This is a genomic window from Microvirga sp. HBU67558, assembly GCF_018069605.1.
Taxonomy (GTDB): domain Bacteria; phylum Pseudomonadota; class Alphaproteobacteria; order Rhizobiales; family Beijerinckiaceae; genus Microvirga; species Microvirga terrae.
This window is the reverse complement of record NZ_JAGPUP010000529.1, coordinates 1-51,481: the sequence shown is the minus strand read 5'-3', so window position 1 is coordinate 51,481 and position 51,481 is coordinate 1. Positions and strand designations below refer to the sequence as shown.

Genomic DNA, 51,481 nt, shown 5'->3' with positions numbered 1-51,481 from the left:
CATGACACGGGGGCTTCGGCATTCATAAGGCCAGCGCAAAAAGTGCATCTGGCTGCGACAACAGAATATCCTACAGACAGAAAACACCCTCGAGCTCATCCCCTGTAGCGGGTGCCGGCGCGTTCTGGCGTGGGCCAACTCGGAGCTTCGACCTGAAAAGCTGCAGCGGGTTCTATCGTCGGCCGAGGCCGACTTTCCGCTCGTCGAACCACCTCTCCTCGTGAATATTCTGCCCACAGACGCAGCTTCGCCCGTCCGCTTCATAGTGCAAAATATCCAGCAGCCGCCTCAGCATTTTCACGCATGCCGGCGGGAGAAGGCATATAATGACTGTCTGAAAATCGATCTCCGACAAACGGCCCGGATCGTTCGAAGAATCCCGAGGGGGCGCATTCGGAGGAAGTCATGGCGACCATCTATGGGGATGACTGGCCCAATCTTCTCGACGGAACGTCCCGTCAGGATGTGATTTACGGCTTCGGCTGCGACGACGATCTCTACGGCTTCGGCGGAAACGACGACATCTACGGCGGCTGGGGTTATGACATCCTCGTGGGCGGCAACGGCAACGACTACCTGAACGGGGGAGATGGACCTGACGACCTCCATGGCGGATCGGGCAACGATAATCTCATCGGCGGCTACGGATTCGACTTCCTGTTCGGGGACAGCGGAAACGACCGCATTTCCGGCGGGGCGAATTACGACAACCTTTACGGAGGTTCGGGACGGGACTCCCTCTCCGGCGGATCAAGCGACGATCTCCTCAACGGCGGTTCCGGGCAGGACAGGCTGACTGGCGGAACCGGTGACGATGCCTTCCAGTTCACGCGCGGTTCGTCGGGCATCACCAGCGCAAGCGCGGACACGATCACGGACTGGAGGCCGGCAACCGACTGGATCGCCACGAGGATTGCCGGAACGTCTGCCAATTACCGCGAGGCCGCCACGAGCGCGGTGTCCATCGAAGAGGCGGCATCCCAGGCGGAGACGACCTTCACGAGCGCCAGCATCTCCCATGTGTTCCTGTACAATGCCCAGACGGATACGGGCTATCTGCTTTCCGATCTCAACAACGACAACCAGTTCGAGACGGGGGTCATTCTGACGGGGGCCGGCAGTGCCGCGGACATGAACTACCGCTACATCATCAATCTCTAGCCCATCGTGTGAAAAGCGCGTCGATCTTCGGCCCGACGCGCTTTTCAGGAATGGGGTGCCGAAGCGCACCCCCGATTCGGGTGACCCGCCGTGACGGGGTGACCCTTGCCGGCAGTCGCCGGCGGGACATCAGCGCGCCCGCAACGGGCAGGGTCAATAATTGCAGACCTGCTGACGCCGGATGACGATCCGCCCATAAGGCCCGACGATGCGGCGGCGTACCCAATAGCAATCTTCGCCTTCGGCAACGGCCGCCGGGTAATAGCCATAATACGGATAATCGTAGCCATAGCCGTAATACGGATAGCTCAGCGCGCCGAGTGCCAGCCCGGCGGCCACGACGCCTCCGTAATACGGGTAGCCGCGGTAATAGTTGCGGTAGTACGGATAACCGCCGTAATAACCCCGGTAATAGGGACGGTACCCGCCAGCCACCCGGCCATAATAGGGAGCACGGAAGCCATAGCCCGGCCGTCCGATGGCACCTACCCGGAAGTCTCCACGGCCAAGGCGCGGCCCAGCAATCGCCCCGCCCCCGAAGCCGCCCATTCCCCCCCGAGGGATGAACATTCTCGAACCACCGAAGCCCCCGCCTCCGAACCCGCCGCCTCGGAAGGCCCCGCTTCCGCCAAGCCCTCCTCCCCCAAACCCGCCGCCGCGGAACCCGCCTCCATGGCTACCGAAGCGCTGGGCAAAGGCATCGGCTGGAAAAAGGAGAGCGCTCGCTGCGAGCGCCCCGATCGCGAAGAGAATCCTGTTCATTGCCGTCCTCCCGTCGGTCGGCTCGCATGCGCGAGGTGTGGGGCAGGAACCATCAAAAACAGGATTGTACATCTCTCCCGCGAGGCCGCTTGATCGTTCGGGACAAATTTCGCAATTCCCGACGATGGAACGTGCCACCCTGGCGAATTCTTGCATCCCGGTCCGCGAAGCCCTGACTGCCGTCGAGTCCGAGAGAGTGCCCATCCCCTCCCCGTCGCCTCAGCCGCCCTTCACGGCTCCGGCCGTAAGCCCGGCAACGATCTGACGCTGAGCCACGATGGTCAGGACCAGGACCGGCAAGGTCACGATCAGGGCGGCGGCCGCCAGAGGTCCCCAGCTCAGCTGCTCGAAGGACAGCATGTTGTAGACGGCGACCGGCAGGGTCCTTGTCTCCCGGCCCGCCAGGACGACGCCGAACACGAAGTTGTTCCAGGAGAAGATCACCGCCAGGATGAACGCCACCGTGATGCCCGGCTTGGCGATCGGCAGGGCGATGTGACGGAAGACGTGCCACCGGCTGGCGCCATCGATGACGGCCGCCTCTTCGAGCTCGAGCGGCGTCGTTTCGAAATAGCCGATCATGATCCAGATGACGATCGGCACCGTGATCACGAGGTGGGCGATGATCTGCGGCAGAAGCGTGCCCATGAGCCCCAGCCACTGGAAGAGCAGGAACAGCGGGATGAGATACGACAGTCCAGGGGTCATGCGGGCGATGAGCACGACCACGGCAGCCTTGGTCGCCTTCATTCGGGCGATGCCATAGCCGGCCGGCACGCCGATCAGCAGGGCGAGTCCGGTCGCAGCGCCGGTCACGATCACGCTGTTGAGGAAGAAGAGGCCGAAGCGATTCGATTCGAACACGCCCGTATAATTCTTCCAGGCGAAGCGCTCGGGAATCAGGATCGGCGGATAAGCGGCGTTGTCGACCTCGAACTTGAGCGACAGCGAGATCATCCACAGGAAGAACAGGATCGCGGGCGAGACCAGCACGAGGCCGACGAACAGCAGGCCGAGCGAATGGGTGACTTTTCGAAGGTTCATGCTCATCCCTGAACGTCCGTCCATTTCGTGCGCTGCCGCAGATGGAGCATGAGGAGAGACAATGCGATCACGATGGCGAAGAACACGACCGCGATCGCCGATCCGTAGCCGACGTCGTAATAGGCGAATGCCACGCTGTAGAGATAGAGGTTGATGGTTTCGGAGGCCGTGCCGGGTCCACCCTGGGTGATCGCATAGATGATGTCGAAGCTTTTCAGGGCGTCGATCGTCCTGATGATCACCGCCACCATGAGGAATGGGGCGATCATCGGTAGCGTGATGTAGCGGAACTGCTGAAGGATCGTTGCTCCGTCGATGGAGGCGCTCTCGTAAGGTTCCGTCGGAATGGCCGCGAGACCGCCCAGGACGATCAGCATGACGAGCGGCGTCCATTGCCAGGTCTCGACGAGAACCAGCGATGGGATCACCGTCGAGGGATTGAACACCCAGGCTTGGGGCCCGATGCCGACCAAGGACAGGAGATAGTTCAGCACCCCCAGCTGCGGATGGAACATCATCGTCCAAACCAGGGCTACGGCCACGGGCGTGGCCATCATGGGCATGACGAACACGCCGCGCAGAACGCCGCGGAAGGGCAGACGGGAGTTGAAGATGAGAGCGGCCAGGGTTCCAAAGATCAGCGGCAGGATCACGGCCAGCACCGTATAGACCAGCGTATGGCCGACGGAGGTCAGGAAGCGCTCGTCCGACGCGAGGCGCAGGTAGTTGGACAGGCCGGCGAAGCGCCTGGCTCCGCCGACTGTCCATTCATGCAGGCTCATCCAGACGGTGAAGACCCACGGGAACACGATCACCGACCCGACCACCGCGACGGCGGGCACGACGAAGGGCCAGTAGATGCTCTTCGGTCGAGCGTCCGGGGCGGGTGCCGCCCCTGCCATCGAATTGGCTGAGCGCTCAGCGATGGAGGACATGGACATGCTCCACGATCCCGATCGTGTCCCGTCCGGCGCGCATCAGGCCTTCTCGCTGCGCTCGAGGATGGGCTTGAACTGCTCCGTGGCCTTCTTCATCTCGGCGGCCGGATCGCCCCCGCCCAGAACATTGGTCAGGCCGATGCCGATAATGTCGCGGAACTCGGTCACGGGCTGGATGACCGGGAGGCCCAGCTTGCTGATCTTGCCCGATTCCACCACCGCATCGATCCACGCCGGGGGCATCTTCACGCCCTTGCGGGTCTCGGGATCGTTCAGGATCGACTGGCGGAACGGCACGCCGCCACCCGCCTGCAGCAGGCGAGCACCCATCAGCTTCGAGACCGCCCATTGGCAATAGAGATAGGCTGCCTCCTTGTTCTTACTGGCGGCCGTGATGCCGATGCCGTCGCCGAAGGTCGCCGAGGCCTGCGCCTTCGGTCCGCGCGGCATGACGCCGTAGCCGACCTTGCCGACGACCCGCGACTTCTCCGGATCCTCCAGCGGAGGCGCGAAGCCGACGCCGTCGAGCCACATTCCGATCTTACCCTGCAAGAAGGCCGACTGGCATTCCGACCAGTTGAAACCGGCCACGCCCTGCGGGGCGGATTTGGTGAGAAGGCGCTGATACAGCTTTGCGGCTTCGATGCCTTCAGGCGAATCCGTCATCAGGTTGCCGTTGGCATCGACGGGATCGACACCGTGGCCGAGCAGGAAGCTCGTCCAGACGGGAACGTTGGCGTTCTTCAGGCCGCGGGCGACGAAGCCGTAGGTGCCCTCCTTCGGATCCGTCAGGGCTTCGGCGGCCTTCACCATTTCCTCGAAGGTCTGCGGATAGGCGAGCCCCTTTTTGGCGAAGAGGTCCTTATTCCAGTACACCAACCAGTAATCGACAGAGAACGGCAGCGACAGCATTTGCCCCTGCGGGTTCTTGGCATAGAGCAGGCCAGCCTGGGAGAAGTCGCTCTCGGTGAGGCTCGGATCCGTCAGTTCCGGATTCTTCATGAAGCCGCTGATGTCGGCCAGCCAATTGGCCTTTTCGAACTGGCGCTTCTGGACGTGATAGCTGATATGCACCACGTCGAAGCTCGGGCTGCCCGAGTTCAGCTCGATCACAGCCTTTTGCCGCTGCTGCTGCTCCGGCGTCTGCTCCGACGAGACTTCGATTCCGGTCAGGTCGGTGAATTCCTTTTCGTATTTCTGCAAAACCTCGCCGCGCGGGCTCTTGATCAGGTTCACGCCGATCTTCGTGCCGGCGTATTTCTTCCAATTCACGTCCGCAAAGGCTGGCGCCACGCCGCCGAGGCCGTATGCGGCGGTCGCGGCCGCCGTGCTTGCGAGAAATGTACGACGCGTAAACGATCCGCCTGTGGCAGCCATGATCACTTCCTCCGTGGTTGAGCTTAACGGTCCCTTCGGACTCATTTCAGTGCTTGCAACCGATTAAGCACCATGTAACATGTTAGTGTCAACACAGCACTTGCTCGGCCACAGGTCGAAGCTGTTCCTGGAGGCTCCCGTGTCGCTCAGCTTCGGCATCAGTCCTGCCCTCGTTACCCCCTTTCTTAACGGAAAGGTGGACGTTCATCGCCTTGCTTCGCACGCCAAGGATTGCCTCGCCCGGGGCTGTCGGACGGCGACGCTGTTCGGGACAACCGGTGAAGGCCCCTCCGTTGGCGCGACGGAGCGCGAGCGTGTTGCCAACGAGATGATTCGACATGGATTCCCGGCCGATAAACTGGTGGAAGGCGTGATCGCCTGCTCGCCGGAGGAGGCCGCGTCCAGCACGAGCCAGGCGCTGCGTCGCGGGACTCATGCGGTACTGCTGGCCCCGCCCTTCTACTTCCGCCCTGCCCCAGACGACGCCGTGTTCGATTGGTATTCGGCCGTGTTCGACGCCATCGGCGCCGATCTCCGCGACATCATACTCTACCATATACCCGGCATGACCGGCGTTCCCCTGTCACACGCGGTCATCGCACGCCTGAGGGACCGGTATCCCGGCGCCATCAGGGGGGTGAAGGACAGCGCGGGCAACGCCGACGCCACATTCGCCCTGATCCAGGCCTTTCCCGACCTGGACATCTTGGTCGGCGACGAGACCTATCTGGGCCGGGCTTGCGCGGCGGGTGCCGCGGGATCGATCTGCGGCGTGGCCAATGTTCTGCCGGAGGCTGTGATCGACCTGGCGGAGAACGGTCGGGACGATCCGCGCATCGTCGCGTTGGTTCAGGAGATCTGCCGCCACCCTATCGTTCCGATGGTAAAGGCGCTCGTGGCCCATGTACGAAACGACCCGGCGTGGGCCATTGCTAGGCCCCCGCTTCCGACGTTGGACGAACGGACGACCACACGGGCGGTCTCGTTGCTCGAGCCGTTCGGGCAAGTGACCAAGGCCGTTGCATGAGCATGGCTCGGCCAGCCCCTCGCACGGAGATCAAACTGCGCGAGCGGGCCTATGACGTGTTTACCGAACAACTCCTGCAGAGCCAGATCAAGCCCGGGCAGTTCGTGACCCAGCGGGAGTTGGTCGCCCTCACAGGACAACCTCTCGGCGCTATTCGTGAACTGATCCCCCGGCTGGAAGCGGAGGGTTTGATCGTCACCGTCCCGCAACGCGGGTTGCAGATCCTGCCGCTCGACATCACGCTGATCCGCAACGCCTTCCAGTTCCGGCTTATTCTGGAGCGGGAGGCGATCGCCGTTTTCAGCCAGACGGCGAGCGACGCTGCAATCACACGGATCGAAGCCGCCCATCAGTCGATCGTCGATGACGCACGGTACGGCCTGACCGAACAACTCGTCGCCATGGCTCAGCACGTCGACCGGGAATTTCACGAAACGATTATCGACGATCTCAACAACGAGATCATCTCGAAGGCCTATCGGGTGAACTGGATCAAGGTCCGGCTCATTCGCCAAAGCGAGACGAGCCTCGACGAGGATCTCGTGATTCCGGTGATGCGGGAGCACCTCGCCATCATCGCGGCCATGAAGCGGCGCGACACGGCGGCGGCCGTGGAGGCCGCCATCGCTCACGTCATGAACGCTCGGGCGCGGGCGCTCAGGCTCGAATAGGCCATGAACCAGAAGCCGGTGATCTGCCTTGGATGCGCGTTCTGGGACACCATCTTCAAGATCGAGCGAATCCCCAGCCACGGAGCCAAGGTTCTGCCGGAGAAGGCCGTTCAAGCAGCCTCCGGGATGGCGACGGCCGCCGCAGTCACCATCGCCCGCCTTGGCGGCAATGTCGAACTCTGGGCGCGTGTCGGACGCGACCCCACCGGCGAAAGCTTCCTGCACGACTTGTCCCGCGAAGCTGTGCGCATTGATCGAATCCGCAGGGTTGAAGGCGCCCGAACGGCCTTTTCGACCATTCTCGTCGACAATGAGGGCGAACGACTGGTGGTGCCCTACACCGACCCGTCGCTCGACCCCGGTCCAGGCTGGCTGCCGCTCCACGAGGTCGCCGATGCCGCTGCCGTCCTGGTCGACATGCGCTGGCCCGAAGGGGCAAGGGCGTTGCTGGCCGAAGCGCGCCGTCGCGGGATTCCGACCGTGCTCGACGCGGATGTCTCGCCTCTGGAGGTGCTGCGCGAAATGATCGCGCTGGCCGACCACGTGCTGTTCTCCGAACCCGCCCTGCTCTCCCTGTCCGATCGCGGAACACCCAGCGAGGCGTTGCGGGATGTTGCGGCCGGAATCGAAGCGAATGTGGTCGGAGTGACGCTCGGTGCCGCCGGTGCCTTGGTGTGGCAGCGAGGCGATATGGTCGATAGCATCGCCACGATCCCGTCAATCCCCATCCGCGCCGTGGACACCTTGAACGCGGGGGATGTCTGGCACGGAACCTATGTCTACGGACTGGTCAACGACTGGGATCTGCCGCGCAGAGTGCGGATGGCCAATGTTGCCGCCGCCATGAAGTGCGAGCATTTCGGGGGGCGTCTCGGCTCGCCGACGCTTCCGGAGCTTCTGGAGCGAAGTCGCACCTCAGTCTAAGAATCGGCCGAAGCTCCCGTGGGGTTTCTGCGCTCGAGTTCGACGAGCAGCCCACTGTGATCGAGGTCGCCGGCGTGCTCGATCAGCCCTCGGAATAGATCCGCCGTCAGGGCGGTATAAGGCAGGACCTCGAGGTCGATTCTGTCAGCCGCGTCGAGGGCGTTGTCGAGATCCTTGAGATGAGTGACCGAGCGACCCTTGGTGACGAAATCGCGCTCGACCATGCGCTGGCCGTGCAGTTCGAGGATGCGGCTTTCCGCAAAGCCCCCACGAAGAGCCTCCCGGACCTTGGCCGGGTTGGCGCCGCCGCGCTGTGCCAGCAGAAGCGCCTCCGCGACCGCGCCGATCGTCACCCCGACGATGATCTGATTGGCAAGCTTCGCGAGCTGCCCTGCCCCGTGCGGCCCCACATGAACGGGTCTGCCCATGATCCTGAGGATCGGCTCGACCCTGCTGAAGGTTTCGGCCTCGCCGCCAGCCATGATCGCCAGTGTCCCCTGCTCCGCCCCGGTGGTCCCGCCGGAGACAGGCGCGTCGATGTGATGGACGCCACGCTCCTGTAGGTGCCGGGCGTGCTCCTGAGCCTCTGCGGGCTTGATGGAGCTCATGTCGACAAGGATCGCTCCGGACTTCAGGGCTTCCGCCACACCGTGGGAAAACAGTACATCCCTGACGATCTTGCCGTTCTCGAGCATAAGGATGACAACATCCGCGTTGCTCACCGAATCGGACGCCGTCTCGGCCACGTGTGCGCCGAAGGCGCCAAGCGCCTCGGCCTTTTCGCGCGAGCGGTTCCAGACCGTCAGCCTATAGCCCGCGTCGAGCAGACGCCTCGCCTGGCGCGATCCCATGAGGCCGATGCCAAGGAACGCCACGTTGGCGGATGGTGATGGGGTCATCGAAAACTCCTTCAGTGCGGCTCGCTCAGGTTTGAGCGGCCCCTCGCAATCACCCTCAGGCGACGGCCGATGAGGCCTTGGGCTTCACCAGACGTCCGAGCGCGGTGCTCAGGAGCGGCCCGAACGCAAGCACCAGACCGATCAGCATCAGGGTCGTGACGAGACCGTTCGACCAGAAGATCGACAGCGATCCGCGCGACATGATCATGGACTGCCGGAAGGCGTCCTCCGCCTTGTCGCCGAGCACCATGGCCAGGACGAGCGGCGCGATCGGATAATCGAGTTTCTTGAACAGGTATCCCACCACACCGAAGGCGAGTGCCAGCCAGAGATCGAAAGGTCGACCCGCGACCGTATAAGCGCCGATGAAGCACACGACGACGATCACCGGACCGATGATGGCGAACGGAATGCGCAGGATTGATGCGAAGAGCGGAATGGTGGCAAGCACCATGAGCACGGCCACGATATTGCCGAGATACATGCTGGCGATCAGGCCCCACACGAAGTCCGGCCGTTCGATGAACAGCATCGGTCCGGGGTTCAGGCCCCAGATCATGAGGCCGCCCATCATGACGGCGGCCGTTGCGGAACCGGGAACGCCGAGGGCCAGCATCGGCAGGATGGCGCTGCTGCCGGCGGCGTGGTCTGCCGTCTCCGGCGCCACGACGCCTTCAGGCTCGCCCTGCCCAAATCCGTCCTTGCGGCGCGACAGACGCTTGGCAAGACCATAGCTCATGAAGGAGGCGGCGGTCGGCCCGCCCGGGGTGATGCCCATCCAGCAGCCGATGGCGCTGCTGCGCAGAAGCGTCACCCAGTAGCGCGGCAGGGTCGCGATCGTCTTGAAGACGTCACGGATCTTGACGCGGGCACGGATGCCGTCGAAGCGCAGCCCCTCCTCCATGGTGAGCATGAGTTCGCCGATGCCGAACAAGCCGATCACCGCGATGAGGAAGCTGATGCCGGAGAGGAGTTCATTGAACCCGTAGGTGAGGCGCAGGCCGCCCGACACCGTGTCCATGCCGACCGACGCGAAAGCGAACCCGAGGCCCATGGAGACGACGGTCTTGAACGGAGACGCGGCCCCAAGCCCGATGAAGCTGGCAAAGGCCAGGAAGTAGACGGCGAAATACTCGGGTGAGCTGAAGCGAAGCGCGAACTTGGCCACCCAGGTCGATAGCACGGTGATGAGGATCACCCCGACCAGGGCGCCGAAGCCAGCCGACAGGAAAGCGAGCGTCAGCGCCTGGGTCGCCTGGCCCTGACGGGCCATGGGATACCCGTCGAATGTCGTCGCGACGGATGAAGGCTCCCCGGGAATGTTGAAGAGGATCGACGTCGTCGATCCGCCGAAGAGCGCGCCCCAGTACATGCTGGTGAGCAGGATGATCGCCGCAACCGGATCCATGGTGAAAGTCAGCGGGAGGAGAAGCGAAACACCGTTGGGAGCACCGAGCCCCGGCAGGACGCCGACCAGGATGCCCAGTAGGACGCCGACCATCATGAGCATGACATGATAGGTCGTCAGAGCGACCCCGAAGCCATGAAGGAGTGAAGCGAAATTTTCCACGACCTGTCTCCGTCCGGATGGGGGCTAGTAGAGGCCCAGAGCGGCTTCGAGCGGACCCTTCATGAGAGGAACCTGGAACGCCACCTCGAGCACGAAGTAGAAGATCACGGCTGCGGCGATGCCCGATGCGATGGAAACCGCGAGCCGGTACTTTCCCTGCACTCGCATGACGAAGGCGAGATACAGCGCCGTCGCCACGTAGAGGCCGAGGAGACGGGCTACCACCACGAAGGCCAGCATGGGCACGAAGAACGATGCCACGCGCTTGGCCTCCTCCTTGTGCAGGAAGACCGATTGCAACCCATGACGTCCGACCGTCGCATGGACCAAATTGCCGATGCTGGCAGCGACGACCAGCAGGCCGATGTAGAACGGGAATGCCCCGGGCTCAGGCCCTGCGTCTCCCCAACCGATCCCGAATTCCAGAGCGCCGACGACCGCCGCGAGCCCAAGGCCTGCAGTCAGTGTGGCGGTTCCGATCTCAGCGCTGAAACGAGAAATCATCGCGTCCGTCCCGGTTCGATGGATGATGCATGCAGGAGGAGCCGGCGGAGCTGTCCTCCGCCGGCCGTTCACATTCTGCCGTTAGCGAACGACCCAGCCTTCACCCTCGAAGACCTTGCGGTTCTTGGCGTCGTCGGCGGCGATGAAGCTTTTCAGATCCTGACCGGCCAGGAACTTGTCGGTCTGGGAGGTGCGCTCGATGTATTCCTTCCACTCCGGCGTCTCGCTCACCTTCTTCAGGACGTCGGCGTAGAACGCGACGGCCTCGGCCGGAACGCCGCCCGGCAGCCATACGGTGCGCGGCATCTGGAACTGATCGATCGGAATGCCTGCTTCCTTGCAGGTCGGGATGTCCGACCAGCCCATCGTGGCTGTGACCTTGACGCCGCCCTGGAGGCGGGTCGGGCTGAAGACGCACAGCGGAGTGATCGCTCCGGCCTTCCACTGGCCGGCATTCTCGTTCGGATTGTTGGTGTTGGAGTCGATATGCCCGCCGGCAAGCTGCACACCGGCCGCACCGCCGCCCTGGAACGGCACGTAGATGAACTTGGCGCCGGTCGCATCCTGGATCAGGCTGGTGAGGGTCTGGTCCGTGTCCTTGGACTGGCTGCCGCCCATCTTGAAGGTGTCGGGTTTCGCCTTAACGGCTTCGATGTAGCTCTTGGCATCCTTGTAGGGAGAATCGGCCTTGACCCAGAGCAGGAACTCGTCGAGGGCCATGGCCGCCACGGGGGTCAGCTCATCGGGCTTGTAGGCGAGCTTCGCGACGTATGGCAGGAGATAGGCGTTGTTCGTGCCGAAGGTCAGCTTGTGGCTGTCGCCCGTCGCGACCTTCGTATAGATGAAACCTTCCGCGCCACTTCCGCCGCCCTTGTTGGTGACGACGATGGGCTGCTCCATCAGCTTGTGCTTGGCGATGATAGACTGCACGACGCGGGCGAAGTTGTCGGTGCCGCCGCCGGGTGCCGACGTGACGATGAATTCGACCGGCTTCGTGGGCTTCCAATCCGCCTGTGCGAAGCCGCTGAATGTCACCGCGACGGCCGTAGCTACCAACCATGAAGTCTTCTTGAGCATCGTTCTTCCTCCCTGTGATGTTTCCAACCGATGGCGTCGGCTGTTGGAACTGGCTGTTCTAGGAATTGACGGCTGACAATCTCGGCTGCTCTGCCTCCGAACGGCGGGCGCGCACTTCAGCGCCCATGCGGATGGCGAGAGAGAGAGCCTCTCGGCTGGCGCCGAGATTCGCGATGCCGCGGCCGGCGATCTCATAGGCCGTGCCGTGAGCCGGCGTGCAGATCGGGAACTCGAAGCCGCCGATCAGCGTCACGCCGCGGTCGAAACCCATTAGCTTCATCGCGATCTGACCCTGGTCGTGGTACATGGTAAGGACGGCGTCGAAATCGCCGTTCTTGGCGCGCAGGAAGACCGTGTCCGACGGGAAGGGTCCTTCGACCGTGAAGCCCTGAGCCTGCGCCTGACGAACGGCCGGTTCGATGATGTCGATTTCCTCGGTGCCGAAATTGCCGCCGTCCCCGGCGTGCGGGTTGAGGCCGGCGACGGCGATCCGCGGCGGGTTGAAGCCCGCAGCCCGCATGCACTGGTTGGCCAGCGACAGCGACCGTAGGATCGCTTCCTCGGAGATCGCGGCGGCAACCTGCGACAGCGGGATATGGGATGTCACGCGGGCGTTCCAGGTCTGCCCCAGAACATTGAACTCGCTTGCGGCCACTGACGTCTTGAGAACGTCGCGTACGAAACGGATCTCGTCGTCGTATCCGTCATAAGCAAGGCGCATGGCTTTCTTGTTGAAGGGCGTGAAGAACACCGCATCGGCGCGACCGGACTGGGCGAGCAGCAGGGCACGGCGGAAGTTCTCGGTCGCGAAGACTCCGCCTTCCAGCGTGGCCGTGGCAGGCACAACCCGATCCGGGCTGAGATTCTTCAGATCAATGAAGACCGGGCGGCTGGCGTGATTCGGGATCGCCTGCTCGGACGCGACAACCTCCACATCAACGGCGACACCGGCCACCTTGGCGCCGCGCTCCAGGATCCGAAGATCGCCGAAGATCACGAGGTCGGCGCCGGAGCGGAACTCTTCTGACGCGATGAGCTTGGCAGCCAACTCGGGGCTGATGCCGGCAGGATCGCCCATGGCGAATGCGACGGTCGGCTTTTCGGATGGGGTCGGCAACGATGGAGCGCTCACAGCAACCTCTTCTCGGGATGACGACGGAACGTTAACAGCCGTAAATTTCGTACGCAAGTATGCTGCATACAGAATTTTGTTTGCGACGATCTAGAGAAAGGTTGTATAGAGGGGTCAATCCCCGTGAGGATCTGTGGAAACACGGCAAAGTATGGAACGAGCCATGGCATCTGAGGCCGCCCCCCTGCTGATCGACGACCTCGATTCGCGTGGGCCCATCGTCCGCCCTACCCTCCACGACGCCATCGTGGCGCGGGTTCGCGACATGATCATCGAAGGCGAGCTGTCTCCGGGAACCCGCCTCCACGAGGGCAACCTCGGCAAGATGCTGGGGGTCTCGCGCACACCTTTGCGGGAAGCGCTCAAGTTTCTGGTCAGCGAGGGATTGCTGGAGCTCTCACCCGGGCGAGGCGCGGTCGTGCGCCAGTTCAGCGCGAAGGACGTGCATGACAGTCTGATCGTGCTGGGCAATCTTGAAGGTCTTGCTGGGCGGTTGGCCTGTGAAAACGCCACCGATCAGGAAATCCGCGAGGTCCGGCAGCTGCATGACCATATGATGGACATGTATGAGAAGCGCGACCGCCTTCCCTATTTCAAGCTCAACCAGAGCATCCACTCGTCGATCCTCCGGCTCTCCAAGAACGAGGCTCTGGCCTCGGTGCACAACGTTCTGCAGGCCCGGCTGAAGCGCATCCGCTACATCGGCAATGAAGGACCTGAGAAATGGGCCGGCGCCGTGGCCGACCATGTCGAGATGATCGAGGCTCTCGAAGCGCGCCATGCCGACCGGCTGTCCACGATCCTGAACGCCCATATGCTGAAGACTTGGGAGCGCGTCAGGCACGCGATCTGATAGCCGCTCCCATTCAGTCACCATTCATTGCGAGGGCCCGGACATGAGCCATGAGAACCAGATTCGCGAGATGATCTGCCGATTCGGGCGGTCATTGTTCGAACGCGGCCTGACCGCCGGATCCTCGGGCAACATCTCGGTCCGTTTGAGCCACGGGGGCTGGCTGACGACGCCGACCAACAGCTCCCTGGGCTTTCTCGACCCGGCGCGCTTGAGCAAGCTTGATGCGGACGGCCGTCTCGTCGAGGGCGATGCGCCGACCAAGGAACTGACCCTTCATTCGGCGCTCTACGCGACCCGCCCGGATGCAGGCGCAATCGTTCACCTGCACTCCACGCATTCCGTCGCCGTTTCGATGCTGCCGGACATCGATCCCGCAAATGCCCTGCCGCCCCTGACAGCCTACTACGTCATGCGGGTCGGGCGGACAGCCCTCGTTCCCTATTACCGGCCGGGAGATGCGGCCGTGGCCGATGCGATCCGAGGCCTTGCCGGACGCTACAGCGCCGTTCTTCTGGCCAATCACGGCCCCGTGGTGGCTGGCAAGGATCTGGAAGCCGCTGTCTATGCCACTGAGGAATTGGAGGAGACCGCGAAGCTGCGCCTCCTTCTTCATGGGCTCAACCCTCGTCTTCTGACCCGTGCCCAGGTGCGGGACCTGGTGGCTCACTTCAAATTGGACGAGGCGATCGCCGAAGAGACCTCCGACGCTTCTCAGGACTGCTGTTCCGCGTCGCACCACCCCTCCCACAAATGCGGATGAACCGATGCCACGCTTCTCGGCCAATCTAGGCTTCCTTTTCACCGAGCTTCCCGAGATCGACCGGGTCGGAGCCGCGGCTGCGGCCGGGTTCAAGGCCGTCGAGATGCATTGGCCCTACCAGGTGCCCGCTGAGGAGATGCGTGCCGCCCTGACCCGCAGCCAAGTGACCGTGCTTGGACTGAACACGCCGGTCGGGAACGCTTCTGCGGGCGATTTCGGGCTCGGAGCCCTGCCGGGTCGCGAGAGCGAGTTCCAGAAGGCCATCGAACAGGCGGTTTCCTACGGACATGCGATCGGCGCGTCTGCGGTCCACTGCATGTCCGGGCTGGTCGCCCCTGATGCCGCCTCGGCGGCCGAGAGAACCTTCGTGGCCAATCTGAAGCTGGCTGCCGACAAGGCCGCCCAGGCCGGAATGACCGTGCTCATCGAACCGATCAACCACCGCGACAAGCCGGGATACTTCCTGCACACCGTCGAGCAAGCCGCGTCGATCATCGACCAGGTCGGGCGGCGGAACGTGAAGATCATGTTCGACTGCTATCATACCCAGATCATGCAGGGCGATCTCACGCGGCGGCTCAAGGACTTCCTCGACGTGATCGGCCATGTCCAGATCGCCGCGGTGCCGAGCCGTGCTGAACCGGACGAGGGCGAGATCGACTACCGCACCCTCTGCCGATCCCTCGACGATATGGGATATGGCGGCTGGATCGGCGCCGAGTACAAGCCCCGCGGCCGTACGGAAGACGGCCTCGGCTGGCTGTCGGCCTGGAGCGAGCCTCAACCCTCCTCGAACGCCAAGGGAGCCGCGGAATGAAGCTCGGGTGTATCGCCGATGATCTGACCGGAGCGACCGACCTCGCTCTCATGCTGGCCCGGGAGGGGTTGCGGACCATCCAGACGATCGGCGCGCCGCGGCCGGAACTCGACCTGTCGGGAGCTGATGCGGTCGTGGCGGCGCTGAAATCCCGGACCATCCCGGCGATGGAGGCCATCGATCAATCCCTTGCCGCCGCGCAGATCCTGAGAACCGCCGGCGCCGAGCACCTGTTCTTCAAGTACTGCTCCACTTTCGATTCCACTGACGAGGGCAATATCGGACCGGTCACCGACGCGCTTCTCACCTTCACGGGAAGCGACTTCACGCTCGCCTGCCCGGCCTTTCCGGCCAATGGCCGCACGGTCTACAAGGGCCATCTCTTCGTGAACGGGGTACCGCTGCACGAAAGCAGCATGAAGGACCATCCGCTCACCCCGATGCGGGATTCCAATCTCGTGCGGGTTCTGCAGCGCCAGACCAAGCGGCCGGTTGGGCTCGTCGCCTACGAAGACGTGGAAGCCGGTCCGGACGCCATCCGGGCCGCCTTTGCGCGCGAGAAGGCCGCCGGCCACCAGATCGTGATCGTCGATGCCCTGAGCGACGACCACCTTCGGGCCATCGGGCTTGCGGCTGCCGATCTTCCCCTCATGACCGGAGGATCGGGGGTCGCGATGGGGCTGCCTGCCGCCTACCGGCGGGGCGAGCGCAACGCCTCCCCGGCCTCCACCGGCTTCGACGCTCCTGCCGGCCGCAGCATCATCCTGGCCGGCTCGTGCTCCAGCGCGACCCGCGCTCAGGTCAAGGCCGCGATCGAAGCCGGGATCCCGACGCTCCGCCTCGACGCGCTGGACCTCGCCTCAGGGGCCATGACGGCGGGCACGGCCCTCGACTGGCTGAACGCGCAGGCGACGACCGGACCGGCCCTCATCTACTCCACGGCGACGCCCGAGGAGGTCCAGGCCGTCCAGAACAGGCTCGGGCGCATGAATGCCGGAGAGATCGTCGAGCGGACCCTCGCGGAGATCGCGAAGGCGCTGCCCGGCCTCGGCTTCACCCGCCTCATCGTGGCCGGCGGCGAGACGTCCGGCGCGGTCGTGAACGCCCTCGATGTCGATGCGCTGGCGATCGGCCCCGAGATCGACCCGGGCGTCCCGTGGACCCGGTCACTCGCGGGGATCGACCTCGCCCTCGCCCTCAAGTCGGGGAATTTCGGCACCCCTGACTTCTTCCTGAAGGCCTGGACCATGCTTCGGTAGGGCGGCGGCCCAAGAGAACGATCCAGCGGAACAAGAGACCGGTGGCGACCGCTTACCGGAACGGGAGAGATGCGCGATGAACTACCATGATTTCTATGCGAAGGCTGGCCGCCCGGTGGAGACCTGCGTGGTCGGCACGGGCGGCTTCGGCCAGAGCTTCCTGGCGCAGGCGCAACGCGTTCCCTTGATGAATGCTCGCATCGCCGTCGATCTCACGGCCGAGAGTGCAGCCGCGGGCCTGAAGGCCGCCGGCATCGATCCGCGCCGGATCCACATCTGCGAGTCGGCCCGTGACGCGCAAGCCGCCTGGGAGCGTGGCGGCTATATCGCCACGAAGGACCTCGCGCTCGTGTCCGATCTGCCCTTCGATGTAGTCGTCGAGGCGACCGGGCAGCCGCAGGCGGCCGCCCGTCATGCGCTGCTCTCGGTCGAGAGCGAGAAGCACCTTGCGCTCGTCACGAAGGAGCTCGACAGCGTGGTCGGGCCCGGCCTCAAGGCTCTGGCGGCCGAGCGCGGCCGGGTCGTCACGACGGTCGACGGGGATCAGCCGAGCCTGCTCATCGGTCTCGCCACCTGGGCCGAGGTGATGGGCTTCCACATCGTCGCGGCCGGCAAGTCGAGCGAATACGACTTCGTCTTCGATCCCTCCTCCGGACATCTCGCCAGCAACGAGCGCTCCGCCGAAAACGTGGACCTGAACGCTCATTGGACTCTCGGCGCACGGGACGTCGATGAGATCCTCGCCGCCCGGCACCAGGCCATCGCGGGCTTCCCGCAGCGCGCCGTGCCGGATCTGTGCGAACTCATGGTCGTCGCGAACGCCACCGGCCTCCAGCCGGACCGCTTCGACCTCCACGCGCCGCTCGCGCGCATCAGCGAGGTTCCGACGATCTTCTCGCAGCAGGACGACGGCGGCATTCTCTCGGGCACTCGGCGCCTCGACGTGTTCCACTGCCTGCGCAAGCCGGACGAGGTCAGCTTCGCGGGCGGCGTCTTCGTGGTCGTCCGCTGCGACGATGCGAAGAGCTGGGACATGCTGGCCCAGAAGGGACATATCGTCAGCCGGACGGGAGCGAACGCCATGGTGTTCCTGCCGCGGCACCTGCTCGGCCTCGAGGCCGCCACCAGCATTCTCGATGCCGCCGTCCACGGGATGTCGGGCTACGGGTCCGACTACCAGCCGCGCTACGACCTGATCGCCGTCGCGACCGAGAACCTGCCGGCCGGCACGGCCCTGGCTATGGGCGGGCATCATCATACGATCTCCGGCGTGACCGCCGAGTTCCGGCCCGCCGGGCCTCTGGGGACAAGCGCACCTGCCCCATTCTACTTGGCCGCCGATTGCCGGCTGGCGAATTCGGTCTCAAAGGGCCAGGAAATCCGCATGAGCGATCTCGAGCACCCGGAGGGATCGGCCCTGACGCGACTGCGCCGGGAGCAGGATGCGCGCTTCTTCGGACACCGGTCGTAGAGACAATCCGGGAGCGCACGACCGATGGCCTTTCTGTCCCTCCTGCGGCCCGACCGCTTCACCATCGCGCTCGTGGCGACTGCGGTCGCCGCGACGATCCTTCCCGCGACGGGTGCGGCGGCTCCGATCCTCAAGGTGGTCATCGTCGGGTCGATCGCGCTTCTGTTCTTTCTCCAAGGTGCGCGCCTTTCGCGACAGGCGATCATCCAAGGCGCCATCCACTGGCGCCTGCACCTGATGGTGTTCGCCGCGACCTTCATCCTGTTCCCGGTCCTCGGGCTGCTCACGAAGACCTATCTCCAGTCCTACCTCGCGCCGGGTATCGCGCTCGGCATTCTCTACCTGTGCCTTCTACCGTCCACGATCCAGTCTTCGATCACCTTCACGTCCATCGCCGGGGGAAACGTCGCGGCGGCCGTGTGCAGCGCATCGGCCTCGAACGTCCTGGGTGTGCTTCTCACGCCGCTTCTGATGGGCATGTTCATGCAGACCCAGGGAGGAGTGTCGTTCGGGGCCATCGGCGAGATCGTGCTGCAGATCCTCGTTCCGTTTCTTCTCGGACATCTGCTGCGCCCCTGGATCGGATCATGGGTGGAGACGCGCCGGATGCTCACGAGCCTCGTCGACCGCGGGGCGATCCTGCTCGTCGTCTATTATGCCTTCGGCGAGGCGGCCGTCGAGGGCCTGTGGCAACGGCTGGCGCCGCGCGACATGATCGTCCTCGTCGTCATCAGCTGCATCCTGCTTGGCTTGGTCCTCGTGACGACCACCCTGGCAAGCCGGCTGTTCGGTTTCTCCACCCGGGACGAAGTCGCGATCGTGTTCTGCGGATCCAAGAAGAGCCTCGGGAGCGGCGTTCCCATCGCTAGCATCCTCTTCCCGGCCAGCATGATCGGCGCGATCATCCTGCCTCTGATGCTGTTCCATCAGATCCAGCTGCTGGTCTGCGCCGTCCTGGCGCGAGCCTATGCCAAGCGCACGGCCCAGGAACCGGTGCCGGCCGAGTAGACCGGAGGCCGATCCCGGACAGGATCAATCCGCCGCCGGCTCGATGACCAGTTCGAAGGTGACGCAGACCGGATTGTCGCCACGGACGATTTCTCCGCCGAAGATCCGGCCCTGGATATCGACGACATCGATGTCGAGACTGGCCTGCGGCAGGCCGTCGACACTCGTCACCCTGCCCCGGCGAATGAGAACCTCCGTGGCATGAGATTGGACCTGGGTGCCGCCAGAAAATCGAACCTCGTTCAGGCTGCCGATGCCATAGACGTTCGCCGCATGGATTCCGCGCTGCGCGCAGATCGCCTCGATCGCCAGGCTGATGTCCTCGTTAGGCCTGACCTTCGCCAGCAGGACACGGAAACTGGAATCTCCCGCGATTCCCTCGGCGAAAGGCGCCGGCTCGAACAGGGTAAAGTTCGTCTCCTGATCGGGCAGAGCGTCAAAGGTCGCGGACCGCGAACCGATCCCGGTCACGAGGATCGGCTCGGCGACGATCGTCGCGGGCCCGAGCATATGGCCCATCTGCCGACCGTCCCGTGAATTCCAGACACCGTGGCAGTGGATGAACGGCCTGCCGTCGCGCCACCCGACGATCGCGCAGGCGCGCTCGATCTCGACCACGCCATTGGGGGCGAAGGTCTCGCTGTACCAGGCCGCATGAAGGTCATCCGGAGATGCTGCCGGCATGACGAACTGGAACGGCTCGCAACGTCCGCCGCGGAACTCCACGAAACCACCGCCGCACCCGGCATCGGCGAACCCCTTTGCGATGGCGGCATCCACGGCCTGGCCCGGCTCGAGGGTGAAGCGCAGCGGAACCGCAGAGCCGGGGACGGCGGACGTGCGCTCCGGGGAGATCGTGCCAGGGTGACGAATGATTCTTCGGGCCATCCTCAACCTCGGGATAAAGCGTCAGCGCAACTCGGATACGGCGCAACTCTGACCGCCGTCGACCGGCAGGCAGACGCCCGTGATGAACTTGGCCTCGTCGGACGCGAGGAAGACAGCCGCATTCGCGATGTCCCAGGCCGTGCCCATCGTGCCGAGCGGCACGGCCGCATTGCGGGCGGCTACCATCTCGTCGACCGAGGCGTATTGCCCGGAGATCTGCTTGTAGATCAACGGCGTATCGATGAGTCCGGGCATGATGCAGTTCGCCCGGATGCCCTGGCGGGCATATTGCATGGCCAGGGCGACCGTGGCCTGATTGACCGCCGCCTTCGTGGCGGAATAGGCGAAATAGGGGTAGCCGGTCCAGCGGATCGCAGCCAGCGAGGAGATGTTGACGATCGCGCCGCCGCCCTGCCGCAGCATGTGCGGGATGACGGCCTTGGAGGTCCGGTAGACCGGTCCGATATTAAGGTTCAGGGCCGCCGCGAACTGCTCCTCGCTCAACTCGACCGGCCCGCCCATGTGGGTCACGCCGACGTTGTTGTGCAGGATGTCGATCCTCCCGAATTCCGCCACCGCGCGCTCCACCGCCCTGCCGATGGAACTCAGGTCGGTGACGTCGGCGGCAACCGCGAGGGCCGTGCCGCCTTCCTGGCTGATGATGGCGGCCGTTTCCTCGGCCGCTTCTTGGACGAGATCCACGCAGGCCACCCTCGCGTCCTCGCGCGCATAGGCGACGGCGGCGGCCTTCCCGTTGCCCCATCCCGGTCCCGAGGATCCCGCGCCGAACACGATGGCGACCTTGTCCTTCAGACGCGTGCCCATCTTGCGCTCACTCATGTCCGTCGCGGGCAGCCGCATTCGACGCAGGGTCCAGAATGCCCGCAATGGAGAACCCGCCATCGACGCAGATGGTCTGCCCCGTGATGTAGCTGGATTTGCGAGGATCGAGCAGGAAGACGGCTGCGCCGGCGATCTCGTCCGGAGAGCCGTAGCGGCGCTGCGGCACGGCTGTCATCCAGGCAGCGCGCACATCGGGCGTGTGGACCTCCTGGACGAGCGGGGTTTCGATCGGCCCGGGCGCGATGGCGTTCACCCGGATCCCGAGAGCGGCCAATTCGACCGCCATGATCTTCGTCATGGTGATGACGCCGCCCTTCGAGGCCCCGTAGGCGACGCGGCCCTTGTTGCCCATGAGGCCCGACACAGACGCGATGTTGACGATGGAGCCGCTGCCGCGATCCCGCATCCGTTTGGCCGCTTCGCGGGACACGACGAAACTGCCGATCAGGTTGACCTCGAGCATCCTGCGGAAGAGATCGACGCTCGTCTCGAGGGCTGGCACGTCCCTGCCGATGCCAGCCGAGTTGACCACGCCGGTGATCGGTCCGAACTCCGCCTCGCAGGCCGCGATCGTGCGGACGACGCCGTCCTCGTCGGCCACGTCCATTCGCTCGAACCGCACCCGGTTGCTGGACGGCGAGAGAGCCTCCCTGCACCGATCCAGGCTCTTTTGCTCGAGATCCGCCACGATGACGCGCCAGCCCTCGGCGAGAACGGCTTCGACGACCGCGAGCCCGATGCCTGATGCTCCTCCGGTCACGAGCACTGTGTGCGGCTGCGCCATGGTTCTCTCCTGTCAGGTCTCACGAGCGGGGGCAGGCTTCCTGTCAGATCCCGCCTTGCGGCGGCTGGGCCAGCGGCAGGGATCCACGCTTCTCCAGCTCCGCCCGGATGTCCTTCTTCGTGATCTTGCCGTAGGCCGATCGCGGCAGCGCGTCCCAGAAGAAGACTCGCTTCGGGAGCTTGTACCGGGATACCTTGCCGTCCATCCAGGCGAGAAGGTCGCTTTCGGTCGAGTCCGCCCCCGGCCGCAGCACGCAGACGGCAACGCCGACCTCGCCCCAGGTTCGATCGGGCACGCCCACGATCGCCACCTCGGCGACAGCCGGGTGCGTCAGGATCTTCTCCTCGATCTCGCGCGGATACACGTTCGAGCCGCCGGAGATGTACATGTCCGACGCGCGCCCGGTGATGTAGAGATAGCCCTGCGCATCCACGTGTCCCAGATCGCCAGTCCGGAACCAGCCGTTCCGGAACGCTTTCGCGTTGGCGTCCGGGTTGTTGTAGTAGCCGGCGAAGACGGCCGGCCCGCAGACGCAAATCTCCCCAGTCTCCCCGGGAGCCACTTCCCGCCCCTGCTCGTCCTGGATCGAGACCTGCATGCCCGTCCGCTCGTAGCCGCAGGTTCCGACCTTCACGTCGCGACCATCGTCCGGCTCGTGGAGCGCCGGCGGAAGCACGGTGATGTTCCCGGTCACCTCGCCCAGCCCGAAATACTGGACCAGCACATTGCCGAGCTTCTTGAGCGCATGCTTCTGATCCTCGCGGTACATGGGCGCGCCGGCATAGATCACGTAGCGAAGCGAGGAATGGTCGTACGCATCCACGGAAGGATGTTCCGTCAGAAGCTTCACGATGGTAGGAACGGTGAAGAGATTGGTGATCCGCCACTGCTCGACGAGCCGCCAAGCCTCGTCGACATCGAAGCGCTCGCCGGGCAACAGCACGGTCTTGGCCGCCCGCGCCACCTGCGTGAGCTGGTGAACGCCCGCACCATGGGACAGGGGCGCGACGACGAGGGACGCGTCCCGGTGGGTCGTCCCGGGCATCAGGTCACAGAGGTGGTTCGTAACCACGAACGCCATCTGACCGTGGGTCAGAACGGCCGCCTTCGGTCGACCCGTCGTGCCGGACGTGAAGAAGAACCAGCACGGATCGTCGTGCTCGACCGACGCCACCGGCGCGCTCTCTCCCCCGTGCCGTTCCACGAGCGCGTCGTAGTCGTCGCCGAAGCCGGATGCCCCGATGGAGATCACGAACCGGATGTCGGGCGCGGCCTCGCGGACCACGGCTGCGTGATCCGGGAAGTCGCGGTGGCAGATCAGCGCCGAGGCGCCGCTCGACTGGGCGAGATAGGCCACCTCGTCGGGCGTCTGCCGGAAGTTCGCCGGCACCCAGACGGCTCCGATCTGGAAGCAGGCGAACATGGATTCGAACATCTGGTTGCAGTTCTTCGACTGCACCAGGACGCGATCGCCCTTCCCAATCCCGTTCGCCGCCAGGGCGGCAGCCATCGCGTCGACGCGACGGGCGAGTTCGGCCCAGGTCCAGCTCGCCCCGCCCCAGACGAAACCGATTTCGGCCCCGTGGCGCCGGGCCGCCTGGTGCAGGAAGTTGGCGAGGTTCATGACCCGCTTCGACACGGGCACGACGCCTCCCGCAGGGGTCTGAAGAGAGGCGATCATGGGCGGCGTTTCCGAAGACCGATCAAGCCGGGGCGTGCCATCGGTGTGTTTCCTTTGTCGAACGGCGATGTCCATCATCCTCGCAGGGCGCACGATACCATCAGAGGAACGCCGTCGAGATCCACGGGACGGTGGCGATGATCACGAGACCCGCGACGAGCGCCACAAGATAGGGCCAGATCGCCCCGATCGCTTCGTCGGGCGACACGTTGCCGATCTTGCACGCGAGATAGAAGCCGATGCCGATCGGCGGCGTCATCAGGCCGATATTCATCGCCGTGACGATGACCATCGCGTAGTGGATGTCGTTGATCCCGAGGCTCTTGGCGATGGGGAACATGAGCGGGGCCATCAGGACGATGGCGGGCAGGCCCTCGAGCACGCAGCCCAGGATCATGAAGACGACGATCGTCAGGGCCATGAAGGCGATCCAGCCTCCGGGCAGGCCCGTCATGATCGATGCAAGACTCTGCGCGACGCCTGCCTGCGTGATCGCCCAGGCCATGGCGAGAGCGGTGCCGAGGATCAGCAGGATCGACCCGGTGAGCGCCGCGGTCTCGACCAGCATCCCGTAGAGCTTGCGCCAGCCGATGCCGCCGTAGAGAACCACGCCCACGAACAGGGCGTAGATGACCGCGATGGTCGACACCTCGGTGGCGGTCGCGACTCCGCCGGCGACCGTGCTGCGGATGAGGAACGGCAGGACGAGCGCGGGCGCCGCCACGAGCAGCGTGCGGCCGATCAGGGATGCCGGCGCCCGGCGGACGCCCTCCATGCTCTCATGGCGCGCCTTCCAGCGGGCCAGGATCGCGAGGGCGGCGAGCAGAACCATGGCGACCACGAAGCCGCTCGTGAACAGGCCCGCGATCGACACGCCCGCGACGGATCCCAGGACGATGAGGACGATGCTGGGCGGAACGGTGTCGGCCATGGCGGCGCCCGTGGCGAGCAGCGCAATCATCTCCCGCGGGCTGTGACCGCGCCGCTTCATCTCGGGGAACAGGGCCGGCGCCACGGTGGCCATGTCGGACACCTTGGATCCCGAAATACCCGACACGACGAAGAGCGACCCCAGCAGCACGTAGGACATTCCGGCCCGCACATGGCCGAGGAGCGACGCCAGGAAATCCACGATGGCCTTCCCCATCCCGGTCGCATCGAGAATGCAGCCCAGCAGAACGAAGATCGGAACCGACAGAAGGATGATGCCCGACATGCCCTCGTCCATCCGCCCGATCATCACGAAGGTCGGCACCTGCGTGGCGAAGGCCAGATAGCTCAGCGTGCCGATGCCGAAGCAGAATGCGATCGGCACCCCGGCGGCCAGGCAGACCGCCACGAAGACGACGAGGAACAGGATGATCTTGGCGCTTCCCATCCTGACCAGGGACGGCGAGGAGAACCACAGCACGGCGGCAGCCACGGCGATCAGGAGAGCCGCCACGACGAGATCGCGCCATGACGCGTTCTTCAGCGCATATGCCAGAACGATCGCCAGCATGGCCACCATCCCGAACGGGATGGCCGCAACGCGGAAGGTGTTGGGAATATTCAGCGCTGGCGACGTGATGTACCATTCCTCCAGCGCGTAGTCGAAAGCCGGCACCATCAGGGCGAGAAGGAAGGTGGCGATCACCAGGGGCGCGAAGGCCCCCATGAAGGCCTGAGCCCGCTCCGGCATCTTGTGCAGGAACAAAGTCAGTCTCAGATGCTCGTTGCGGTCGAGGGCGATCGCCGCCCCGAGCATGGCGAGCCACAGGAAGCAGATGGACGCAACTTCGTCGATCCAGACGACCGACAGCGAAAACACGTAGCGCGAGGTCACGCCGGCCAGCAGCAGCACCACGATGGCGACGAGCAGGCCGGACGCGATGATCTCGACGGGCCTCAGGAAGCGCGATCCGGCGCGAACCTCGTCGCTCTCGGCGACGATGAGCGGTTCTGAGGCGGGAAGTGCCTGGGCGGAGGATGTCATGTCCGAACGTTCCCTACGATTCTCCGGGACGCCGTGGCGCCTCACGGCCGCACGATCGCCTGATCCCTGCGCCCGCGGGCGCAGGGATCCCGGTCCAAGGCGTGCTAGGCCAGGGACCCGGTCGCCCGCTCGAGGAGCGCCCATGCTTCGTCGCCATACTTGCCCTTCCACTCCGAGTAGAAGCCCGCCTTGCGCAGCTTGTCCCGGAAGGGGCCCGGATCGGGCTGATTGAAGACCATGCCTTTTGCCGCGAGTTCCTGCTGCAGGTTGCCGTTCAGCTTGGCCACGTCCTCGCGCTCCTTCAAACCCGCGGCGTTGATGTGCTTGGCGACGATCGCGCGCACATCCTCCGGCAGCCGCTCCCAGGCGCGCCGGTTCGCCAGGAACCAGAAGCCATCCCACATGTGGTTTGTCAGCGAGCAGTATTTCTGCACTTCGTTGAGCTTCGCCGTGGACACGATGGCGAGGGGGTTCTCCTGGCCGTCGACCACCTTGGTCTGAAGCGCCGTATAGACCTCGTTGAAGTTGATCGATGTCGGGGCCGAGTCGAACGCCTTGTACATGGACGTCCAGAGCGGCGAGACCGGCACCCGGATCTTGAAGCCCTTCAGGTCGTCCGGGGTATTGATCGGCTTCGTGGACGAAGTCGTCTGCCGGAAGCCGTTGTCCCAGATCTTGTCCATGACCACCAGGTTCGCCTTGGTGATCTGCTGGCGCACATAGGCGCCGAGGTCCCCGTCCATCGCCTTCCAGACGGTTGCGTAATCCGGAAACGCGAAGCCGATTCCGTTGATGGATGCCGCCGGGACGAGAGTCGACAGGATCAGGCCCGACAGGGTGAAGAATTCCACGCCGCCCGAGCGCACCTGGCTGAGCGTATCCGTGTCCGACCCCAGTTGGCTGCTCGGAAAGATCTGCAGATCGAACCGCCCGTTCGTCTCGGCCTTGATTGCGGCCGCCATCTCGCGCGCCCGCGCATTCATCGGGTGGGAATCCGGCAGGTTGTTCGCGTATTTGTAGGAGAACTCAGCCTGCTGAGCCCGCGCGATGAACGGCGCCCCAACGACTGCACCCGCGACAGCGGTTGAGCCGACAGTGAGCAGCCGGCGGCGAGACAAGATCATGTAACCCTCCTGGTCGGGTCCCCAGGACCCTCATGTTTCCTCAGAGCCAAGGTCCATATATCGGACCTCCCTTGATTCAGGACACGCCGCTTGCCGGGCGTTTTCATTGGCCCCTTAGGAGGCACTCTGATAGGATCGCTTGTCAATGAAAAACTGCCGCCCGGGCCGAATCTCGGGAAGGTGGTCATCGAAGGTCCATATATTGGAATACGAGAAGAGCATTTCCGCCAAGATCGCCGTTGAGGGCATCAGCAACCCGTCGTCCCACGGGGCACAGGCGATCGACCGGGCTGCGACCTTGCTGCTGCTCGTAGGCCGTGCGGGCCCCTCCGGCGCCCGGTTGTCTGAACTGGTCGAGCAATGCAGCCTGTCGAAGCCGACCGTACGGCGCATGCTTCTCGCCCTCGCGCGGGCCGGTCTGCTCGATCAGGACCACGAGACCAGACGGTATTATCTGGGCCCGGAGATCCACGTTCTCGGCACGCTGGCGAGCGCCCGATTCGGCATTCATTCGATCTCCGTCCGGTCCCTCGTGCGGTTGAGCCAGCGAACCGGCGACACCGCCTTTCTTTCCGTGCCACGCGACGTCTACTCCATCTGCGTCCATCGAGAGGAAGGTCCTTTTCCGATCAGGGTCCACGCCCTTCATGCGGGAGATCGCCACCCGCTCGGCGTAGGGGCAGGAGGCTTGGCCCTGCTCGCCGCCCTGCCCGATGATGAAGTGGAGGACGTGCTGGCCGCCAATGCGGACGTTCTTGCGGAGAAGTATCCGCCTTTCTCGCCCTCCGTTCTTCGCAATCTCGTTCAGGACACCCGTGAGAGAGGCTATGCCCTCAATCCCGGGATGCTTCTCCCGGACTCCTGGGCGATCGGGGTTCCGATTCATGGCCCCGACGGCAGACCGGTCGGGGCTCTTTCCATCGCAGCAACGGCGAGTCGCCTGAGCCGGGAGCGGCAACTCGAAATCGCCCCACTGCTCAGGAAGGAAGCGTCGTCGATCGAGACGAAGCTGGCCGAAACTGATCCCGCCGAGAAGCAAGCGCGGGTTCGTCGCATATCGCCGTGACGGGGGCCCGCGCGCAGGCCCGAACGGATTTCGAACGCCGGGCGATATCAGTGAAACACGGATCCGGTTGTAACTGGCGCGGCCCGCTGGGGCCGCTCAAACGATGCGCCATCTGGCAAGATGAGCATCAGTCATAAAAGTGCATTCCACTATTCACGTCCGATGCTCTAGCGTCTGTCCGGCCCCTTTTCGATGATACTGCGGATTCGAACCGCCAGGTCTTCGATGGCGAAGGGCTTCGTGATCATCTCCATGCCGGGCGCCAGAAAGCCGGACGCGATGGCGGCCTGCTCGGCATAGCCGGTGATGAAGAGCACCTTCAGGTTGGGGCGCACCAGGCGGGCGTGATCGGCGAGTTGGCGGCCGTTCAGGCCCGGCAGGCCCACGTCGCTGACGAGCAGGTCCACTCGCTGTTTCGATTCGAGCACTTTGAGTCCGGACGGACCATCCACCGCCTCCAGGGCGTGATAGCCAAGATCGGCCAGCACCTCGAGGATGAGCGACCGCACGACGGACTCGTCCTCGACCACGAGAACCGTCTCGCCCTCTTCCGCCCGATGGGCGTCGCTCAGCCCCGACGCGGGCGCTTCGCCTTCCAGCTCACCCGTATGGTGGGGCAGATAGATCTTGACGGACGTTCCCTTCCCGACCTCGCTGTAAATCCTGACGTGCCCCTCGGATTGCTTGGCGAAGCCGTAGACCATGGAGAGGCCGAGCCCCGTCCCCTCGCCGATCGGTTTGGTCGTGAAGAACGGATCGAAGGCTTGAGCCAGAACGTCGGCGGGCATGCCCGTGCCGGAATCGGACACGCTGATCGTCACATAAAGCCCAGGAGCGACATCCTGCTGGGAAAGCGCATAGAACCGATCCAAATTGGACACGGAGGTCTCGATCGTGAGTGATCCTCCCCCCGGCATCGCATCGCGAGCGTTGATCGCAAGATTGAGAATCGCGCTTTCGAGCTGGTTCGGATCGCAGATCGTGAGAGGCAGGCTCTCGGACGTGACGATGTTGAGCTGGATCGATTCCGACATCGTTCGCCGAAGCAGATCCTCCATCGACAGGACGAGCCGGTTGGCATCGACAGGCTTCGGATCGAGCGGCTGCCGCCGGGCAAAGGCGAGAAGGCGGTGCGTGAGCGCCGCAGCGCGATTAGCCGACGTCGTCGCGGCGCCGATGTATCGGTCGAGTTTCTCGAGGCGTCCCTGCGCCATGCGGGACTGGAGGAGATCGAGCGAGCCGACGATGCCCGTCAGCAGGTTGTTGAAGTCGTGCGCGATGCCGCCGGTCAACTGCCCGACGGCCTCCATCTTCTGGCTTTGTCGAAGCTGCTCCTCGAGCTGCTTGCGCTGAGAGACATCGCGTCCGACGCTGTAGAACACATCCCCGGCTGGAGCAAAGGTCCAGTTGATCCAGCGGCAGGATCCGTCCTTCGCCTGGACGCGAATATCGAAGTCCTTGACGGCTCGCCCGCTCTGCAGCGCCTGGAGCAGGCTGTTCCCCAGCGGCTTATCCTCTTCATAGATCCAGGTATCGATCCGGGTTCCGACGATCTCGTCCTCGCGATAGCCGAGTACCTCCGTCCAGGCCGGGTTCACGGCGTTGAGCAGTCCGTCGGAGTCGCACACGCAGAACAGATCGCTGGAGAGGCTCCAGAGCCGGTCACGCTCCCGGGTGCGCTCTTCCACGCGGCTCTCGAGACGTTCGTTGAGCTCGCGAAGCCTTGCCTCGGACTGCTTGGCGACCGTGATGTCGTAGACGACGCCGATGAATCGCAGGCCTGCCGTATCTGCATCGCGCACATACTCGCCGCGCCGAGCCAGCCACCGGGGCTCCTTGTCATCGGCGCGCTTGATCCGAAACTCGACATAGGAAGCGGTTTCGCCCGAGCTCGGTTCGACGATCGGACGATCGCCCGGCTCGACCAGAGAGTTCACGGTGCGAATGGGAAGGGCATTGCTCGGATGGAGCCCGAGCAATCGGCAGAACTCCTCCGAGACGTTGACGGTCGCGTAGCCCTCCACGTACTCGAACGTTCCGACGCCGCCCGCACTCTGGGCGATCCGGAGACGCTGTTCGACGTGCTTCTGCTCGGTAATGTCGACGACGACGCCGGTGAAACGCACCGGCTGGTCGCTCTGATCGAAATGGCAACGCCCCCTCGCAAGGGCCCATTTCACCGAACCGTCCGACCCGAGGAGCCGGTACTCCTTCGAGAAGATCTCCGCCCCATTGAGAATGCCGCCAACGGCGAGACGAACCCGTCGACGGTCGTCCGGATGGATCGACTTGAAGAAGTCCTCGACGGGCAGGCCTTTTTCCGCCTCGACGGGATCGAGATCATGAAGAACCGCGAACCGCGCATCTGCCGTGAAGCGTCCCCGAGGGATGTCCCAGTCCCAGGAGCCGCCACTTCCGGCCACTGTCAGGGTCTGGCGCAGCCTCTCGTTCGTCTGACCCAGCTCTCTTTGGCTCGCCTCGAAGGCAGCCTGCATCGACCTCGACTGATGCGCCTCCGTGACGTCGACCTGTGTCGCGAGGAAGAACTGAGGCTCGCCGGTGGAATCGCACACGGGCGTGATGAAGAGATGGTTCCAAAACTGAGAACCATCCTTGCGCCGGTTCAGCAGTTCGGCTGAGACCGCCCGGCCGCCGGTGACCGCTTCCCGGATCAGCGCGACCGCCTTCTGGTCCGCGTCGGGAGCCTGGAGGAACCGACAGTTTCTGCCGATCGCCTCCTCGGGCGCGTAGCCTGTCACTCTGGAGAAGGCGTCGTTGACGTAAACGATCGGATTGTCGAACGCCCGCGGATCCGTGGCGACCATGGGCAGCCCGGACTTCTCGAACGCAGCGAAGACCGGTCCGGCCACGCGTCGCAATTCGTCCGCGGCCAGGTCGATCGCCTGCTTGGCTTCGCGCTGGGACAGGATCTGGGCGGTCATTCTTGGCAGGGTCTCTTGAGGGAGATCGTGAATGCCATAGCCTAGGCCTCGTCTCCGATCACACGATCGATGAAGCTTGCGATGAGCTCCTTCAATGCGGCAAGCGACGGCAGATCCATCAGCATGGCGATATAGCCTCGGATATTACGATTCCGAATTGAGAAATTGATATAGAGAAACAGAACCAGCCCATCGTCCGGCTGATTGTGCTCAACGGTGAAGAGCCGGGTTCCGTCGCCGCGGATCACTTCGGGCAGAGAAACGCTGAGGGATCGCTTCAGCATATTCGCCATGGTGGCGAGGCAGCCGTTCAGGATGATGTTGCCCGTTTCGGCAAGAGCCTCCTGCTCCATGGCGACGACTTCGTCGGGTGGCACGTCGTTCCCAATGATCGCCTTGATGAGGTCGAGGCTGGTGGCTTCGGGAAAGATCAACAGAGCCCGGCCTGAGAACGCGCCCTCGAAGCGCTGCTGAATAGCCACGAGGTCATCCGTCTCCCGCTCGCCGATCAACCGGGCGGCGTGATGAGGTGCCATGAGCTCGATGGACGGCACCGAAAGGAGCACCTCCTCGCCGATCATCTTGCGCAGGCTCGAGGCCGCGCGGCTGACCCCGATATTGACGAGTTCCGTCAACGCATCGTGTTCGAGTTCCGTCAGAGCGATGTCATCGTTCATCATGACGGCGTGCCACCCGATCGCAGGCGCAGCGCCGCTCCGGAAATGAATCCTCTGAGCCCGTCCTCGGTCAGAGGCTTGCTGACGAAGGTGGCATTGACCTCCCTCGCCCGCGCGATCACCTCGTCCTGGATGTTGGCCGTGATGACGGCAATCGGCATGGTCGGATGGATGGCGCGCAGTTCAGCCGCGAGTTCAAGACCATCCTTCTCCGGCATGTTGTAGTCGATCATCGCAAGATCGATCTTGCGATGACGGATGATGTCGAGGGCGTCCTGCGCGTTGCCGGCCTCGATGCGCTCCCAGTCAGGCTGCAGCACAGCCAGTGCCTTGCCGGCAACGATGCGTGCCAGCTTGCTGTCGTCGACGATCAGAACAGTTGTAGCCACTCAGATGCTCCACCAGCGGGTTCGGATTGTCCGGACAGACCAGCTCATTTTTGAGAGGAAAGGGTTATTTGCTCTTTTAGAGTATCCGAAACGAATGACAACCGGTCAGCCCTCCGTGCTCCCGGCCCCAGACGTTTGAGCCGCCGACAGGATCGGGACCATCCAGGTCCGGACGAAGGTATCCTTTCCTTCTCCCCTGACGGATGGCCGCAGGGCCAGTAGAATCTGGAACACCGCCGTATGGAGGTGCCCGGCATCCGTCAGATCCACGACGCGGCCGCGATCCTCCTGAAGCCACCGGAGCAGCGGCTCCGCGTCCTCGACACGGCAATCTCCTTCCAGCAAGATGGTATCGCCCGTCAGACGCACGCTCATCCGATCAGCTCCGGGATATCGAGGATCATCAGGACGCTCCCGTCTCCCATCAGGGTCGTGCCGATGACGCTCGGGAGGCCCGCCAGCAGACCGGCCATGGGGCGCATCAGAATGTCCAAGCGCCCACCAAATCCGTCGACCGCGATGCCGACCCTCTCGCCCCCGACCCACATGACGAGAACTTTCGTGCCGCCTTCCCCATCCCTTCCCCGAGGAATCCGAAGAAGATCCGTCAGCCTGACCAGGGGTATGGTGCGGTCGCGCAGGACGAAAGCCTCCGCCCCCTGGATGGGAATGATGCGCGAGGCGGGCAGATAGGCGGTTTCCAGAACGCCCTCGATGGGAATGCCGTAGGTCTCGGACCCGACGTGCACCGTCATCACCTTGGTCATGACCACGCTCAGCGGCAAGGAGAAGCGGATCGTCGTCCCGTGCCCGGGACGGCTCTGCACGGCCACCTGCCCGCCGAGCCTCTCGACCGCCGAGCGGACGGCGTCCATGCCGACCCCGCGGCCGGACAGATCCGTCACATCGGAGGCGGTGGAGAACCCCGGAGCGAAGATCAGGTCCGTGACTTCGGCGTCGCTCATGGTTTCGATACGGTCTGCCGGCGCGACACCCCGCTCGTGAGCGGCACGACGCACCAGCTCGGGGTCGATGCCGCGCCCGTCGTCGCTCACTTCGACGACGAGACGATCGCCATCCCGGCGGGCCCTGAGGACAATCCTGACTTCGGCGGGCTTTCCTGCTCCGAGGCGGACCGCCTCCGGCTCGCCCCCATGAGCGACGGCGTTGCGCAGGACATGGAGCAGAGGCTCGGACAGCCCCTCCGTAACGGACTTGTCGGCCTCGACGTCCTCGCCTTCTATGGAAAACTCCACGAGCGTCCCAAGCTGGCCGGCGCTCTCGCGAACGGCACGCGGGAAGCGCCGAAAGATCTCGCGCATGGGCATCATGCGCACATCCATGACGGCTCTGTGCATATCGGCGACGAGCCGGTCGATGGTCGCCTGGCACGCGGCGACGCTCCGCACGAGATCCTCTCTCGCCCCGGCCCCATCGCTCGTGGCGGCGACGTGCGCCAGCTCGTTCTTGGCGATGACCATCTCGCCGACGAGATCCGCCAGCCGATCGACCCTGGCCGCATCGACACGCAATGTCCGTGAACTGCCCGCCACGGCGGAGCGTCCCTCGCGCGTTGCGGATCCATCGCGTCCGGCTTCAGCGCCGCCGGCCGTGTCACGCCCCGTCACATCGAAAATGACGACCTGATCGGGAACGAAGCGGAATACGGCCTTCACGGCCTCGTACCCGGCCGTGGACAGGGCCTCGAGACGGAGATTGCAGGCGAAGGGATCGATCTCGGCCTCGGGAGGCCAGGGCGCCTGGTGGGTCGCCCGGACATGGACGAGATCGGGGACCGATCGCAGGAGCGCCAGGGGATCATCGCCCGCGAAGAAACAATCGGCCCGCGGCGTGTACCGGATGGCGGTGCGGGGGACGCTGTTCTGCAATGGATCGGCCCGGCGGGAACCGGCTGCCAGAAGGTCCTCGATCCAGCCGCCATCCGCATCCGAAATTGCCGGACCATCCGGCGCGGCCTCACCATCAAGCTGTGAGCGGAGCGCTCGCGCAAGACGGTATCCCTCATCTGCGGCATCCGGAGGCAACAGCCCGGTCTGCTCGATGGCGGCGATCCAGCGCTCGGTCTGCCCGACGCAGTCGAGGAGAAGGTCGATCACATCGGCGTCGATCTCGATCCTCGCCCGAGCGCCCTTGAGGGCGCCCAGCAGATCCTCGGCGGCGTGGAGCGCGAGGCCCATGGGTGCAAAATCGAACAGGCCGACGGAGCCTTTGAGGGTGTGGACCGCGCGAAAGGCGCTGTCCAGGTGCGCAGCGACCGACGGTTCGCGCTCCAGATTCAGGAGATCATCGGTCGCCTGCTGAGTCAGTTCGCGCGCCTCGACGACGAAGTGCTGCAGAAGATCGTCCATCACGATCCCTCCGGCCGTTGATAGACGATCGCATCCTCGAAGCGGCGAAGCCTGAAGCGCTTCGAGATGCGGCTCATCGACTCCGTATGACCGAGGCAGAGATAGCCGCCCGGATTCAGGGCATCGTAGAGATTGTTGGCGGTGCGTTCCCGGGAGCCATCGTCGAAATAAATCAGAACATTGCGACAGAACACCACGTCGAACCGGCCCTGAGCCGCGACAGAAGCGTCGTCCACCAGATTGACCGATGTGAACTTGACCGATTCCCGTAGGTCCCGGATAAGCCTGCGCTGGTCATCGCGAGGTGGTTCGAAATACCGATCGATCACGTGAGACGGCAGACGCGACAGGGCGCGCTCCCCGTAAACGCCCTCCTGGGCTTTCAGGAGCGCCTCCGTGTCGATGTCGGAGCCGACGATCTCGATATGGTAGGCATCCACCATCGGCCAGTTCTCGAGAAGCCAAATGGCGACGGAGTACGGCTCCTCGCCGGTCGAGCATGGCACCGACCAGATCCGCACGAGATCGCCCGGCTTTCTGTTCCGCACGATGTCGGGCAGGAGCGATCGGCCCAGGCAGTGCAGCTGATGCTCCTCGCGGTAGAAGTACGTCTCGTTGACCGTGAAGATGTTGATCAGGTGCTCGACCTCGCTCTCGCTGGTCTGAAGATACGAGAAATAGGCCGGGAACGTGCGCATTTCCGCGGCGGACATCCGGTCAGCGACGCGCCTTTCGATGTAATACCGCTTGCTCTCGCCGAAGGTCATTCCGGTCCTGTGGTAGAGGAACTCGCACAGGCGACGGATCTCGTCCGAGCTCAGCGAGATCTCCGACGCCTTCCCGGATGCGGCAGAGCTGTTCGGCGAGGACTTGCTCATGCGCGCCCGGCCGTGTCGATGATCCGCCCGGCAATCTGCTCCAAGGGAACGACGATCTCGGCCCCTCCCCGGCGCACGAGTTCGCCGGGCATCCCCCACACGACCGCGCTCTCCTCCGCTTCTGCGATCGTGCGGCCACCCAGTTCCCGGAGCCGCGTCATGGCGTCCGCGCCGTCGCTGCCCATGCCGGTCATCAGAACGCCGATCAGGCGCGCCGATGCGAAATGCTCCATGGCGCTGTCGACCAGGCGGTCCACGCTCGGATGCCAACGGTGTTCCGGAAGCGACGGCGCGGCCATGACGACTGGCCCGCTTGGGCGAAGGCCGATGATGACATCGGCATCGCCCTTCCCGATATAGACGTTGCCGGCCTTGAGCGGCATTATCTGCGTGACCTCGACCACGTCCAGTGCGCAGAGCTTGTCGAGCCGCCGTGCCAAAGGTCCGGTGAAGGATCCAGGCATGTGCTGGGCGACCACCACTGGCACGGAAAAGTCGGACGGGAGTCCCGACAGCACCGTGTCCAGGGCAGGTGGTCCACCGGTCGAGGCTCCGACGAGCACAAGCCCGTACGCGGACGGCACTGCGCTCCTGGTTGTCGAAACCGCTGGCTGAAAAGTGCGGGCCGTTCTCCGGACGACGCCGGCGGGCTTTCTGGTCAGGCCGCTTCTCAACCGCACCCGCTCGGCCAGTCTCAGGCTGCCCGGGAGGCGCGCCCGCGACGCGGCGCGAACCTTTTCGATCAGTAGAGGGGCGAGAGTTTCGATCTCCAGCGAAACGGCCCGTTTCGGCTTCGTGATGAAGTCCACAGCGCCCAGATCCAGAGCCTCGAGGGTGACGCTTGCTCCTTCCTCGGTCAGCGACGAGACCATCACGACGGGACATGGGCGCTCCAGCATGATGCGGTCGAGACAGGTCAGACCATCCATCTCCGGCATGTGGACGTCGAGCGTCACTACATCGGGCTTGAACTCGCCAAGCTGCTCGAGAGCCTCCACGCCGTTACGGGCGAAAGCGATCTCGAAACTTCCCTCGGCGGTAAAGACCGTGCCGAGAAGGCGCCGCATCAAAGGAGAATCATCGACGATCAGCAGTCGCGTCACGGGTCGACCCGATCGAGATGATCGCTGCTGAAGGAAGCGATCAAGTCCTTCTCCGCCCGGTCCAGAAGCTCGTGCGGATCGAGCAGGAGGATCATGCGCCCCTCCGTCTCGATGTTGGCAATGCGGTGGACAGTCTGGCCTTCGCCCGCTGCGAGTTCAGGTGTCGGGCGAAGCTGGTCTTGGGGAATCCTCAGCACCTCCGATACCGCGTCGACGATGAAACCTGCCTGCAAATCGTCGATCGTGACGACGACGATCCGCTCGCGCCGCCCTTCGCCGGCCCCTTCGATCTCGAAGCGTCGCCGCTGGTCGATCACCGGCACGACACGCCCACGCAGGTTCATGACACCCTCGATGAACGTCGGCGCCCTTGGCAGACGAGATAGGGTGTCGGGAGCGCGGACCACCTCCTCGACCGCCGCGATCGGCAGCCCGTATTCCTCGTCTCCGAGTTGGAAGACGATGAACTGCTCGTCGCAGTTGGGAGAAGCATCAGGGCTGCTCATTTCTGGATTCGTCTCCATCTGAGGCGCGACGAGTTCAGCCAAGGCCTGATCGCGAAAGAGGTTATCAGTCGAGAGGACCGATACAAGCCGCCGACCGCCGTCAAGGCGGCAGATGCGTTGGATTTTGGCCTCCGCCGCGCCGCGGGTCAGGATTGCCGGCACAGGATCCATGTCTCCTGAAGGAAGTCGCAGGACTTCCTTGATGCCGTCAGCCACCAAGCCCACCAATGCGTCGCCGACCCGCGCGACCACGACACGGGATCTGGCATCATCGTGCCGACCTAGGGGAAGACCGAGAAGTCCGCGAAGCGACACGAGCGGCATCAGATGCCCGCGCCGGGACACGACGCCCAGCATCACGGAATCGGCTTGCGGAACCGCGACACTGCCCGAGGGGACGGCCACGATCTCATGGACAGAATCCAACGGCAGCGCAAAGTCCTGGCCGGACACGGCAAAGCAGACCAGAGCCACCTCGTCGGGAGCCGTTAGGCTCGTTTCCCGAGCACCCGGCACCGTGGGCTCACGGCCGTGATGCACGCGTCCGCGGTAATGCCCGAAGTTGCGGGACAGAAGGGCATCGAGGTCAATCAGATGCGCCGATGCGCTCGTCGAGCTGTCGGCATCAGGCGCGCCTTCGACACCGCTCGCCCCCCAAGACGCCACCTTGTCGATCTCGAACCCGATCGGCGCACCGCGATCGACCACGACCACACGGGTTGGCACGGAGGAACCTGCCGGACGTCCCATCAGGCTGCGCAGCGAAACGACCGGCAGGACAAGGCCGCGCAGATTCGCAACCCCGACGAGGCTCGATGGTGCGAGCGGCACGCGGGAGACGGCCGGCGGGCGTATCACCTCCGCGACGTCGGAGGCGGGAAACGCAAAGCGCTCGCCATCCACCTCCACCGTCAGAAGTGCCTGGCTGGCCGGCGAAGGGGCCTTCTCGGCCATGATGTCACGTCTCCGCGATCTGGAGCTCATCCGCCAGGGAGGCGATCTCCTCGATGGCGGCGGCCAAATCCTCTGCGCCGCGCGCCTGCTGCCGGGCCGCGGTGGCAGCTTGCGCGGATGCGTTTCCGGCCTGTTCGGCCACTGCCGCAACCTGCTGGGTCCCGAGCCTGACCTCACGAACGGCGCTGAGGATCGTCTCTGCCCCGGACAGAATGGCCGCACTGCCATTCCGGATCGATCTGACATCCGCCTCGACCGCCCCCAGCCTCTCGGCCATCAGGGCGTTCTTGGCAACCTCCGCCTCTGCACTTGATGCGCTTTGCTCCAGATCGCGGCGGACGATGATGATTTGATCCCGGATCTGGCGAACCACCTCCTTGATACGATCGCTGTTCTCGGATGCATCGCGGGCCAGAATGCGGATATCCCCAGAGACGATCGCGAAGCCGCGCCCCGCCTCCCCGGTTCGCGCTGCCTCGATGGAGCCGCTCACGGCCAGCATATTGGTCTGGACCGCGACGAGAGCGATGCTGTCGACGATCTTCTCGATGCGTCGGCTGGCCTCGTTGAGACCGCCGATCACTTCGATGACGGCCCGCATTTCCCGCAGACCCTGTTCGACGCCTTCGGCCATCCGCAGCGTCTCCGAACGGTTCTCCTGGATGGCTCCGGCCAGAGCCTCGATGCGCTGGACGGACGTGCCGGCGGAGTCCAGGGACGCAGCCGTGGCCCGCTCGATCTGTTCCATCGCAGCATTGGTCTGCTGGGTCGCGGCGGCCTGCATCTGCGCCCCCCGGCTGATCTGATCGACTGCGATCATGATCTCGCCTGCGGCCCCGGACAGTTGCTGAATAGCGGCCGAGAGTTCCTCGGCAGCAGATGCAACCTGCTGGGCGGCGGCCGATCCTGCGGTGTTCGCCTGAAGATCATCGGCCAGGGCCGCCAGTTCCTGAGCAGTCTGCTGGCTTTGATCGAGAGAGACGCTCTGCTGCTGCACGGCACGCTGAGCCTCGGCGGCGGCGGCAGCCTGCTCCTCGGCGGCGCTTGCCACCTGCTCCGCCCCGCGCTGCGCCTCGCGAATGGCCGTCTCGGCCTCGATGGCGGCGATCAGGATCGACTGGCTGCCCTCGGACAAAAGAGTCATATCGGCGCGAATTCGGTCCAGACCGGATACGACGGCCCGACCCGTGCGCGCTTCACCGGCTGCCGCTTCCGCCGCGCCCCTGATCCTCCCGGCAACCGACCGGATCTCCGTGACGATGCCGTCGGCCAGGGTCTGGACTTCTTGGGCGCTTTTTTCGGACGCGCTGGCCAGCGCGCGGACTTCATCGGCAACGACGGCGAAGCCGCGGCCGTTGTCCCCTGCCCGGGCGGCCTCAATGGCGGCGTTCAGTGCCAAAAGGTTGGTCTGATCGGAAATATCGCCGACCGTCCGCGTGATATCGCCGATTGCGATCGCCTGCTCCTCGAGGAGTTCGATCACATCGACCATCGCTTCCTGCCGTGCTGCATTCGTCGTAACGGCCGCCACCGAAGCGTCGATCTGAGCCCCCGCCTCAATCAGGAGGCTCTGGAGACCGGCCGTTTTGGATTGGGTGGCCTCCGCATGCCGCCTGGCTTCGGCGAACGATACGCCGAGGCTTATGACGGCCGAAAGGGATTGCTGCGAAGCCCCGGCCGCCTCCTCGGCCCCGGAGGCGATCGACTCCATCGCGCGGCGCAACTCCTCAGCAGCCGATGAGGACTCAGTCACACCGCTGGCCAGTTCCTCCGTGGCGGCCCCGATACGCTCGGCGGCCTTCTGCTGTCGGGCACGGACCCGCTCATGAGCCCGCCGCGTTGAGTTCACCCGTTTCAGGGACGCGGGTTGGTCCGACGGAACCGGAGGATCGCCGTCAATCTGACGGAGTGTGGCTTTGCCCGGAAGATCGGTCGTCTTAACCAGTGCCATCGATGGCCTTTGAGGTTTCGTAACAGCGTGGGAGGGCCTGATTTGACGTGCTGGCCCTATGGTCATCCCGATCACATCAACCAGAAGCGGAGCGATAACGTTTATAGGTACTGCTCCCCCGCTAGCAAGCTGCCATACGGTAATTTCACCTCCGTGATATAATGTTTCAACAAAGCGGGTTTAGAAGACAGGCGCGGCGGGTTGTCTTCATTTTGGGCCGCTCACGGACGGGCAACTGCGCCGCCCCATGATCGTCCGCAGGATTCATGTTCCTGCGGGCTCGGGCTGAACATGCCGCTTGGACGCACTCTCACGAACACTCAACAGTCCTCCCGGCGTCCCGACATTGGCAGCCTGCTTCTTCACTTTGTGATCCGACCCGGCGATTGCAGGTTCCACGGCTATCGCGATGCGAGCTGCCAATATCGCCCTGCCACGACAGCAACGGCGGCAATTCCGACGATGGCTCCCGCTCCACTGACGCATGCATCGACGACTCGGCTCTCCCGCCCCGGCGACAGGCCCTGGAGCATTTCCAAGACAATCCCATAGGTCACCAGCGAAGCGGCGATCTGCATCCGTTTCTCAGGGTAACTGAGCGCGAACAGGACAGCGGTTCCACAATAAGCAACGAAGTGCTCGACGTATCCCGGCGCGCTGGTACGGGTTTGGAATTCATCTGGGACGAGCGACAGGTAAGCAAGAATTGGCACGCACAGCCATGCGGCGGCGCGGAGTATGCGGCGGTTCAGAGCGTTCATATGCTACTGCCTGTAGTAAGAGAGGTGCCGGTCGCCGATTGTCGTACCCGATCCCCTCTTCACCTCACTGGCTTTCGGGACATGAAACCGAGCAAGGACCGCGGCTGAGAAGCATCCCATGGTTTGCCGCCCGATCGATCATTCTGGAACTCGCTGGACCATGCCCTGCTCTCATCCAAGCTCCTGCAGAGCAGGGCACGAACGAATGCAGGATGGATCAGGACGCCATCTTGTCTTCGTTCACGAAGGAACTCAGCGGGTAGTTGTGGCACATCCTGGGATGCTTCACGAGAGACACGGCATAACGATACTTGCCGGATGCCAGTGGCGGAATCGAGTCTACGAGCTCGAATTCGACATTGCAGCCATCTCCCATCACGCGCTGGAACGATGTGCGGATGTCTTCGAGAGCACAAGCGGGTGGAGTTGCCTCCGTGATCAACTTGATCAGTATGGAGTTGTAATCGGTCTGGATGACCTGAGTTTTCTTCAACCAACCGTCGTTGTGAACCTTTCCGAGGAAGTGCATGAAGAAATTTCCAGGAACCGTCGAGCCGTCCGCGCGCACAAAGGTATCCATGATGCGCCCCGTCACCGTCTGCAGCTTCTCCACCGACGGCGTGGGGTATTCCGTCAATGCGCCGACAACCGCCCGATCGCCGATGCGATAGCGTATGATCGGCATCGTATAGTTCGTCATGCATGTGACAAGCACGTCGCCCTCTTCGCCCGGTTTGCAGGGCTCGCCACGCTCGTTCACCACCTCGACCAGATGTGTGTAGGTAAAGACGTCCATTCCTTCGCCCGCGACCCGCTCTCCGGCGAAAGTACCGACCTCGCGCGAACCATACCGGTTGAGGACAGAACAGCCAAAAGCTTTCTCAACTTCATTTCGAATGAATGGGTAAAGCGTACCGGCGCTGGTGACGACACCTCTGACACTTGTAATTTTGATACCATGATCATTGATGTAGCGAGCCAGTTCATAGACGCTCTCGGCGTAGGCTTCGATCATAACGGGCCGAACCTGCTGCATGATCTTGGCATACCGCTCCAGGTCCAGTTGGCTCATGCACCATGAATTCAGGAAGGTCTTGTTGCGTATGAAGTTGGACAACCTGTTTCGCCAGCCCGACGTTCCGAGCAACACATCACGCTCTGAACCCCAAAGCGTCACGTAGGGTTCGCCCGAATCCCAGCCAGCCCAGCGCTGCAGCATCACCTGGGTCGATCGACCAATCTCGTCATAAAACCGGTCCTGCAGCACGACGACGGGAATTCCAGAACTTCCGCCCGAGCCGTTCTTATACCAGGGGCGTGTGCTGTAATCCCGACTCTTCAGACGCTCAAACTCGTTGTGCAGATGATCGCGCGTCAATTCCGGAATCTGAGAAAAACGTGTCAGGTCAACGTGATCACCGTCAACAACGCCGGCCTGGCGCAGCAAATCCTCGTAGTATGGTACGCTGCGAGCAGCATGGATCAACAATTGCTTGAGCTGTTGAGCTTGGGTCGAACGCCGCTGCGTGATCGGCCACGTATAAAAATCGGACAGAAAGGCAACATGGTTCGGAACAGGGTTGCGTGTGACATGCGTGTCGTAAAACCCCAAGATAGGCCTACGCCAATTCCCCATGATCTTCGCGCCTCTCATGATTCATGTAAATTTTAGCGATGTGGCCGAAAAACAGAAACGAACTCAGGTATTACTCCAGAATAATGTCCGCCGGAACGACGGGCGGCTCGACGCGCGCCGCCCGTCAGTCGCTGGTTCGGGCCACTAGAACTCACCACCACAAGGCTCGCCGGCATCTCGAAAGGCCACCACGGTCGCCCAGCGGCACGAGGGAGACTGCAACAGTGGAGTGAGCCTGATCGGCCGCTCATCACGGCCACGGGTCTTGTCTCAGGATCCATTAAGGCGGGCCGTCTTGTCTGCGTTCGGGTCTACAGCCCTAGCCGCTGCCCGGTAAGCACGAGCGTCGGTGTCAGCATGCTCTTTAGGTGCACTCCCGAAGAGAGACTACATGCAGTCTGGTTTGATGGTACCCTGCCGGGGTTGTGGCTGATGTTTGCCGACGAGCGGAGGAAGTGATTACCGTCCGTACATATGATGCTCGTCTGCGATGTAGAGCGATCTGGACAAGCAATCAGAACCGCAAACCGAATATCGAATGCGACAGCTGGCGTTTCTGACATCTGCCCGACGATGCGCCGAACGTCACGACCATTCAAGCCGAACATGGCACGGGAAAGGGTTACAACATTGTCGATGGTCGCGGAAGAAATGCCTAGAGTGCACACCGGTGACGTTGAGAAGGTGCGCTCCGCCGCAGCTCCTCCAAGACCGATAGCAATCATTATCGGGCAGTTTAAGCATGGCGGTAGCGAACGCCAGCTCTATACCTTCTTGTCGTATTGTGACCGTAACCGCTGGAGCCCGGTTGTCTACGTGTCGGGAGAACTCGGTTTCTGGGAGGAGCCGATCCGCAAACTGAATATCCCGGTCGTACTCCTGACGGGTGGCCCGCTCGCGAAGATGTGGCAGTTCAGAAAGCTTTGCATTGCCCAAGGTGCGAAGCACTTCTTCTCATGGTCTTCCTACACGAACGTCTATGGACTGGCTCTGGCCGGACTCGCTGCTCATCGGGTCGGATCGTTCCGAAATACAGGATTCACCGACCTGCCATCACGCTGGAGACGGATCTGGGCATGGGCGAGCCTGGCAGGAATATCGACAGCGGTCTGCAACTCGCGGCGGACAAAAACCGAAATATCGCAGCGGAGCGCGCCCGCGAAGCAAGTTGTCTACGTTCCGAATGCCATTCAGGTCTTTTCTGACGACAACTTGCGATCCTATCGCGAGGCCTGGCGTCAGAAGCTAGGCTTGTCCGACAATGACGTGCTCGTTCTCGGTGTCGGTCGAGTCGAACCTGCCAAAAACTTCAAGCGTTTTGTCGACGTTGTACATCAAGTTGTCGAGCAAGTTCCCATAAAGGCCGTCGTCGCAGGCCGCGATCAGGGAGATTTGCCAGCTGTCAAGGCGCACGCGGATCAGCTCGGTTTGCAGAAGTTTATTCAGTTCCCTGGATTGGTCCCGGACGCCCGCGAGCTGATCTGCGCCGCTGATATCTTCCTGTTGTCGTCTGATCGAGAAGGCATGCCGAATGTCGTCTTGGAGGCCATGGCGGCTGGTGTGCCGTGTGTGTCAACAAATGTTGGCGCCATCGATGACGTGATAGAGAATGGGAAGACAGGCTTCATAGCCGGGATGGATGTGCGCGCGCTGGCTCAGCATGTGCATCAGCTGGCAGTTGATCCCGCCTTGAGACAGCTGTTCGGAAGTCGCGCACGGGACGCAATCAAGAGCAAGTTCCAGCCGGAACACATCGTGGGAGAGCTCTGGACACTGTGCGAGGCAAGGATCGGTCGCTAGGAAACCCGTTGTGGCATCTCCTCCCATCACACGCCGAAGAGTGAAGGTTCGAGCGGAATAATCGAGACTCCGCGTATGGCGGATTGGTCAGCTTGAGGACATCATTGAAAGAGTTACATCAGGAGTTTCGCATGGAGGCACCAATACGCGTCTTGATGATTACGTCCGAGTGGCCGACGGAAAAGAGTCCCTTTGCTGTTCCTTTTCTCGTGCAGCAGGTGGATTTTCTGAGGCGCGCGGGCGCCGACGTTGATGTGTTCTTCTTTCGCGGTGCAAAGAATCCTCTCAACTATGTCAAAGCCTGGTGTAGATTGCAGTGGGAGTACAGATCCAAGTGGAAGCAGTACGATCTGATTCACGCCCAGTTCGGTCAGGCCGCATTGATCCCTTGGCCGAAGAAGCTGCCCCTTGTCATCACCTTTCACGGCGTCGACATGCTGGGGCAGCTTTCGGACACAGGACAGATGACCTGGCGTGGAAAACTGCTCGTATGGCTCGGCAGGCTCGCCGCTCGGTTTGCGGATGCAGTGATCATCGTCTCGAACGAGATGAGGCAAAACCTCCCGAAGTCCATGACTCTCCACATGCTTCCGACAGGAGTCGACCTGGCGTCGTTGCCTGAATTGTCGAAGGACGAGGCGCGCCGGCAGCTGAGCCTTCCTGCCGATGAGCGGCTCGTCCTCTTCGTGGGCAATCCGAAGGACCCCTTGAAGCGCTACGACCGGGCACGCGAGGCGATTGATGCTCTAAACAGAAGGTTGCCAGTCACGCTCGTGCTCGGATGGAATAAGCCGCACGGCGATATCATCAAGATGATGCATGCCTGCGACGCTCTCATCGTGACGTCCCTGCAGGAAGGATCTCCCACGATTGTCAAGGAGGCTCTTGCGTGCAACCTCGGCATCGCTTCCGTGATTGTCGGCGATGTGGTCGAAAGGTTGGCAGGTATCGAAGGGTGTGAAGTCGCTGCGGATCACGCACCCGAGACGATCGCTGCCGCCCTTGAAAAAGTTCTACTCCATGGGGGAAGAGTTAAGGGTCGCGAGGCAATCCAAGAACTCGATGAACGTGTAATAACGGACAAGCTCATGCGGATCTACCGTGGCGTCACGAGGCACGGTCGTCCGACCTACCAGCTAAGCGATCGGCCGTTCGTCTCGACCGAAAGAAGATAATCCGGAGCCCCTGCGGGTGCCGCCGCTGCTTTGACCAATTTGAACCAATCCTGGAGGTTATACTGATGTGCGGCATCTTAGGCGTTGTTAGCCTCAGCGGAGAGCCCGTCGATACTGGCGTTCTACAGCGGATGAACGACCTGCAGTCCCACAGAGGCCCCGATGGAGAAGGCTTCCTGCTGGGATGGTTCGACGGCGACACGTCGAGCCAGGTCTTCGTTCCTCAGATCGCACAGTACGGTCTCAACAACGCGGTTCAAGTTGCCTTGGGACACAGGAGGCTGGCAATCCTTGATCTTCTGGACCGCGGATTGCAGCCGATGGCTACCGGCGACGGGCGCACCTGGATCGTCTTCAATGGCGAGATCTACAATCACCTGGAGCTACGCGCCGAGCTCGAGCAGTGCGGATATCGGTTCAGGAGCCGCACAGACACGGAAGTCCTTTTGACGGCATACGAGCACTGGGGACAGGATTGCTTGTCGCGGATAGAGGGAATGTACGCCTTCGCGATCTGGGACGGAAATCGCAGAAGACTATTTTGTGCTCGCGATCGGTTTGGGATCAAACCCTTCTACTATGCCTTAAAGGACGGCTATTTCATTTTTGCGTCTGAAATCAAGGCGCTTCTCGCATTCCCGGGCGTCGAGGCAGTTGCCGACGACGAGGCCGTGCTTGGCTTCCTCACGCACGGCAACTGCGACTATAGCGAGCGGACCATGTTCCGCGACATCAAGGCGCTTCCAGGTTCACACTGCATCGATATCGATTTGGGTACCGATACGTTCATGCCGCGGTCCTATTATCAGCTGAACCCGCAGACACGATACGATCTGTCGGATGAGGATCAGATCGGACGATTGCAGGAACTCCTTGTCGACAGTGTCCGAAAGCATCTGATCAGCGATGTTCGGATTGGGAGTTGCCTCAGTGGAGGCCTCGACTCGTCGGCTGTGGTCGCGTTGGTTGGAAAGATTTCGCGTGAAAACCCCGAGGCGGCGGGAGCAATCGGAGACAAACTCCACACCTTTACATCCTGCTACGAATATAAGGAGCTTGACGAGCGGAGCTTCGCTCGAAGCATCGCGGACTCGGTCGGAGCCAGATCAGAGCTCGTGTTCCCATCCGCTTCGGACTTCTGGGCAGACTTCGAACGACTGACGTGGCATCAGGACATGCCGTGCGGCAGCCTGAGCTTCTACGCGCAATGGCGTGTTATGAGAGCGGCAAAGGAAGCCGGCGTCAAAGTCCTCCTCGACGGACAGGGTGGAGATGAGGTGTTCGGAGGCTATGCGAAATTTCGATACGCATATATGGCCTCTCTCCTTCGATCTGGCCGCCTCCCGAAATTGTCGAGCGAGCTCTATGCCATGATGCGCCAGGGAGACCGTTACGTGCTCGACTTGCGCAACGGGTACCGCTACCTGCCAAAGAGCTTGCGCCAACTGCTGAACGTCGACTCGGTTATGAAGAACGTCATTCGAACCGATTGGAGCAGCGCCGTTTCAGATCACAGCTCACCTGCTACACGTTGGTGGCGTAACGCCTTCTCTCACAGGAGCGACGGCACGAAGGATTCCAGCACGCTGATGCAGCGGATTCAGCTCGATGATATTCTCGTTGACACCCTTCCGCAACTCCTGAGATTTGAGGACCGCTCGTCGATGGCGTTCTCAATCGAGGCACGTGTCCCGCTTCTGGATCACCGCCTTGTCGAACACGGCATCTCGCTTCCGGATCATCTGAAAGTGAATAACGGCTGGAGCAAGTTCGCCGTTCGTAAAGCAATGAAAGGCTTGATGCCGGAGGCGGTACGAATGCGAAAGAGCAAACTGGGTTTCGCAGCACCCGATCGCATATGGCTCTCCGATGATCTCAAGCCTCGGATCGATGAAATGGTCAAAGGGACGATGCGAAGCGAAAAGTACATCAATTCGGCAGCCTTAAGGCAATGGCACGCGTCGTCGAGGATCGATAAAGGGAACAAGGAGTCCTATCTGGGGCTGTTTCGAATAATGTCTCTCGAGACGTGGATGCGCACGTTCAACGTGTCGTGCTGAATCGACTTGCCACTGAATGGGCCTCTTCGAGCCAAGTCTCCAAATGACATGAGCTCACTCATCGACGTCGTCCCAGGGCAAGAGAGATAGATAAATTCAGGGAGATCGAAATGCATAACGTGATGCCCCAGTCGAGGGAGGCGAACGACATCAAGGCCGAAATGGGCCGCGCGTTTCGGCCCGTCAGCGTCAGCATAATTATGCCCGTTCGCAACGAGGCGAAGCATATCGGACAATGTCTCCGAGCAATCCTGGCACAGGATTACCCGTCCGAGCTGATAGAGATCATCATCGCTGATGGGCTGTCGACGGACGATACCCGTGCCATCATCGCGAAGCTGGCGGCTGATCACCCTGAGACCCGCATCGCGGTGCTGGATAATCCGCTTCGGATCGCCCCTTCGGCCCTCAACCTTGCGATCGCCCGGTCGACGGGAGATGTGATCCTGCGAATCGATGGCCACACGTTCATCGCTTCTGACTATGTGTCGCAGTGTGTAGCCGCCCTGCAGACGTCAGGCGCCGACAACGTCGGAGGTGGCACGGAGCCGATTTGCCAGGGCCGTTTTGGCGAAGCAGTGTCGCTGGCCACCGGCACTTCCTTCGGCGTCGGACATGGGCGTTGGCGTCTCGCCCCGCAGGAGCAATGGGTGGACACGGTCTATCTCGGGGCTTGGCCACGCCGTGTCTTCGAGGAGATAGGTCTGTTCGATGAGGAGCAAGTTCGAAACCAGGACGATGAATTCAATTATCGGTTGCGGGAGCATGGTGGATCGGTTTTGATGAGCCCGCACGTCAAGTCGAGCTATTACAACCGCAGCACACCGCGCTCCTTGTGGCGCCAATACTACCAATATGGGTATTGGAAGGTGCGTGTCATGCAAAAGCATCCAAGCCAGATGCGGGCGCGGCAGTTCATCCCTCCACTCTTCGTCTTGACGCTGCTGCTCGCGGCGGCACTTGCGCCGTTCACAAGCACTGGCCTTTGGATGCTCGTTCTGGTAGCCGGCTGCTACGCGGCAGCTAACATCATCGCCTCCGTCTGGGCGGGACGGAACGCAGGCCTTGCCATGCTGCCTTCGCTCATGGCCGCATTCGCGATCCTGCATGTCTCCTATGGGTCGGGGTTCCTGGTCGGGTTGGCTCACTTCTGGAACCGCTGGGGGCAGCACGGGCGAGTCAAACGCCTCGCAGCTGGCCCCGATCGTCCTGCGTCAGCGGAGTGCCTCTAGAGCCATATTCGGCAAGGTTGGTCTGCTGTAGCGAACTCAATTGCACCGCAAGAATGGAAAGAGTTGTTTCCACTCTAGTGGAAGAAGCTCTTGGTCTGAGAAATGACCAATCATCTTCGGTGTGAAGGAAGCAGCGGACTAGCGGTCCGCTGGGACTGCACGACGTCTCAATTCACGTCGACGATAACTGGATCCGTCGAAGTTCCTGAATCAGAGCGCGGCAGGTGGGTAATCGTGTACCGATACTTCCCTGAAGGCGATGCCGGAATATCGTCGACGAAATCGAAATCAATTCTGCAGTTTTTGCCCATCACGCGCTGCAGCGTATTCCGGATTTCATCGAGTGCATGGTCCGTCGGTGCTGCTGTCGTGATCATCTTGATCATGATCCTGTTGTAATCTTTCTGAATAACCTGCGTCTTCCGGATCCACCCGGAGTTGTGAACAACGCTCAGGAAGTGCATGAAGAATGTCGCGGGCACCGTTGATCCATCCTCTCGGACGAGAGCATCCAAGATGCGTCCGGTGACGGCCTGGAGCTGGTCGACCGAGTGAATCGGTATGGTTGCGGCGGCTCCGACAATCGCCCGGTCCCCCAATCGGTACCTGATGAGCGGCATCGAATAATTCGTCAGGCTCGTAACTAAAACATCGCCCTCCTCACCGGGCCCGCATGGATGACCGTTTTCATCCACGACTTCCACCAGATTGACGTATGAAAACACATCAAGCCCTGAACCAGACGTCGTCTCGGCCGCGATGTCTCCGACCTCGCGCGATCCGTAACGATTCAGCACCGGACACTTGAACGCATTTTCCACCTCGTGCCGTATGAACGGATAGAGAGTGCCAGCACTGCTGATAACGCTTCGGACGCCGTCAATCCGCGTGCCAGTCTCATTGAGGTAGCGGGCAAGTGCGTAGATGCTTTCGGCATAAGCTTCGATGACCGCAGGCCGGATCCGCTGCAGCGTCTCTGCATAGCGTTGCAGGTCAGCTTTGGTCATATTCCAGGAATTGAGCAAAGTCTGGTTGCGAATGAATCCGGAGAGCTTGTTGCGCCACCCTTCCGACCCCATGAGAATGTCACGCTCGGAGCCCCAAAGCGCGACAAGCGGCTCCCCAGAGGCACGGCCCGCCCATTCATAATGCAGGTCCTTCACGGCTCTGCCGATATCGTCGTATGAACGATCCTGCAAGACCACGACGGGCTCGCCCGTACTGCCGCCGGTGGTTCTCCTGTACCAGCTCCTTAAGTCGAGGTCGTCGCTCTTCAGATGCTCGAATTGGTCGCGCAGGAGATTACGGGTCAATTCCGGGATCTGTCCGAACCGTGAGAGATCCACCATGCCGTTCCGAACCACCTTGGCGTTATGCAGAAGTTCTTGATAATACGGAACGTGGCGCGCTGCGTGACGAAGCAATCCGGTGAGGCGGCGGAGCTGGACCTGCCGGCGCTGCTCAACGGACAAGCGATGGAATGCGTCCAAATGCGCAACGTGTTCTGGTATTGGGTTCTTTATGATGTGTGAGTCATAAACCGCTAGAATGGGTCGGCGCCAATTGTACATGAGTGATCCTCTGGCGTAGCATTTCCGCCATTCGATAGTTTGTCGGACGTCAGGCCCGGGTGGCTTGGCGTTGGATGAACAGATGCGGAAATGCCCTCATAAGACGCCGCATCTCCCGATTTATTCCACCGGATTGTCTTTGGACCAACACACAGGCTCCTGGCACCTTGAACCTCTCCAGAAAATTGTCGAAACTGCTGGCTAACTTTGACTTATTTTCCTGCCGATCGAAGCTGCTTTCGGTATCATTACACCTTTGGATGATACAAGCGGGCCTCCGGATGCTCACGCACGGACCGTAGCAGTCAAAGCGATGATGCAGGCCAAGCCGGACAAGTGGATCACGTGTACGTGAGCACGTCGGCGAGTGGCTAGGGAACCTCCTTGGCACGGGGGCCGTAAACTCGACCCTTCGAACGCCGCCAGAGAATTTCCGTATGGGCGGCGCCGGTTGAGTTGATGAGAGCCGGCTGGGGATCTGTTCGGCGCCGCGGGGAGTTATACATCCAGCGATGGCTGCACTTCTCGACTCGCCTTATCGAACAGGCGGAGGGCGAAGTAAGCCAGCTCGGCGTCGCATCAACCGGGGATCAGCGTTGCCTTCCCCGAGCACGACGAACGAGCTGCCAAAGATCGTAGTTTGACGGTCCACTGGATGTACACCCAACTGCCAACTTGCGGTAGGTGTCGGCGCTGAAGGGGATATTATGCACCTGTTCGTGTGCACCACCTTGGCTGGAGCTTCTGCATCTAGCCCTCTGCCCTCAAGAGGGGGTCAATAGCATGGCCGAGGCGCGCGTCGGCATTCGCGTTGCCGATGATCGACAATCGGTGACGATCGAAATCGGCCCCAGCTCGGAGCAATCAGAACCTATCGCTCTGAACCTTGATCAACTTACCCAGATCATCAAGCTGCTGGGACAAGCCAGGGCCCTCATGGTCGAAGACGAGCAGAAGCGGCCGCTCGATGGAAAAACGGTCGAAACTGTTATTGACCCACCCTGGTACATCCAGGTTGCGCAAATCGACGGCTCACTTCTTGCATTTGACCACCCGTCCTATGGACCGCTCGCATTTGCCCTCCCACGAGCTGATGTGATCAGGATTGTCGATATCCTGAGCAAACATTTGGCTTATGCACAGACCCAGCAGGAAAAGCCAAGCTAGCTGAGTAGCCATTTTCTGGCTGCCTGTCGTCATGGAGCAAGTGGGCGGAAGATCGGACGGAACTCCGCAGACGTTTGCGTGTTTCCGGGAGGAATGCAGGCCCTGCGGATGTTGGTGTCCTGCGGGTTCGAAAGCGTTCATCGGCTCAGGTTCTTACGCCCTTGAGGGACCCGTCCAGCACCACAAACAGATATCAGAATGGGCGTTGGATGGAGCAGATGCGTGCGAACAATTCAGTCGCAACCCGAGTGAAGCCGTTCGGGCAGCGAGAAGTCCCGCAAAATGACCCGGGGTCGTGCTCTACTCTTGCAGGGTTGAACAATCACGTGAGACGTTGATCCGAGATCAGCATGCATTTCCGTCGAGGAACCAAGCGCACGGCCCACGAGCGCCAGATGCTGCGACTTGCCCGGCTTGGCTAGCGGGATAGTAGCCCCGGATGGCCGGGGCTACTGGGAATCATAGCGACAGTTAGATGACGACGAAGTCAGCGGCCGTCATCTTCAGGGCAGCGTCCACCTTGGCGAACTTGATCGCCGCGCCGGTGCCGGAGCCGTCGGCGTCGTACGACAGATCGCCCGTCTTGCTGTTGTAGATGATGCGGTCCGTGGTATCCAAAGCCTTCTCGCCGATCACGAACTTGCTGGCCGCCAGGGTTCCCGTCGATCCGAGCTTGGTGAAAACCGAGTCGT

43 protein-coding genes and 1 pseudogene are annotated in these 51,481 nt (G+C 62.7%); 16 read left to right on the top strand and 28 right to left on the bottom strand.

Going from position 1 to position 51,481, the window contains the following annotated elements:
• The first annotated feature begins 405 nt into the window (after positions 1-405).
• Positions 406-1,161 (top strand): calcium-binding protein, encoded by a 756-nt coding sequence (locus tag KBI52_RS17640; protein WP_173945788.1) that lies wholly within the window; start codon positions 406-408, stop codon positions 1,159-1,161.
• A 153-nt stretch (positions 1,162-1,314) separates the two neighbouring features.
• Here KBI52_RS17640 and KBI52_RS17635 read toward each other — a convergent pair whose 3' ends face one another.
• From KBI52_RS17635 to KBI52_RS17620, 4 genes are all read right to left on the bottom strand, one after another.
• The gene (locus KBI52_RS17635; protein WP_210809057.1) at positions 1,315-1,923 is read right to left on the bottom strand and encodes a hypothetical protein; all 609 of its coding nucleotides are present in this window, start codon (positions 1,921-1,923) and stop codon (positions 1,315-1,317) included.
• A gap of 219 nt (positions 1,924-2,142) precedes the next feature.
• Complete coding sequence (locus KBI52_RS17630) at positions 2,143-2,967, bottom strand: carbohydrate ABC transporter permease (RefSeq protein ID WP_173945786.1); 825 nt, start codon at positions 2,965-2,967, stop codon at positions 2,143-2,145.
• 2 nt (positions 2,968-2,969) lie between these two features.
• Positions 2,970-3,869 (bottom strand): carbohydrate ABC transporter permease, encoded by a 900-nt coding sequence (locus KBI52_RS17625; RefSeq protein WP_259060714.1) that lies wholly within the window; start codon positions 3,867-3,869, stop codon positions 2,970-2,972.
• A gap of 75 nt (positions 3,870-3,944) precedes the next feature.
• On the bottom strand, positions 3,945-5,282 hold the full coding sequence (locus KBI52_RS17620; RefSeq protein WP_210809050.1) for an ABC transporter substrate-binding protein: 1,338 nt from the start codon (positions 5,280-5,282) through the stop codon (positions 3,945-3,947).
• Positions 5,283-5,421: 139 nt separating this feature from the next.
• On the opposite strand from KBI52_RS17620, the gene KBI52_RS17615 reads away from it, so the two are divergent.
• Genes KBI52_RS17615 through KBI52_RS17605 form a run of 3 tightly spaced genes read left to right on the top strand, consistent with a single transcriptional unit; the run spans position 5,422 to position 7,904 of the window.
• Positions 5,422-6,309, top strand: coding sequence for a dihydrodipicolinate synthase family protein (locus KBI52_RS17615; RefSeq protein ID WP_210809047.1), 888 nt, complete (start codon positions 5,422-5,424; stop codon positions 6,307-6,309).
• Positions 6,306-6,980, top strand: coding sequence for a GntR family transcriptional regulator (locus tag KBI52_RS17610; RefSeq protein ID WP_173945782.1), 675 nt, complete (start codon positions 6,306-6,308; stop codon positions 6,978-6,980). Before KBI52_RS17615 ends, KBI52_RS17610 begins: the two co-directional genes overlap by 4 nt.
• A 3-nt stretch (positions 6,981-6,983) precedes the next feature.
• Positions 6,984-7,904, top strand: coding sequence for a PfkB family carbohydrate kinase (locus KBI52_RS17605; protein ID WP_173945781.1), 921 nt, complete (start codon positions 6,984-6,986; stop codon positions 7,902-7,904).
• Here KBI52_RS17605 and KBI52_RS17600 read toward each other — a convergent pair.
• From KBI52_RS17600 to KBI52_RS17580, 5 genes are all read right to left on the bottom strand, one after another.
• The gene (locus KBI52_RS17600; RefSeq protein WP_173945780.1) at positions 7,901-8,803 is read right to left on the bottom strand and encodes an NAD(P)-dependent oxidoreductase; all 903 of its coding nucleotides are present in this window, start codon (positions 8,801-8,803) and stop codon (positions 7,901-7,903) included. The two genes, KBI52_RS17605 and KBI52_RS17600, sit on opposite strands and share 4 nt — an antisense overlap.
• A 55-nt stretch (positions 8,804-8,858) precedes the next feature.
• Positions 8,859-10,373 carry a tripartite tricarboxylate transporter permease gene (locus KBI52_RS17595; protein WP_173945779.1) on the bottom strand — a complete coding sequence of 505 codons (1,515 nt, stop codon included), beginning with the start codon at positions 10,371-10,373 and terminating at the stop codon, positions 8,859-8,861.
• Between the two features lie 24 nt (positions 10,374-10,397).
• Positions 10,398-10,877, bottom strand: coding sequence for a tripartite tricarboxylate transporter TctB family protein (locus KBI52_RS17590; protein ID WP_210809045.1), 480 nt, complete (start codon positions 10,875-10,877; stop codon positions 10,398-10,400).
• Positions 10,878-10,958: 81 nt separating this feature from the next.
• Positions 10,959-11,954: a tripartite tricarboxylate transporter substrate binding protein gene (locus tag KBI52_RS17585; RefSeq protein ID WP_173945777.1), complete on the bottom strand. Its 996-nt coding sequence runs from the start codon at positions 11,952-11,954 to the stop codon at positions 10,959-10,961.
• A gap of 58 nt (positions 11,955-12,012) precedes the next feature.
• Positions 12,013-13,032 (bottom strand): 4-hydroxythreonine-4-phosphate dehydrogenase PdxA, encoded by a 1,020-nt coding sequence (locus KBI52_RS17580; protein ID WP_173945791.1) that lies wholly within the window; start codon positions 13,030-13,032, stop codon positions 12,013-12,015.
• Positions 13,033-13,249: 217 nt separating this feature from the next.
• Between KBI52_RS17580 and KBI52_RS17575 the strand changes: the two genes are divergently transcribed.
• The 6 genes from KBI52_RS17575 to KBI52_RS17550 all read left to right on the top strand — a co-directional run bounded on the left by KBI52_RS17575 (position 13,250) and on the right by KBI52_RS17550 (position 19,257).
• The gene (locus tag KBI52_RS17575; protein WP_210809043.1) at positions 13,250-13,939 is read left to right on the top strand and encodes a GntR family transcriptional regulator; all 690 of its coding nucleotides are present in this window, start codon (positions 13,250-13,252) and stop codon (positions 13,937-13,939) included.
• Positions 13,940-13,982: 43 nt separating this feature from the next.
• Positions 13,983-14,702, top strand: coding sequence for a 3-oxo-tetronate 4-phosphate decarboxylase (gene otnC, locus KBI52_RS17570; protein WP_210809041.1), 720 nt, complete (start codon positions 13,983-13,985; stop codon positions 14,700-14,702).
• Between the two features lie 4 nt (positions 14,703-14,706).
• Complete coding sequence (locus KBI52_RS17565) at positions 14,707-15,519, top strand: hydroxypyruvate isomerase family protein (protein ID WP_210809039.1); 813 nt, start codon at positions 14,707-14,709, stop codon at positions 15,517-15,519.
• Positions 15,516-16,778: a 3-oxo-tetronate kinase gene (gene otnK / locus KBI52_RS17560; RefSeq protein WP_173945773.1), complete on the top strand. Its 1,263-nt coding sequence runs from the start codon at positions 15,516-15,518 to the stop codon at positions 16,776-16,778. Before KBI52_RS17565 ends, otnK begins: the two co-directional genes overlap by 4 nt.
• A gap of 76 nt (positions 16,779-16,854) precedes the next feature.
• A complete protein-coding gene (locus tag KBI52_RS17555) occupies positions 16,855-18,249 on the top strand; it encodes an NAD(P)H-dependent oxidoreductase (RefSeq protein WP_210809037.1) in 1,395 nt (464 codons plus the stop codon).
• 24 nt (positions 18,250-18,273) lie between these two features.
• Entirely contained in the window at positions 18,274-19,257 is a 984-nt protein-coding gene (locus KBI52_RS17550) for a bile acid:sodium symporter family protein (RefSeq protein WP_210809035.1), read from the top strand.
• 24 nt (positions 19,258-19,281) lie between these two features.
• Here KBI52_RS17550 and KBI52_RS17545 read toward each other — a convergent pair whose 3' ends face one another.
• The 6 genes from KBI52_RS17545 to KBI52_RS17520 all read right to left on the bottom strand — a co-directional run bounded on the left by KBI52_RS17545 (position 19,282) and on the right by KBI52_RS17520 (position 26,552).
• Positions 19,282-20,145: a PCC domain-containing protein gene (locus KBI52_RS17545; RefSeq protein ID WP_210809033.1), complete on the bottom strand. Its 864-nt coding sequence runs from the start codon at positions 20,143-20,145 to the stop codon at positions 19,282-19,284.
• A gap of 21 nt (positions 20,146-20,166) precedes the next feature.
• On the bottom strand, positions 20,167-20,970 hold the full coding sequence (locus tag KBI52_RS17540) for an SDR family NAD(P)-dependent oxidoreductase (protein ID WP_173945790.1): 804 nt from the start codon (positions 20,968-20,970) through the stop codon (positions 20,167-20,169).
• Positions 20,971-20,977: 7 nt separating this feature from the next.
• Positions 20,978-21,772, bottom strand: coding sequence for an SDR family NAD(P)-dependent oxidoreductase (locus KBI52_RS17535; protein ID WP_173945769.1), 795 nt, complete (start codon positions 21,770-21,772; stop codon positions 20,978-20,980).
• Between the two features lie 43 nt (positions 21,773-21,815).
• Positions 21,816-23,453, bottom strand: a complete 1,638-nt coding sequence (locus tag KBI52_RS17530) for an acyl-CoA synthetase (RefSeq protein WP_210809031.1) — start codon at positions 23,451-23,453, stop codon at positions 21,816-21,818.
• Positions 23,454-23,553: 100 nt separating this feature from the next.
• A complete protein-coding gene (locus KBI52_RS17525) occupies positions 23,554-25,428 on the bottom strand; it encodes a TRAP transporter large permease subunit (RefSeq protein WP_173945767.1) in 1,875 nt (624 codons plus the stop codon).
• A gap of 104 nt (positions 25,429-25,532) precedes the next feature.
• Positions 25,533-26,552 carry a TRAP transporter substrate-binding protein gene (locus tag KBI52_RS17520; protein WP_173945766.1) on the bottom strand — a complete coding sequence of 340 codons (1,020 nt, stop codon included), beginning with the start codon at positions 26,550-26,552 and terminating at the stop codon, positions 25,533-25,535.
• 199 nt (positions 26,553-26,751) lie between these two features.
• Here KBI52_RS17520 and KBI52_RS17515 point away from each other — a divergent pair, with 199 nt between their 5' ends.
• Complete coding sequence (locus KBI52_RS17515) at positions 26,752-27,618, top strand: IclR family transcriptional regulator (protein ID WP_371823186.1); 867 nt, start codon at positions 26,752-26,754, stop codon at positions 27,616-27,618.
• A gap of 167 nt (positions 27,619-27,785) precedes the next feature.
• Here KBI52_RS17515 and KBI52_RS17510 read toward each other — a convergent pair whose 3' ends face one another.
• From KBI52_RS17510 to KBI52_RS17460, 11 genes are all read right to left on the bottom strand, one after another.
• On the bottom strand, positions 27,786-30,560 hold the full coding sequence (locus tag KBI52_RS17510; RefSeq protein WP_247654466.1) for a PAS domain S-box protein: 2,775 nt from the start codon (positions 30,558-30,560) through the stop codon (positions 27,786-27,788).
• A 41-nt stretch (positions 30,561-30,601) separates the two neighbouring features.
• Entirely contained in the window at positions 30,602-31,240 is a 639-nt protein-coding gene (locus KBI52_RS17505) for a chemotaxis protein CheX (RefSeq protein WP_173945605.1), read from the bottom strand.
• Positions 31,237-31,626 carry a response regulator transcription factor gene (locus KBI52_RS17500; protein WP_173945604.1) on the bottom strand — a complete coding sequence of 130 codons (390 nt, stop codon included), beginning with the start codon at positions 31,624-31,626 and terminating at the stop codon, positions 31,237-31,239. Before KBI52_RS17500 ends, KBI52_RS17505 begins: the two co-directional genes overlap by 4 nt.
• 105 nt (positions 31,627-31,731) lie before the next feature.
• Positions 31,732-32,001, bottom strand: a complete 270-nt coding sequence (locus KBI52_RS17495) for a hypothetical protein (protein ID WP_173945603.1) — start codon at positions 31,999-32,001, stop codon at positions 31,732-31,734.
• Complete coding sequence (locus KBI52_RS17490) at positions 31,998-33,995, bottom strand: chemotaxis protein CheA (protein ID WP_210809027.1); 1,998 nt, start codon at positions 33,993-33,995, stop codon at positions 31,998-32,000. The genes KBI52_RS17495 and KBI52_RS17490 overlap by 4 nt, the downstream gene beginning before the upstream one ends.
• Positions 33,995-34,873 carry a protein-glutamate O-methyltransferase CheR gene (locus KBI52_RS17485; RefSeq protein ID WP_210809025.1) on the bottom strand — a complete coding sequence of 293 codons (879 nt, stop codon included), beginning with the start codon at positions 34,871-34,873 and terminating at the stop codon, positions 33,995-33,997. The genes KBI52_RS17490 and KBI52_RS17485 overlap by 1 nt, the downstream gene beginning before the upstream one ends.
• A complete protein-coding gene (cheB, locus tag KBI52_RS17480) occupies positions 34,870-35,976 on the bottom strand; it encodes a chemotaxis-specific protein-glutamate methyltransferase CheB (protein ID WP_210809023.1) in 1,107 nt (368 codons plus the stop codon). Before cheB ends, KBI52_RS17485 begins: the two co-directional genes overlap by 4 nt.
• Entirely contained in the window at positions 35,973-37,436 is a 1,464-nt protein-coding gene (locus KBI52_RS17475) for a chemotaxis protein CheW (RefSeq protein WP_210809021.1), read from the bottom strand. The genes cheB and KBI52_RS17475 overlap by 4 nt, the downstream gene beginning before the upstream one ends.
• A gap of 4 nt (positions 37,437-37,440) precedes the next feature.
• Positions 37,441-39,387, bottom strand: a complete 1,947-nt coding sequence (locus KBI52_RS17470; protein ID WP_210809019.1) for a methyl-accepting chemotaxis protein — start codon at positions 39,385-39,387, stop codon at positions 37,441-37,443.
• Between the two features lie 401 nt (positions 39,388-39,788).
• Positions 39,789-40,148, bottom strand: a complete 360-nt coding sequence (locus KBI52_RS17465) for a hypothetical protein (RefSeq protein ID WP_173945597.1) — start codon at positions 40,146-40,148, stop codon at positions 39,789-39,791.
• 217 nt (positions 40,149-40,365) lie between these two features.
• Positions 40,366-41,760 (bottom strand): phenylacetate--CoA ligase family protein, encoded by a 1,395-nt coding sequence (locus KBI52_RS17460; protein WP_210809017.1) that lies wholly within the window; start codon positions 41,758-41,760, stop codon positions 40,366-40,368.
• 630 nt (positions 41,761-42,390) lie between these two features.
• On the opposite strand from KBI52_RS17460, the gene KBI52_RS17455 reads away from it, so the two are divergent.
• The 4 genes from KBI52_RS17455 to KBI52_RS17440 all read left to right on the top strand — a co-directional run bounded on the left by KBI52_RS17455 (position 42,391) and on the right by KBI52_RS17440 (position 48,051).
• Complete coding sequence (locus KBI52_RS17455) at positions 42,391-43,584, top strand: glycosyltransferase (RefSeq protein ID WP_210809014.1); 1,194 nt, start codon at positions 42,391-42,393, stop codon at positions 43,582-43,584.
• A 104-nt stretch (positions 43,585-43,688) separates the two neighbouring features.
• Positions 43,689-44,759, top strand: a complete 1,071-nt coding sequence (locus tag KBI52_RS17450) for a glycosyltransferase family 4 protein (protein WP_210809013.1) — start codon at positions 43,689-43,691, stop codon at positions 44,757-44,759.
• Positions 44,760-44,824: 65 nt separating this feature from the next.
• Positions 44,825-46,819 carry an asparagine synthase (glutamine-hydrolyzing) gene (asnB, locus tag KBI52_RS17445; RefSeq protein WP_173945593.1) on the top strand — a complete coding sequence of 665 codons (1,995 nt, stop codon included), beginning with the start codon at positions 44,825-44,827 and terminating at the stop codon, positions 46,817-46,819.
• A gap of 110 nt (positions 46,820-46,929) precedes the next feature.
• Positions 46,930-48,051 (top strand): glycosyltransferase family 2 protein, encoded by a 1,122-nt coding sequence (locus KBI52_RS17440; RefSeq protein WP_173945592.1) that lies wholly within the window; start codon positions 46,930-46,932, stop codon positions 48,049-48,051.
• A gap of 167 nt (positions 48,052-48,218) precedes the next feature.
• Here KBI52_RS17440 and KBI52_RS17435 read toward each other — a convergent pair whose 3' ends face one another.
• Positions 48,219-49,523: a phenylacetate--CoA ligase family protein gene (locus KBI52_RS17435; RefSeq protein WP_173945591.1), complete on the bottom strand. Its 1,305-nt coding sequence runs from the start codon at positions 49,521-49,523 to the stop codon at positions 48,219-48,221.
• Between the two features lie 882 nt (positions 49,524-50,405).
• Between KBI52_RS17435 and KBI52_RS17430 the strand changes: the two genes are divergently transcribed.
• Complete coding sequence (locus tag KBI52_RS17430) at positions 50,406-50,789, top strand: hypothetical protein (protein WP_173945590.1); 384 nt, start codon at positions 50,406-50,408, stop codon at positions 50,787-50,789.
• A gap of 471 nt (positions 50,790-51,260) precedes the next feature.
• Here the strand turns inward: KBI52_RS17430 and KBI52_RS17425 are convergent.
• A pseudogene (locus KBI52_RS17425) lies at positions 51,261-51,481 on the bottom strand (calcium-binding protein); the annotation flags it as partial.

Coding starts and splice junctions, on each gene's coding strand:
- KBI52_RS17495 (WP_173945603.1), bottom strand. CDS start 32,001: ATGAGCGTGCGTCTGACGGGCGATACCATCTTGCTGGAAGGAGATTGC.
- KBI52_RS17455 (WP_210809014.1), top strand. CDS start 42,391: ATGGCACGGGAAAGGGTTACAACATTGTCGATGGTCGCGGAAGAAATG.
- KBI52_RS17600 (WP_173945780.1), bottom strand. CDS start 8,803: ATGACCCCATCACCATCCGCCAACGTGGCGTTCCTTGGCATCGGCCTC.
- KBI52_RS17505 (WP_173945605.1), bottom strand. CDS start 31,240: ATGATGAACGATGACATCGCTCTGACGGAACTCGAACACGATGCGTTG.
- KBI52_RS17635 (WP_210809057.1), bottom strand. CDS start 1,923: ATGAACAGGATTCTCTTCGCGATCGGGGCGCTCGCAGCGAGCGCTCTC.
- otnK (WP_173945773.1), top strand. CDS start 15,516: ATGAAGCTCGGGTGTATCGCCGATGATCTGACCGGAGCGACCGACCTC.
- KBI52_RS17485 (WP_210809025.1), bottom strand. CDS start 34,873: ATGAGCAAGTCCTCGCCGAACAGCTCTGCCGCATCCGGGAAGGCGTCG.
- KBI52_RS17510 (WP_247654466.1), bottom strand. CDS start 30,560: ATGACCGCCCAGATCCTGTCCCAGCGCGAAGCCAAGCAGGCGATCGAC.
- KBI52_RS17530 (WP_210809031.1), bottom strand. CDS start 23,453: ATGATCGCCTCTCTTCAGACCCCTGCGGGAGGCGTCGTGCCCGTGTCG.
- KBI52_RS17440 (WP_173945592.1), top strand. CDS start 46,930: ATGCATAACGTGATGCCCCAGTCGAGGGAGGCGAACGACATCAAGGCC.
- KBI52_RS17565 (WP_210809039.1), top strand. CDS start 14,707: ATGCCACGCTTCTCGGCCAATCTAGGCTTCCTTTTCACCGAGCTTCCC.
- KBI52_RS17585 (WP_173945777.1), bottom strand. CDS start 11,954: ATGCTCAAGAAGACTTCATGGTTGGTAGCTACGGCCGTCGCGGTGACA.
- otnC (WP_210809041.1), top strand. CDS start 13,983: ATGAGCCATGAGAACCAGATTCGCGAGATGATCTGCCGATTCGGGCGG.
- KBI52_RS17545 (WP_210809033.1), bottom strand. CDS start 20,145: ATGGCCCGAAGAATCATTCGTCACCCTGGCACGATCTCCCCGGAGCGC.
- KBI52_RS17590 (WP_210809045.1), bottom strand. CDS start 10,877: ATGATTTCTCGTTTCAGCGCTGAGATCGGAACCGCCACACTGACTGCA.
- KBI52_RS17555 (WP_210809037.1), top strand. CDS start 16,855: ATGAACTACCATGATTTCTATGCGAAGGCTGGCCGCCCGGTGGAGACC.
- KBI52_RS17640 (WP_173945788.1), top strand. CDS start 406: ATGGCGACCATCTATGGGGATGACTGGCCCAATCTTCTCGACGGAACG.
- KBI52_RS17630 (WP_173945786.1), bottom strand. CDS start 2,967: ATGAACCTTCGAAAAGTCACCCATTCGCTCGGCCTGCTGTTCGTCGGC.
- KBI52_RS17620 (WP_210809050.1), bottom strand. CDS start 5,282: ATGGCTGCCACAGGCGGATCGTTTACGCGTCGTACATTTCTCGCAAGC.
- KBI52_RS17490 (WP_210809027.1), bottom strand. CDS start 33,995: ATGGACGATCTTCTGCAGCACTTCGTCGTCGAGGCGCGCGAACTGACT.
- KBI52_RS17475 (WP_210809021.1), bottom strand. CDS start 37,436: ATGGCCGAGAAGGCCCCTTCGCCGGCCAGCCAGGCACTTCTGACGGTG.
- KBI52_RS17465 (WP_173945597.1), bottom strand. CDS start 40,148: ATGAACGCTCTGAACCGCCGCATACTCCGCGCCGCCGCATGGCTGTGC.
- KBI52_RS17540 (WP_173945790.1), bottom strand. CDS start 20,970: ATGGGCACGCGTCTGAAGGACAAGGTCGCCATCGTGTTCGGCGCGGGA.
- KBI52_RS17580 (WP_173945791.1), bottom strand. CDS start 13,032: ATGGGCGATCCTGCCGGCATCAGCCCCGAGTTGGCTGCCAAGCTCATC.
- KBI52_RS17625 (WP_259060714.1), bottom strand. CDS start 3,869: ATGGCAGGGGCGGCACCCGCCCCGGACGCTCGACCGAAGAGCATCTAC.
- KBI52_RS17575 (WP_210809043.1), top strand. CDS start 13,250: ATGGCATCTGAGGCCGCCCCCCTGCTGATCGACGACCTCGATTCGCGT.
- KBI52_RS17430 (WP_173945590.1), top strand. CDS start 50,406: ATGGCCGAGGCGCGCGTCGGCATTCGCGTTGCCGATGATCGACAATCG.
- KBI52_RS17520 (WP_173945766.1), bottom strand. CDS start 26,552: ATGATCTTGTCTCGCCGCCGGCTGCTCACTGTCGGCTCAACCGCTGTC.
- KBI52_RS17550 (WP_210809035.1), top strand. CDS start 18,274: ATGGCCTTTCTGTCCCTCCTGCGGCCCGACCGCTTCACCATCGCGCTC.
- KBI52_RS17535 (WP_173945769.1), bottom strand. CDS start 21,772: ATGGCGCAGCCGCACACAGTGCTCGTGACCGGAGGAGCATCAGGCATC.
- KBI52_RS17605 (WP_173945781.1), top strand. CDS start 6,984: ATGAACCAGAAGCCGGTGATCTGCCTTGGATGCGCGTTCTGGGACACC.
- KBI52_RS17610 (WP_173945782.1), top strand. CDS start 6,306: ATGAGCATGGCTCGGCCAGCCCCTCGCACGGAGATCAAACTGCGCGAG.
- KBI52_RS17470 (WP_210809019.1), bottom strand. CDS start 39,387: ATGGCACTGGTTAAGACGACCGATCTTCCGGGCAAAGCCACACTCCGT.
- asnB (WP_173945593.1), top strand. CDS start 44,825: ATGTGCGGCATCTTAGGCGTTGTTAGCCTCAGCGGAGAGCCCGTCGAT.
- KBI52_RS17525 (WP_173945767.1), bottom strand. CDS start 25,428: ATGACATCCTCCGCCCAGGCACTTCCCGCCTCAGAACCGCTCATCGTC.